Genomic DNA, 55,381 nt, shown 5'->3' with positions numbered 1-55,381 from the left:
GCCCGCCACCCCCACCGGGACCGTCCGGATCCGGATCGTCGTCCCCGGACTCCCCGGAGAACTCCTCCAGCGTCTGGTCCAGCTTGTCCTCGTCAAGTCCCGGCGCGTCGAAGGGGTTGCGGCGCCTGCGGTGCGGCAGCGCCAGCAGCGCGGCCTGCCGTACGTCCTCGGCGAGCACCTCGGTCCGCCCGGCCCACGCGGCCAGCGCGGTCGCCGTCCGGGCCATCACGATGTCGGCGCGCATCCCGTCGACCTCGAAGGCCGCGCAGGTCGCCGCGATCTGCCGCAGCGCCCCGTCGCCCAGCCGCACCGACGGCAGCAACTCCCGTGCCGCCGCGATCCGCTGCCGTACGGCGGCCTCCTCGCCGGCCCAGCGCGCCGCGAAACCCGCCGGATCGTCGTCGTACGCGAGCCGTCGCCGTACGACCTCCACCCGCTGGTCGGGCTCACGGGAGGCGGCCACCTCGACCGTGAGGCCGAACCGGTCGAGCAACTGCGGCCGCAGCTCGCCCTCTTCGGGGTTCATCGTCCCGACGAGCAGGAAGCGCGCCGCGTGCCGGACCGACACACCCTCGCGCTCGACGTACGACGCGCCCATCGCGGCCGCGTCCAGCAGCAGGTCGACCAGGTGGTCGTGGAGGAGGTTGACCTCGTCGACGTAGAGGATGCCCCGGTGCGCGTCGGCCAGCAGACCCGGCTCGAAGGCCTTCACGCCCTCCGCCAGGGCGCGTTCGATGTCCAGCGCGCCCACCAGCCGGTCCTCGGAGGCCCCGACCGGCAGTTCGACCATGCGCGCCGGGCGGGTCTCGAAGGCGCCGGGCGGGTTGTGCGGGCCGTCCGGGCAGGCCGGGTCGGGCGCGGCCGGGTCGCAGGAGAAACGGCAGCCGGCGACGACGTCCACGGCCGGCAGCAGCGCCGACAGGGCACGTACGGCGGTGCTCTTCGCGGTGCCCTTCTCGCCGCGCACCAGCACCCCGCCGACCGCCGGCGAGACGGCGTTCAGCAGCAGCGCGAGCCGCAGGTCGTCCTGGCCGACGACGGCCGTGAACGGGAACGGGGTACTCACTGGTCGTCGCCCTCCGAGTTGCCTTCCAGGTCGCCTTCGAGCTCGAGGTAGGTGGCGCGCAGCCGCTCCAGGGTGTCCGCGTCCGGCTCGGCCCACAGGCCCCGGTCGGCGGCCTCCAGGAGCCGTTCGGTGATGCCGCGCAGCGCCCACGGGTTGGACTTCTTCATGAAGTCCCGGTTCTCCGCGTCGAAGACGTACTCCGCGCTGAGTTTCTCGTACATCCAGTCGTCGACCACGCCCGCCGTGGCGTCGTAGCCGAAGAGGTAGTCGACGGTCGCCGCCATCTCGAAGGCACCCTTGTAGCCGTGCCGGCGCATGGCCGCCATCCAGCGGGGATTGACCACCCGGGCCCGGAAGACGCGGTGCGTCTCCTCGCCGAGCGTCCGGGTCCGCACCTGGTCCGGCGTGGCCGAATCACCCACGTACGCCTCGGGGCTGGCGCCGGTCAGATGGCGGACCATGGCGACCATGCCGCCGTGGTACTGGAAGTAGTCGTCGGCGTCCACGAGGTCGTGCTCGCGGGTGTCCACGTTCTTCGCGGCGACGGCGATCCGCCGGAACGCGGTCTCCATGTCCCCGCGCGCCGCCCGCCCGTCGAGCCCGCGGCCGTAGGCGTAACCGCCCCACACCGCGTACACCTCGGCGAGGTCGGCGTCGGAGCGCCAGTTGCGGGCGTCGATCAGCGGGAGCAGGCCGGCACCGTAGGCACCCGGCTTGGAGCCGAAGATCCGGGCGGTGGCGCGCCGCCGGTCGCCGTGCTCGGCGGTGTCCTCGTCGGCGTGCGCCCGCACGTAGTTGGACTCCGCCGGCTCGTCCAGCTCGGCGACCCTGCGCACCGCGTCGTCGATCAGCCCGACCACGTGCGGGAACGCGTCCCGGAAGAAGCCGGAGATGCGGACCGTGACGTCGATGCGCGGCCGGCCCAGCTCGTCGAGCGGGATCACCTCGAAGCCGGTCACCCGCCGCGACGCGTCGTCCCAGACCGGACGGCAGCCCAGCAGCGCCAGGATCTCGGCGATGTCGTCGCCCTGGGTGCGCATCGCGGAGGTGCCCCACACCGTCAGGCCCACGGACTTCGGGTAGGCGCCGGTGTCCTGGAGGTACCGCTGCACGAGCGAGTCGGCGAGCGACTGGCCGACCTCCCAACTCAGCCGGGAGGGAATCGCCTTGGGGTCGACCGAGTAGAAGTTGCGGCCGGTGGGCAGGACGTTGACCAGGCCTCGGGTGGGGGAGCCGGACGGGCCGGCCGGGACGTAACCACCGTCCAGAGCCTTCAGGATGTGCCCGATCTCGTCCGTGGTGCGCGCGAGCCGCGGCACGACCTCGGTGCACGCGAACTCCAACACGGCCACAGCGTCCGGGAGTTCGGTGCCGAGGACCTCCCGCACCAGGGTGCGGCTCTCGGCGGCCGCCCAGTCCCGCTGCTCCATGCCCTCCGCGACCCGGCGGCACAGCTGCTCCAGCAGGTCGATCGCGTCGGCCGCGGTACGCGACGGACCCTCGACCAGATCCGACAGCTCGACCGGCACCTTCACCGGCGCGCCCGGCTCGGCCAGCAACTCCTTCTCGACCAGACCGAAATGCGCGGCGAAGGCGGCGCGAAGCCCGGGCAGCGCGTTGGCCTGCCCGCCCCACACCTGCGAGGCGCGCAGCACGGCCAGCACCAGGTTCACCCGCGGCTCGCCGACCGGTCCGCCGCCCAGGATGTGCAGGCCGTCGCGGATCTGCACGTCCTTGATCTCGCACAGATAGCCGTCGATGTGCATGACGAACTCGTCGAAATCGCCGTCCTCCGGCTGCTCGTCCACGTGCAGGTCGTGGTGGAGCTCGGCCGCCTTGACCAGCGTCCAGATCTGGGCGCGCACGGCCGGCGCCTTCGTCGGGTCCAGATCCGACACCAGCGCGTACTCGTCGAGCAGCTGCTCCAGTTTGGCCAGGTCGCCGTAGGTGTCGGCACGGGCCATCGGCGGCACCAGGTGGTCGACGACCGTGGCGTGCCCGCGCCGCTTGGCCTGGGTGCCCTCGCCGGGGTCGTTGACGATGAACGGGTAGATCAGCGGCAGGTCGCCGAGGACCGCGTCCGGCGCGCAGCCCGCACTCAGGCCGAGGCCCTTGCCCGGCAGCCACTCCATCGTGCCGTGCTTGCCCATGTGCACGATCGCGTCCGCGCCGAAGGAGTTCTCGAGCCACCGGTAGGCCGCCATGTAGTGGTGCGACGGCGGCATGTCGGGGTCGTGGTAGATCGCGATCGGGTTCTCCCCGAAGCCGCGTGGCGGCTGGATCATGACGACGACGTTCCCGAACCGGAGGGAGGCGAGCACGATGTCGTCGCCGTCCACATACAGGCTGCCCGGCGGCTCGCCCCAGGCCTCCGTCATCGCGTCCCGCAGCTCCGGGTCGAGCTTCTCGAACCACGCCCGGTAGTCCGCGAGCGGCACCCGCGCGGGCGCGGCGGCCAACTGCTCCTCGGTCAGCCACTCGACGTCGTGCCCACCTGCCTCGATGAGACGGTGGATCAACTCGTCGCCGCCGGAGGGGTACTCGGTGACGCCGTACCCGGCGTCCTTGAGGGCGTCCAGCACCCGCACCGCGGACGCGGGCGTGTCCAGGCCGACCGCGTTGCCGACCCGCGAGTGCTTGGTCGGATAGGCGGTGAAGACCAGGGCGACGCGTTTCTCCGCGTTCGGCTTGTGCCCCAGCCGGGCGTACCGCACGGCGATTCCGGCGACGCGTCCGGCCCGCTCGGGGTCGGCGACGTACACCGGGACGTCGTCCGGCCCCTGCTCCTTGAAGGAGAAGGGGACCGTGATCAGCCGTCCGTCGAACTCCGGGATCGCGACCTGCATCGCCGCGTCCATGGGGGAGAGGGCGGCGTCGGACTCGTCCCAGGCCGCGTGCGGAGAGGTGAGGCAGAGCCCTTGCAGGACAGGGATGTCGAGATCGGCGAGAGCGCCGATGTCCCAGGCCTCCTCGTCACCGCCGGCCGAGGCCTGGGAGGCGTGGGTGCCGCCCGCGGCCAGGACGGTGGCCACCAGCGCGTCGGCCCCGGCGAGGATCTCGTACAGCCCGGCGTCCGCCCCGCGCAGCGAACCGCAGTACACCGGGAGGGCGTTGGCGCCGCGCGCCTCGATCGCGTCGCACAGGGTGTCCACGAAGGCGGTGTTGCCGCTCAGTTCGTGGGCCCGGTAGAAGAGCACCCCGACGGTCGGGCGGCCTTCGACCAGCGGACGCTCGCCGTGGACGCCGTACTCGGGCATCTTCTGCGGCTCGTCGAACCCCTCGCCGGTCAGCAGCACGGTGTCGGAGAGGAACCGGGCCAGCTCGGTGAGGTTGGCGGGGCCGCCCTCGACGAGGTACCTGAGGGCTTCGGCCACCACACCGGCGGGGACCGACGACTCGGCCATCAGCTCGGCGTCCGGCACCGCCTCGCCGCCGAGCAGCACGGTCGGGATCCCGGCGGCCTTCAGGGCGGCGAGCCCGTCCTCCCAGGCGCGCTTGCCGCCGAGCAGCCGTACGACGGCGATGTCCGCGCCCGCGACGAGCGCGGGCAGCTCCTCCGCGACGTCGACGCGCGTCGGATTGCCGATCCGGTAGTCGGCACCGGAGGCGGCCCGGGCCGCCAGCAGATCGGTGTCGGCGGTCGACAACAACAACACAGTGCTCATGCGGGCGCTCCCGGTGGGATGAAAGGCAGTCCTTGCGGCGCGCCCGACTCGATGAGCCGCCAGAGCGCGTCCGTGTCCGCGTGCTGTTCGATCAGGTCGCCGAGCCGGTCGAGCTGCTCCTCGCGCAGCGCGGCGAACGAGGTGTCGGGGGCCGGTACGAACCGGCGGCCCGCGGCGGCCGCCACCTCGCGCAGGAAGGCCCGGCGGAAACCGTCCGACTCCAGGGAGCCGTGCCAGTGCGTGCCCCAGGTCTGCCCGACCCGGCAGCCGTCCAGGCTGTGTCCTCTGTCATCAGAGATGAAGGCATCGCCGCCGACGACTTCGGCGACCCCGTGATGGATCTCGTACCCCTCGACCCGCTCGCCGAGTGCCGTCCCCTCCGGCCGGGTAAGGATCTTCTCGGGGGCGAACCGCACCCTTAGGGGCAGCACCCCGAGACCCTCCACCCGCCCCCGCCGGCTCTCGACCTCGTCCTCGATGTGCTCCCCGAGGATCTGGAAGCCACCGCAGATGCCGAGCACCGGCCGTCGTTCGGCGGCCCGGCGCCGCAGCGCCTCGGCCAGCCCCCGCTCCCGCAGCCACTCCAGGGCGCGGACCGTCCCCCGGGTGCCGGGGACGATGACGAGGTCGGCGTCGGCCAGCTCCTCCGGCCGGTCCACGAACCGCACCACGACGCCCGGTTCGGCGGCCAGCGCGTCCACGTCCGTGAAGTTGGACATCAGGGGGATCGCACAGACGGCGACCCGCAGGACGTCCTCCCCGACGGGCGGGGCGACGTTCGACTCGCGCACGGTCCCGCGCAGGGAGACCCGGAGCCCGTCCTCCTCGTCGATGCCGAGGCCGTGCCGGAAGGGGAGGACGCCGTAGGTGTGGCGCCCGGTGAGCCCGTGGAGCATGTCGAGGCCCGGCTCCAGCAGCGAGACGTCCCCGCGGAACTTGTTGACGAGGAACCCGGCGACGAGGGCCTGGTCCTCCGGCGAGAGCAGCGCCACGGTCCCGAAGAACGAGGCGAAGACACCACCGCGGTCGATGTCACCGACGACGAGCACGGGCAGCCCGGCATTCCGGGCGATCCCCATGTTCACGATGTCGGTCCGGCGCAGATTGATCTCCGCCGGACTGCCGGCCCCCTCACAGATCACCGCGTCATACGTGCCCCGCAACTCGGAGAGACAGTCGAGCACGGTTCCGAGCAGCTTCTGCTGCCGCCCGCCGTGGTAGCCGCGCGCGCTCAGTTCGCCGACGGGCTTGCCGAGCAGCACGACCTGACTGCTCTGCTCGCCGCCGGGCTTCAGCAGCACGGGGTTCATGAGCGCGGTCGGCTCCACCCGGCAGGCCTGCGCCTGCATGGCCTGCGCCCGCCCGATCTCGGCACCTTCGCGCGTGACAAAGGAGTTGAGGGACATGTTCTGCGCCTTGAACGGCGCGACCTTCACACCCTGCCGCACCAGCCACCGGCAGATACCGGCGGTGACCACACTCTTCCCGGCGTCGGAGGTGGTACCGGCGACGAGGAGGCCACCGCTCATGACGTACGTCCCTTCGCGACGAGGCGCGCGGCGACGGTCACGCCGAGCGCGAGCAGACCGACACGACGGGAGAGCCGCACCGCCCGCCCGATGTCCACGACCTCCACGGCCCGCCCCTTCTGGTTCAGCACGGGCCGGTGCTCGACCCGCCCCGCATACGACAACGTCCCCCCGAGCCGCACCCCCAGCGCCCCCGCGAACGACGCCTCCACGGGCCCCGCGTTGGGACTCGGATGCTTCGCCGCGTCGGCCCGCCAGGCCCGTACGGCCCCCCGCCGGTCGTCCCCGGCCACCGCGGCCAGCACGGCGGTGAGCCGTGCCCCCGGCCACCCGGCCAGGTCGTCCAGCCGCGCGGAAGCCCACCCGTACCGCCGGTACCGGGCCGACTTGTGCCCCACCATGGCGTCCAGGGTGTTGACGGCCCGGAACCCCACCAGCCCGGGGACGCCGGCCACGGCTCCCCACACCAGCGCGCCCACGACCGCGTCGCTCGTGTTCTCGGCGACGGACTCCACGACCGCACGGGCGATCCCGTCGGCGTCCAGGGCCTGCGGGTCCCGTCCGCACAGATGCGGCAGCCGGGCGCGGGCGGCCTCGACATCGTCGGCCTCCAGGGCCCGCCCGATGCCGTGGGCCTCGCGCGCGAGCGAAGTACCGCCGACCACGGCCCAGGTGGCCGCGCCGGTGAGGACCACGGACGCGGCGGTGGACGGTCGTACGATCCGCTGGGCCACGGCACCCAGCGCCACGGCGCCGCCGGCGCACACGGCGGTGTGCAGCGCGCCCCACCCGCGGTGGTCCCGCCACAGCACCCGCTCCACGGCCCCGGCCACCCGTCCGAACACGGCGACCGGATGCCCCCGGCGCGGATCGCCGAGCAGCAGATCACCGAGAAGGCCGGCGGCGGCGCCGTACGCGAAGACGCGATCGGCACCCATCGGCTCAGCCGGCCGCGGGGTCGGGAACGGGCCGGGTACTCAACCTCGATCGGCAGCCGCGCATGGCGTTATGTCCTCACTCAGGGTGTCCGCGCCCTGGTTCGACGAGACCGGCGGTGAGAGTTCCTGGCTCCCGGGGATTGCTACCCCGGTGACAGTGGCGGGACCGCGCCGGATTCACACCGGCTTCCTCTCTTGCCGCCGTACATGGCTCCGGAAGTCCACCACGCCCCCGGAAGACCCGTCAACCTGGCGTTGACCTGCGAGGGGAGTGTGTGGGAAGGCCCACACCAGTTGCCCGGCGGGGCCTGTGGGGAATGCCGAAGGCTCCTCTCCGGGGGATGGAGAGGAGCCTTCGCGGTGCCGACGAGGCCCTTTGCGCCGGGCCTTCGAGCGACGGGCCTTCTCGTGTCAGGCCTTCGCCACGATCAGGTGGATGCCGTACGCCACGGCCGCCGCGCAGGCCGCGAAGCAGAGGTAGGCGGCCGTGACGGCCAGGGCCGCGGAGCCGCCCTGGGCGGTGGCGCGTTCGCGGGCGGAGAGGCCCTTGATGCCGAGGGTGAAGAGGGTCACCAGGCCCACGGTGGCCACGAGGCTGACGCCGAAGACGGAGCCGATGGCTGCCCAGTCGATGTTCATGTCGGTTCTTCCTCGGGGTCAGACGGTGGCGGCCGGGTCGGTCGCGGGAGCGGCCGGGGCGGAGGTGGAGGCAGGGGCGGGGATGGTGGCGGTCAGGTCGTCCGTGACCGTGACCGCGACCGTGCCCGCGGGCGGCGGGGTCACGGCGGCGATCGCCGTGGTCACCACACCGGCCGGCTCCTCGGTGCCGACGACGTTGCTGCTGTCCACGACCTCGCGGCGGGAGAGCTTCCAGATCGCGGCGCTGGAGGCGACGAGGAAGACGGCGACGACCGCCGTACCCCAGTCGCCGAGGTCCGTCACGGACTCGGCGAGCGCGCCGACCAGCGCGGCGGCGGGGAGGGTGAGCACCCAGGCGACCATCATGCGGGTCGCGGTGGACCAGCGGACCGTGCCGCCCTTGCGGCCGAGGCCCGCGCCCATCACGGAACCGGAGACGACGTGCGTGGTGGAGAGGGAGAAACCGAGGTGGGAGGAGGCCAGGATGGCGGTGGCCGCGCTGGTCTGGGCGGCGAAGCCCTGCTGCGGCTGGAGGTCGGTCAGGCCCGTGCCCATGGTGCGGATGATTCGCCAGCCGCCGATGTAGGTGCCGAGCGCGATGGCGAGGCCCGCGGAGAGGATGACCCAGGTGGGAGGGTTCGAGCCGGGAGCGATGGCACCGCCCGCGATCAGCGCGAGGGTGATGATGCCCATCGTCTTCTGTGCGTCGTTGGTGCCGTGCGCGAGCGAGACCAGGCCGGCGGAGGCGATCTGGCCGGCGCGGTAGCCCTTGCGGGTGGCCTCGTCCTCGGCGTTCTTCGAGAGCGTGTAGGAGAGGCGGGTGGAGAGCGTCGCCGCGAGGCCGGCGACGACGGGGGCGGCGACCGCCGGGAGCAGGACCTTGGTGACGAGCACGTCGCCGTGGACCGCGCCGAAGCCGGCGGAGGCGACGGTGGCGCCGATCAGACCGCCCATGAGGGCGTGCGAGGAACTGGAGGGCAGGCCCACCAGCCACGTCACCAGGTTCCACAGGATGGCGCCGACGAGGGCGGCGAAGATGACCTCGGGACGAATGCCGTTCTCGTCGACGAGACCCTTGGAGATCGTGTTGGCGACCTCCACCGAGAGGAAGGCGCCCACCAGGTTGAGCGCGGCGGACATGGCCACCGCGATCTTGGGCTTGAGCGCACCGGTCGAGATGGTCGTGGCCATCGCGTTGGCGGTGTCGTGGAAACCGTTCGTGAAATCAAACGCGAGTGCGGTTACCACCACAATCGCGAGGATCAGCGAGAAGTTTTCCATTTACCCAGGCAATCTTTCGAGGTCATTGGCTGTTGGACCGTAGGCAACCTGAATGAACGGAAGGTGAACTGGGGCAGTCCTGGTGGTGTATGAGATCGACTTTCGGGGTGACCGTGGGCGGGGTGGGGCGAGGCCGCCGTCCCGGTTCCGGTCCGGCGGCCCAGTCGCCCGTTGGTCAGAGGCCCAGGGCGAACGACTTCAGCCGTCCCGCCGACCCGTTGAAGAGATTCTGGTCACCCGGCAGGCTGCCGCTGTTGTCGTACTGCCAGAAGGTCCACGACGACCATCCGGCCGGCAGTGTCCCGGCGTCCGCGGAGCCGTGGCGGGCGATCCACAGCGCGTGGTCGGCGGCGAACGCGCTGCTGCCGCCGGTGCAGAGGTCCCACCAGTTCGTGGTCGTGTAGATCACCGGCCGCCGGCCGGTCTCCCGCTTCAGTTCGTCACTGAAGGACCTGATCCACCGGACCATCCCGGAGTGGCTCAGTCCGTAGCACCGGTGCTTTTTGTCGTACGGGTTGTACTCGACGTCGAGCGCGGGCGGCAGCGTCCACCCGTCCGCCGTCCAGGTGCCGCCGTGGCCCACGAAGTACGCGGCCTGCCGGGCGCCCGACGACTTGTCCGGCAGGGCGAAATGGTACGCGCCCCGCCTGATGCCGGCCTCGCGGGAGCCGTTGTACTGCTGCTCGAAGTACGGGTTGCGGTAGGTGGTGGACTCGGTGGCCTTGATGTAGACGAACCTGGCGCCGTTCGCCCTGGCGCTCGTCCAGTCGACGTTCTTCTGGTGCGAGGAGACGTCATGCCCCTTCGGCAGGCTCGCCGCGGACGCCGGTGTGCCGGCGAACGCGGTCGCGGTGCACGCGAGGGCGAGCGCCGCCACGGACGCCGCGAGGGCGCGGACGCGGTGGCGGGACGGCGGAATACGGTCACGGGCCATGTTTCCCCCCGGAATGGCGACGTGTACGAAAAATCGTCCAGAGATTATTGGAAGATCGGCGTATCCTCGGCGATCTTCAGCCAAGCCGGGAAATGGAACTCTTTGTGGCGGTTTGCGCTCTACTGGATTCGGGACGTCAGGCCTAAAGTGCCCTGCCGCGCAGGCCGGTTGGGGCGTCGCCTGACAGGATCGGGCCATGGCTGAGCAGCGGCGGGACGAGCGCGACGGACGGGACGGACGGGCCGGCGCACAAGATGTGTCGGAGCCGCGAAGGCGGGATGTGCGCGCGGAGGAGGCGGACGCCTGGCTCGAACTCGTCGCCACCGCCCGCCGCACGGTCTCCGACGGACTCGTCGTCGGCACCTCCGGCAACGTCTCGGTCCGCGTCGGCGACACCGTGCTGGTCACACCGTCGGGTGTGCCCTACGACCGGCTCGCTCCGGACGACGTGACGGGCGTGGACCTCGCCGGCCGCCAGGTCCTCGGCACCCTGGTCCCGACCAGCGAACTGCCGATGCACCTCGCGATCTACCGCAGCACCGACGCCGGGGCCGTCGTCCACACCCACGCCGTCCACGCGACGGCCGTCTCCACGCTCGTCCCCGAGCTGCCGGCGATCCACTACATGTCCGGCGCCCTCGGCGGCGCGGTCCGGGTTGCCCCGTATGCGACGTACGGCACCCGCGAGTTGGCCGAGAACATGCTCCGCGCCCTGGCCGACCGCTCCGGCTGCCTCCTCCAGAACCACGGCACGATCACCTACGGCACCACCCTGACCCAGGCCTACGACCGCACCGCCCAGCTGGAGTGGATGTGCCGCCTGTGGCTGACGGCGTCCGCGGTCCCGGGCCTGACCCCGACCCTGCTCTCCCCCGACCAGGTGACGGAGGCGGGGGAGAAGCTGAGGGGATACGGGCAGCGGGAGGGGTGAACCCCGGCCGGGCGGGAAGGCGGATCCAGTGGCTTCGTCGATTTCTCCCTCCTCCACTGGCCGACACCGGAGTCCGCCCGGACACTGGACAGGTGCGCCCAGTCAAAGTCACGGTCGCTGCCGTCGGTGCCGTACTCGCCGCCGGTGCGGCCGGTGTGGCCGCGGGGCGGTTCGCCAGTGACGCCGCGCTGAAGGCACCGCCCGGCCGCCCTCTGCCCACCGAACCCCGGCTCACCGTGCACGGCACCGCGGCCGGCCGCATCACCCTCACCCGCGACCTCGCCTCGCTGCGCCCCGGCACCTACGGCCTGGCCGGCGACGGCTCGCACGCGGTCGTCGGCGCCGTCCTGGAGTCCGCCGCGAGCACCGCCGACACCGTCGTACGGCGGCTGGAGCGGGTGACCCACGGCACCTTCGAGACCGGCGACCCGGCCTGGCTCACCGCCAACGTCCATGTCGGCAACCCGGGCACGGCCCTGGGCCTGGAGTACGCCGACATCGACCTGCCCGGCGAACTCGGCCCGCTGCCCGCCTGGTTCGTGCCCGGCCACCGGGACACCTGGGTGATCGCGGTACACGGCCTCGGCACCACCCGCGAGCACCCCATGAACGTCATGGCGTTTCTGCACGCCCGGCGCCTGCCGGTCCTCGCCCTCGCCTACCGCGGCGACCTCGGCGCCCCGCGACCCCCGGACGGCCTGAACCACCTCGGCGAGAGCGAGTGGCGCGACCTGGACGCGGCGATCCGCTACGCCGTCCGCTACGGCGCCCGCCGCGTCGTTCTGCACGGCTGGTCCACCGGCGCCACCATGGCGCTGCGCGCCGCCGCCCACTCGGCACTGCGCGATCGGATCTCCGGGCTGGTCCTGGACTCCCCGGTACTCAGCTGGGAGGCCACCCTGCGCGCCCTCGCCCAGGCCCGGCACACCCCCGAACCCCTGCTGCCGCTCGCGGTACGCGCCGCTCAGGGCCGCGTCGGCCTGCACGCCGACCACGCCGCCGACCCCGTCGACCCGGGACAGCTGACCGTGCCCACCCTGATCGTGCACGGCCCGGACGACACGGTGGCCCCCTGGGTGTACTCCCGCAGGCTCGCCGAGCGGCGCCCCGACCTGGTGGCCCTGCACACCGTCCCGGACGCCCCGCACGGCGCGATGTGGAACGCCGACCCGGAGGAGTACGAGGAACGGCTGCGCCGGTTCCTCACGCCCCTGATGTGACGGTGCCCCGGCGCACGCGCCCCGGCGCCCCCTCTGTCGAGCGGTCGCTGACGAGCGCGTCCGGCATCCGCCGGCACCCCCGATGTGATTCTTCCCGCACCCGCCGGCCCTTCCCCTCCGCGGCCGCGGCCGCTCCCCGTCCCAAGCCGGAAACCCCGGTTCCGGCCGGTCCCGGAGGTTCCGTTTAACGCCGTACCACTGGCCTGAACATGTCTCCTCGCCTCGCCTCACACCCCGTGCGTTGGCCAGTCCCGTCGCCCGCCGTGACATTCCGTTTGGGTTTTCGGACCGTCAACCGGAAGACTGCACCCGTGACGTCCCGTATCCCGCGCGACTCAAGGCTTCGACTCGTCCGAACGCGACCCCTGGCCGCCGCCCCCCGAGCGATGAACCAGCGGCCCGCGCGCCGCCCCGCACCCCGCCCGCCCGAGGGCACCCCGGCCCCCGCCGAGCTGGCCAGAATGGCACGCTCCGGCCTGGCCGGCGCGGCCCGCGTCGCCCACTGGGCCGACGCCGCCCTCGGGCCGGGCAGCGACGGCGCGACCGCCGACGGCAAGGCCACCCTCTCCGACGCGTCCGCTGAACGCGCGTCCGACGACCTGGGCCTGACCGCCGCTCAGGTCCGCGCCGACTGGGACACCGCCCGCCTCGCCGGTCTGGTCGAGGTGCACGGCGACAGCGCGCGCCCCGGCTGGCGCCTGCGCGCCTGGGACCGCGACGACAGCGCCGTGCTGCGCGGCTGGGTCGCCCTCTTCGACGCCTGGTCGCTCGCCCACCCGGAGCCCGCCGAGTTCGAGGCGGCCGCCGTCGCCGAAGTCGTCTCGGCCATGCCCCAGGTGCTCTCCTTCCTCCAGCTGTCCGCCGGTCCCGTCCCGGTCGAGCAGCTTCTGGACCTGCTGGGCCAGCGGGTCACCGAACTGCGCACCGAGCGCTGCGAGGTCCCCTACGACACGGAGAACGGCACCGGGACCGCCAGACCGCTCGCCGCCGTGCGCTCCGCCGACGCCGACCCGGCGGACCACGCCCCGGCCGAGGACCCGGCCCCCGCCGACGAGGCCGAGCTCGCCCCGCTCCTCGACTGGTCGCTGCACGCCCTCGCCTCCGTCGGCGCGCTGACCTACGGCGACGGCCAGGCCACCCTCACCCCGCTGGGCAGCTGGGCGGTCTGGGTCAAGCTGGAGCAGATCTGCGTCGCCGCGCAGAGCCCCGCCGGCAACATCGAGGTCGCCGCCGAGGAGATGCTGCGCGGCTGCGCCCAGCTGCGCCCCAACGCGGCCCGCGCCGAGTACCGCGCCTGGCTCGCCGCCCGCCCCGTCGGCGGTGCCGTCACCGAGCTCGTCGACGCCGCCCGCGGCGAGGACGCCCTGCTGCGCGGCCTCGCCTTCGAGGCGCTGCGCGTCGTCGGCGCCCCCGCCGAACCGGACGTCCGCGCGGTCGTCGACGAGCCGACCCTGCGGCCGTACGCCCTGCTGTGGCTGGCCGAGCACGACGGAGTCGACCCCGAGGACGCCCACGAGGTGCTCACCCGGGAGGAGGCCACCTGGCTCTGGGTCGACACGGCCGCCGCGGTCGCCGACCACGGTGAGGCCCCGCTGCTCGTCCGTCACCTGGAGTCGGCGCTGCAGCCCACCGTCCCCGCGCTGCTCGACGAGGTGCGCGCCGTCGGCCACCCGCGCACCGTGCAGGTCCTGGTCGCCCTCGCCGCCGCCCACCCCGACCCGGCGCTCGCCAAGGCCGTCCGCCGGGCCGCCTTCCAGGTGCACACCGGCGGCTAGCGGAAGGGCGGGCCAGGCGGGTCAGCCGGCTATCTCCGGGGCGTACGTGCCGAAGCTCCAGATGTTGCCCTCGACGTCCCGGGCCATGTAGTCCCGCGAACCGTAGTCCTGGTCCGTCGGGGGCATCAGGATCTCGGCGCCGTGGTCGACGGCGCGCTGGTGGTGTGCGTCGACGTCGTCCACGACGATGTACACCCCGGTCGGGCCGCCGCCCTCCATCGCCGCGTCGAACCGGCCGCCGCGGCCCCTGGAGCCCAGCATGACCGCACCGTTGCCCTGCACCAGCTCGGCGTGGAGCACCATGCCGTCCTCGGCCTCGTACACCGACAGTTCGGTGAAGCCGAAGGCCTCCGTCAGCTGCTTGATCGCCGCCTTCGCGTCCGTGTACAGCAGCGACGGATAGATGCTCGGCCGCCCGCCACTCGTGCCCGCCATCCCGATCACTCCCTCGTGCGTCGGTCCCCCGAAAGCCGTCGTTCCGGCCTGGTCCCAGTCTTGCACCCGGCACTGACAACGCCCCCGGTCTGTAACGTCGTTGCAGGTCAGCCGCTCATCGGAAGGTGTTGCAGCGCGCCAAGTCACCGCTCCGGTAGCCCTGGTAGAACCACTGCTGCCGCTGCTCGGCCGACCCGTGCGTCCACGTCTCCGGCGTCACCCGCCCCTGGAACCGCTCCTGGATCCGGTCGTCACCCACGGCCGCCGCCGCGTCCAGCCCGTCCTGGATGTCCGCGGCCGTCAGGCTGGTGATCAGCGGGCGGCCGGTCGACTCGTCCTTCGTGGTCGTGGCGTGGTGCGCCCACACCCCGGCGTAGCAGTCGGCCTGCAGCTCCAGCCGCACCGAATTGCTGTTCGCGCCGGTCAGGTTGGACTGCGACCGGCTCAACGTGCCCATCAGGTCCTGCACATGGTGCCCGTACTCGTGCGCCACGACGTACGCCTGGGCGAACGGCCCGCCGCTCGCGCCGAACTTGGACCGCAGGTCGTCGAAGAAGCCGAGGTCCAGATAGACCTTCCGGTCGCCGGGGCAGTAGAACGGCCCCACCGCCGAGGTCGCCGTCCCGCACGCGGTGCCGACCCGTCCGCTGAAGAAGACCGTGGGGGCGGCCGTGTAGGTGCCGTGGCGGTGCCGGAACTCCTGCGTCCAGTAGTCCTGCACGCTGTTGACCACCGCCACGATCCGGCAGTCCTCCTTGCTGTTCGCGTCCTGTCCGGTACGGCAGCTCTGCTGCACCTGGGCCAGCGAGGAGGAGGCGGGTGCGGGCGAGCTGTCCCCGGAGGAGAGCCCCAGCTGGTCCGGGCCGACCCCGAGGAACAGGGCGAGGAGCAGCGCGATCAGGCCGGCCAGACCGCCGCCGACGGTCTTCCTCCCGCCCGGGATCCGGCTGCCCCGCACGTCCTGCACCTCGGAGGTGTCCAGGTTCGCGTCGTCGTCGAACTGCATGGGGCACCGCCCTCTGCTCGCACCGTCCCCCACGACCACCTTGCGGCATCCGGGCCGCCACTTCGCGCCGATGACCGGGCCGACGCCCGAACGGGCGACGTCCCGTCCCGCCCCCGCGTCACGCCCGGCCGCCCGCCACGGGCGTGGCTACGCTCTGCGCCTGACCCGTGGCACAGGAGCGCCCGGCCGGGCGCCGAAGGGGGAAAGGGAAAGGGCTGCCGTTCTGCACCACAGGAGAACCGGGCCACCCGACGCCGAGCCGTTTCCGGAGCAGTGCGCGACGGCCCGCCGGGAGCAGCCTCCGGCCACCTTCCCGCACCGGCCCCCGCGTGCCCTCCCGCGGACACCCCCCGTCCGCGGACCCGTCGGGCGACTCCTCGCCCTCGCCCTGCTCCTCGCGGCCGGGCTCCTCGCCGCCGCCCACCAGATCCGCCCCGCCCCCTACGGCGACCACCTCACCTCCGGCCCGCCCGCACCCACCGCACGCGCGCGGGGCGGCGTCGTCGAGGCGTACGACGGCCGGACCCTGCGCTGGCGGTACGCGCGTCCGGGCCGGCGCCCGCTCAGCGTGCTGCCCACGGGCGGGCAGGCGATCACCGTCTGGGACGACGGGCTCGTCACCGACACCGACGGCCGCTCCGTGCGCTGGCACCGCGCCCTGCCCGCGGCGACCGACTGGCTGCGCGCCCGGGGCGGCGCCGGCGTCCTGCGCCCCCTGGGCCGCGGCATCCTCGCGGTCGTCACCCCGGACCGCATCGCGGCGTACCGCACCGCCGACGGTGACCTGCGCTGGGTGCTGCCCGCCCGCGCGGGCTGCGCCTTCCACCCCGAACGTGCCGTACGTCACGGCCACGCCCTGCTCGTCGCCCAGCCCTGCGCGCAGGGCGCCTGGACCGCGCAGCTCGTCGCCGTGGACGACCTGGGCGGAATCGCCCCGCACCGCACCCCGCTGGGCAACGAACCGCCCCGCGCGGGCCGTCCCGAACACCCGCGCACCGAAAAAGCGCTTGCGCCGCCCCGTTAGACTTGGCCCATGGCCATTCTCCTCGCGCATTAGACGGCGGGAACGTCCTCAGCCGCCCACCCGTCACTATCCGTACGCTCTGGAGTCTGTCCGTGATCTCCGCAACCGGTATCGAGCTGCGCGCCGGTGCGCGCGTCCTCATCGAGAACGCCACCTTCCGCGTCGCCAAGGGCGACCGTATCGGCCTGGTCGGCCGCAACGGTGCCGGCAAGACCACCCTCACCAAGGTCCTCGCCGGCGACGGCATCCCCGCCGCGGGCTCCGTCACCCGCTCCGGTGAAGTCGGCTACCTCCCGCAGGACCCCCGCACCGGCGACCTCGACGTCCTCGCCCGCGACCGCATTCTCTCGGCGCGCGGCCTCGACGTCCTGATCCGCAAGATGCGCGAGAACGAGCAGCGCATCGCCACCGGCAAGGGCGCCACCCGTGACAAGGCGATGAAGCAGTACGAGCGCCAGGAGACCGAGTTCCTCACCAAGGGCGGGTACTCCGCCGAGGCCGAGGCCGCCACCATCGCCGCCGCGCTCAACCTGCCCGACCGGGTGCTCGGCCAGCCCCTGCACACGCTCTCCGGCGGTCAGCGCCGCCGTATCGAGCTGGCCCGCATCCTGTTCTCCGACGCGGACACGCTCCTGCTCGACGAGCCGACCAACCACCTGGACGCGGACTCGATCGTCTGGCTGCGCGACTACCTGAAGACCTACCGCGGCGGCTTCATCGTGATCTCCCACGACGTCGACCTGGTCGAGACGGTCGTCAACAAGGTCTTCTACCTGGACGCCAACCGCTCCCAGATCGACGTCTACAACATGGGCTGGAAGCTCTACCAGCAGCAGCGCGAGGCCGACGAGAAGCGCCGCAAGCGCGAGCGCGCCAACGCCGAGAAGAAGGCCGCCGCGCTGCACTCCCAGGCCGACAAGATGCGCGCCAAGGCCACCAAGACGGTCGCCGCGCAGAACATGGCCCGCCGCGCCGACAAGCTGCTGGCGGGACTGGACGCCGTCCGCGTTTCCGACAAGGTCGCCAAGCTGCGCTTCCCGGAGCCCGCGCCCTGCGGCAAGACCCCGCTGACCGCCGAGGGCCTGTCGAAGTCGTACGGCTCGCTGGAGATCTTCACCGACGTCGACCTGGCCATCGACAAGGGCTCCCGGGTCGTCATCCTGGGCCTCAACGGCGCCGGCAAGACCACCCTGCTGCGCCTCCTCGGCGGCGTCGAGCAGCCCGACACCGGCGAGGTCCTCGAGGGACACGGCCTGAAGCTCGGCTACTACGCCCAGGAGCACGAGACCCTGGACCCGGACCGCACGGTCCTGGAGAACATGCGCTCGTCGGCGCCCGACATGGACCTCGTCGAGGTCCGCAAGGTGCTGGGCTCGTTCCTGTTCTCCGGCGACGACGTCGACAAGCCGGCCGGTGTCCTCTCCGGCGGTGAGAAGACCCGCCTCGCCCTCGCCACCCTGGTCGTCTCCTCCGCGAACGTCCTGCTCCTGGACGAGCCGACCAACAACCTCGACCCCGCCAGCCGCGAGGAGATCCTCGGCGCCCTGCGCACCTACAAGGGCGCGGTCGTCCTCGTCACCCACGACGAGGGTGCCGTGGAGGCGCTCCAGCCCGAGCGGATCATCCTGCTGCCCGACGGCGTCGAGGACCTGTGGGGCTCCGACTACGCGGATCTGGTCGCCCTCGCCTGAGAGCCGGTCCCGTCGCCGTCGTTTGATCGAATGCCTGATCCACTGGCTATGGATCATTCGGCCTATCGGTGATCCATCATCTGTGTGAGATCTCCTCGTATCGAGGTGTGTCCTACATCGATTTCGCGGCCGATCCCTTTGTCGACAAGGGATCGGCCGCTTTGCGCGCCTGACCTGGCACTTCACGGAAGAACCCGTTCGGCCGCACGGACAACCCGCGCCGGAATCACAGATTCCGTATGTGGGGATGCACTCCTGTCGTCACAACGATGTCTCACGGACCTTGCCGAATGGGTGGCCATCACGCCCCGGAGGGGTGATCATGAGGGGACCAGAGCGCACTTCCCATGAGGAGGCACGGGTGGCCGAGACTCTGAAGAAGGGCAGCCGGGTGACCGGCGCCGCGCGCGACAAGCTCGCGGCAGACCTGAAGAAGAAGTACGACTCCGGTGCGAGCATTCGGGCACTGGCCGAGGAAACCGGCCGCTCGTATGGCTTCGTCCACCGGATGCTCAGCGAGTCGGGTGTCACGCTGCGTGGGCGTGGCGGGGCGACGCGGGGCAAGAAAGCCGCGTCCTGACCCCGGGCGGCCCATCGGCTTCGATGGTGGCCACCCGGTCGGTCGAGTGATCGGCCGGGTGGTTACTGTGCAGTCACTTGGCATGCCGTACGGCAATGCGTGATGACCGCACACATCGGAGGCGCCCCATGGCTTCGCCCGACCAGGACCTCGCTCCTGTTCTCGACAAGGACGGCGTACGGCTCACCGTCGACGACGCGCTCGCCACGGTGACGCTGACCAACCCGGCCAAGCGCAACGCCCAGAGCCCCGCACTGTGGCGGGCGTTGGCAGAGGCCGGGCGGTCGCTGCCGGGGTCGGTCCGGGTCGTCGTGCTGCGCGGTGAGGGGCAGTCCTTCTCCGCGGGCCTCGACCGGCAGATGTTCACGCCGGAGGGGATCCCGGGCGAGCCGACCTTCATCGAGCTCGCGCGCCGTGACGACGCCGACCTTGACGCGGCCATCGCCGGATTCCAGGAGGCGTTCACCTGGTGGCGGCAGAGCGACATCGTGTCCATCGCCGCCGTGCAGGGGCACGCCATCGGGGCCGGCTTCCAGCTGGCCCTCGCCTGTGACCTGCGCGTCGTCGCGGACGACGTGCAGTTCGCCATGCGCGAGACGAGCCTCGGGCTGGTGCCCGACCTGACCGGCACCCACCCGCTCGTCTCCCTGGTGGGCTACGCCCGCGCGCTGGAGATCTGCGCGACCGGACGCTACGTCCAGGCCGAGGAGGCGGTGGCTTCCGGGCTGGCGAACGTTGCCGTGCCGGCGGGCGAACTCGACGCGGCGGTACGGGACCTGGCCGGGGCGCTGCTGGCTGCGCCGCGGGATGCCGTCGTGGAGACGAAGGCGCTGCTGCGGGGTGCCGCCGGCCGTACCTACGACGAGCAGCGGGCTGCGGAGCGGCAGGCTCAGGCTCGGCGGCTGCGGGACCTTGCGGGGGTGGGCGAGTAGGTCGCCGCGGGCGGGTGGGGGGCTGGTCGTGCGGTTCCCCGCGGGCCGGTGGGGGCTGGTCGTGCAATTCCCCGCGGGCCGGTGGGGGCTGGTCGCGCAGTTCCCCGCGCCCCTGACGGGGCGCTTCAGCTGACGTAAGTCACCAGTACCGCCACCGTCGGCCGGTCCTCCAGTGTCTCGCCGACCGCCGTACGGACCCCTCGGGCCACCTCCACGGCCCGGGGGCCGTCGGTCACCGCCACCTCCACGCGCACGTGCCGACGCGGCAGCGCGGCGTCGAAGTGGACCTCCCGGCTGAGCGCCCCCGTCACCCGGGCCACCCCCGGCACCGCCAGCGCCGCCGCCGTCACCCGGGCTCCCTCGGGATCCGTCCCCTCCCGGACCGACGGCGGCCGAGGCGCGGGTGCGGGCTCCGGCTCCGCCGGCTCCTCCTCCAGCAGGTCGGTCACCCGCAGGTCCGCCTCGATCACCACCAGCCCCAGCCGTTCCGTGGCCGTGGCAAGGGCCCGGCGCAGCCGGGACGCCGTCGCAGGCAGCGGCTCGGCGGCCGTCGCCGCGAAGTCCGCCGACAGCCGCAGCGGCCCCGGGGGCACCGCCCCGGGCGGCGCCGGTACGACCGCCTCCGCCACGTCCGCCGGATCCGCCAGGGCGATCCGCACCGCACCCAGCCGCACCCCCGCCACGCCGGCCGCCGCTCGCCGCAGGACCGCGTCCGCCGCCGCCTCCGCTAGCCACGCCCCGTCCTGCGGCCCGCCCAGCGGAAGGAGCCTGCCCAGGCTCAGAAGGTGCCGTACCGTGTCAGTCCGTCGGTCCGCCGTCATTCCTCCAGCCTGCCGCATCTTCGGGGCACGACAGGACATCCGCACGTACCGTTGTCGCAGGACGGCCACGGGAAGGGACGCACGGCGATGACCGAGATGGCGGCGGAGCCCGAGAAGGACCCGGCGGTACAGACCCGGAAGACCGTCAGACGCGGCGGCGGCGACCCGGCGACCCGCGGACGGACGACGATCGCCGACGGAGTCGTGGAGAAGATCGCCGGACTGGCGGCCCGGGACGTCGTCGGCGTGCACGCGATGGGCAGCGGCCTCGCCCGCACCTTCGGCGTCGTGCGCGACCGGGTGCCCGGCGGCTCCAAGTCCGTGAGCCGGGGCGTGAAGGCCGAGGTCGGCGAGGTGCAGACCGCGCTGGACCTGGAGATCGTCGTCGACTACGGCGTGTCGATCGCCGACGTGGCCCGCGCGGTCCGGGAGAACGTGATCGCCGCCGTGGAGCGCATGACCGGTCTCGAAGTGGTCGAGGTCAACATCGCGGTGAGTGATGTGAAGCTTCCGGAGGAAGAGGAAGAGGAGCCGGGGTCCCGGCTCCAGTGACCGCCGACCGGGACCGCTGACCGGGACCGCTGAGGGGAGCGCACCATGAGTATGGCCGTCGTCGGCATGATCGCCGGCATGGCGCTGGGCTTCGCCGGGTACTTCGGTGGGTTCGGCGCCTTTCTGCTGGTGGCTGCGCTCGGGGCCATCGGGTTCGTCGTCGGCCGGTTCGCGGAGGGGGACCTCGAACTCGGCGACTTCTTCCGCACCCGTGACGACCGGCGCGACCGCCGGCGATGACCTCCGCGAGCGGTGGGACACGCGGCGCCCCGACGGCCGTGGCGCCCGGCGAGCGCGGCGCCGTCCGGATCGCCGACCGGGTGGTGGCGAAGATCGCCGCGCAGGCGGCCCGCGAGGCGCTCGGCCCCCTTCCGAAGGACGCCGTACCTCCGCACGCCACCGTGGTCACGCACCATGACACGGCCCGCGTCCGGGTCCACCTCGAACTGGACTACCCGTCCGACATCGGCGCCCGGTGCGCGGCGGTGCGTCGACATGTGGTCGAGCGGGTAGGCGCGTTGGTGGACATGGACGTCCGGGAGGTCGCCGTCCACGTCGAACGGCTGCACCCGGTCCAGACCCAGGGGAGGGCGTGATGAGCACGGAGCAGACACCGGTCATCGACAAGCCACCGCCACCGGCGGCCGCACCCCCGGCCGGCCACGAGCCCCGCTTCTGGTCCCCGCGCCGCGCCCCCGCCACCCTGGTCGCCGTGCTCGTCCTGGTGACCGCGGGCGCCTTCCTGTACGACATCGCGGCGGTACGGGCCCACCACCCCGCCATGCACTGGCGCCGCGAACTCGCCCGCCAACTGGCTGCGCGGCCTCTCGACGACACCTGGGTCCTGGCGGGCGCGGGCATTGCCGCCGCCCTCGGCCTGTGGCTGCTGGTCCTGGCCGTCACGCCCGGCCTGCGGGACCTCCTGCCCATGCGGCGCACCCACCCCCACGTCCGCGCCGGGCTGCGCCGTGACGCGGCCGCCCTGCTGCTGCGCGACCGGGCCATGGAGATCTCCGGCGTGCGCCGGGTGCGGGTACGACTGCACCGCTCCCGCGCCCACGTCCTCGCCGTCTCCCACTTCCGTGAACTCGACGAGGTGCGGGGCGACCTGGAGGCGGCGCTGACCGACGCGATCCACGCCATGGGGCTGGCCCGCCCACCCGTCCTGACCCTTCATGTGATCCGCCCCGGCCGGAAGGGGTGACACCGTGCTCGGCACCGTCAACCGCGTCCTGATCGCCCTCACGGGCCTCCTGCTCCTCGCCCTCGGCGGCTCGGTCCTGGCCGTCGGCCTCGGCGCCCCGCCCCCGTCCTGGTGGATCCACGACGGCCGCCACAACGTCCTGCTCACCCCGGCCGAGCGCACCCACTGGGCCGCCGCGGAGTGGTGGTGGCCGACGGTCCTGGCCGCACTGGCCGTGCTGTTCCTGCTCTCCCTCTGGTGGCTGACCGCCCAGCTGCGCCGGCGCCGCCTGACCGAGGTCCTGGTGGACACGGGAGACGGTGAGAGAGCGTTGCTGCGCGGCAGGGCCCTGGAGACCGTCCTGGCGGCGGACGCGGCCCACCAGGAAGGCGTCTCCCACGCCCAGGCGGTCCTGAGGGGCACGCGTACGGCTCCGGAGGTACGGGTGTGGCTCCAGCTGGAGCCGGACGTGGCCCCGGAGGATGCTCTGCGGGACCTGACGAACCAGGCCCTGACCCACGCCCGGAACTCGGCGGCGCTGGAGAAGCTCCCCGCGGAAGTCCGGCTGACGTCAGTCAAACACCGTGCAGAAAGGGTGACTTGAAGCGCCGCCGAGCCGACCCACCTGCTTGGGGGCGCGGGGCTGTGTCGATATGCGGCTGCCGCCGCGTGGGCGCGACCAGCCCCCACTCACCCGCGCCCCAAGCACCGACCGTCAGAACCCGTGCCTCATCCCCCCGTCCACAGGCACCATGATCCCGGTCAGATAAGAAGCGGCCGGCGACAGCAGGAACGCCCCCACCCGCCCGAACTCCTCCGGAGTCCCGTACCGTCGCAACGGAATCCGCGACTCGTGCTCGGCCCGCGTCGCCTCCGGGTCGGCGGACATGGCGTCCAGCTCCCGCACCCGGTCCGTGTCGATCCGGGACGGCAGCAACCCCACCACCCGGATCCCGCGCGGCCCCAGCTCGTCCGCCAGCGACTTGGCGAACCCGGCCAGGCCCGGCCGCAGCCCGTTGGAGATCGTCAGCCCGGGAATCGGCTCGTACACCGACGCGGACAGCACGAACCCGATGACCCCGCCGTCCTCCAACTCGGCCGCGGCCGCGCGGGCGAGCCGTACCGCACCCAGGAACACCGACTCGAACGCGGACTGCCACTGCTCGTCCGTGTTGTCGGCGACGAACCCGGCCGGCGGCCCGCCCACGCTCACGAGGATGCCGTCGAACCCTCCGAACCGCTCACGCGCGACGGCGATCAGCCGCTCCGGCGCCGCGGGGTCCGCGTTGTCGACGGCCACGCCCACCGCGTTCGGCCCCAGTTCGGCCGCCACGTCGGCGGTCCGCTTCTCGTCCCGTCCGGTCACCACGACCTTCGCCCCGTCCGCGACCAGCTCGCGCGCGGCCGCGTGGCCCAGCCCGCGGGTCGCTCCGGTGACGACGTACACCCGGTCCTTCAGCCCAAGATCCATGGCCCTATCCTGCCTGCTCGCCGTCGAAGAGCGTGAGGGCGGTGTTCACCAGCCCGATGTGACTGAACGCCTGCGGGAAGTTGCCCAGCTGACGCCCGGTCTCCGGGTCGTACTCCTCGGACAGCAGTCCCACGTCGTTGACGAGGCCCACCAGCCGTTCGAACAGCTCCTTCGCCTCGTCGGTGCGGCCCGTCATGTGCAGCGCGTCGGCGAGCCAGAACGAGCAGGCCAGGAAGGCGCCCTCGCCGCCCGGCATCCCGTCGACGCCGATCGCGTCGGTGTCGTAGCGGCGCAGGAACCCGCTCCGGCCCAGGTCGTCGCGGATCGCGTCCACCGTGCCGACCACCCGGGGGTCGTCCGGGGGCAGGAAGCCGACGCGCGGGATCAGCAGCAGGGAGGCGTCGAGTTCGCGCGAGCCGTAGTACTGCGTGAAGGTGTTGCGCTTCGGGTCGTACCCCTTCTCGCAGACCTCCCGGTGCACCTCGTCGCGCAGCGCCCGCCACCTCTCCAGCTCGCCCTTGAGCTCCGCGTGGTCCTCCAGGGTCTGTACCGCCCGGTCCGCGGCCACCCACACCAGCACCTTGGAGTGCACGAAGTGGCGGCGGCCGCCGCGCACCTCCCACAGGCCCTCGTCCGGCTGCCGCCAGGCCTTCTCCAAAAACTTCATCAGCGCGCACTGGATGGACCACATGTGCGGCTTGGTGGGCAGACCGGCGGTGCGGGCCAGCGACAGCGAGTCCATCACCTCGCCGTACACGTCCAGCTGGAGCTGGTCGACGGCACCGTTGCCGACGCGCACCGGCCTGGAGCCGGCGAAGCCGGGCAGCCAGTCCAGTTCGAACTCGGGCAGCCGACGCTCGCCCGCGAGGCCGTACATGATCTGCAGGTCCGCCGGGTCGCCGGCGACCGCGCGGACCAGCCAGTCGCGCCAGCGCTCGGCCTCCTTGTGGTAGCCGGCGGCGAGCAGGGCGCCGAGGGTGAGGGTGGAGTCGCGCAGCCAGCAGAAGCGGTAGTCCCAGTTGCGCACCCCGCCGAGTTCCTCGGGCAGCGAGCTGGTGGCCGCGGCGACGATGCCGCCGGTCGGCTCGTAGCTGAGCGCCTTGAGGGTGATCAGGGAGCGTACGACCGCGTCCCGGTGGGGGCCGTGGTAGGTGCAGCGGGCAGTCCAGCGCCGCCAGTCGGTGACGCTGGACCGCAGCGCCTGGTACGGGTCCACGAGCGGTGGCCGCTGCTCGTGCGAGGGGTGCCAGGTGAGCACGAACGCGACCCGCTCGCCCTCCGCGACGGTGAACTCCGAGTGCGTGCCGAAGTCCTCGCCCCAGGTCCGCACGGACGGTTCGCTGCGCAGCCACACCGAGTCCGGCCCGGCGACCGCGACCCGGTGGCCGCCGGAGCGGCGCATCCACGGGATGACCGAGCCGTAGTCGAAGCGGAGCCGGAGCGTGCTGTGCACGGTGACCCGACCGCTGACGCCCTCGACGATGCGTACGACGTCCGGCGCGTGTTCGCGCTGGGGCATCAGGTCGGTGACGCGGACCGTCCCCTCGGCGGTCTCCCACTCGGTGTCCAGGACCAGGGTGTCGGGCCGGTAGCCGCGCCGGGTGCAGGTGGTGGCGCCTCGGGGGGCGATCCGCCAGTGCCCGTGGTCCTCGTCGCCCAGGAGCCTGGCGAAGCAGGCGGCCGAGTCGAAGCGGGGCAGGCACAGCCAGTCGATGGAGCCGTCCCGGCCGACCAGGGCCGCGGTCTGCTCGTCGCCGATGAGCGCGTAGTCCTCGATGCGTCGGTCCACGGGAGCCGGTTTCCCTGACTGCCGGGGGGCCAATCAGGGGGTGGGCCGGGGGAGTGACACCGTCAGACGGTGGCCGGTTCCGCCTCCGCGGCCGTCTCCTGCTCCGCCGCCTCCGCACGCGTGCGTGCCTCGCGGCGGGTCAGCACGAAGAAGCCGTAGGGGACGCCCGCGGCGAACAGCCACCACTGGATCATGTACGCGTAGTTCAGCGGGGCGTCTTCCTTGCCCGGGTCGGAAATCTGTTCCGGGGTGTCGCCCTTGGGCTCGGGTGCCGTCTGCTGGATGTAGCCGCCGAGCACCTGCTTGCCGAGCCGGCGCGCCTGCTCCTCGCTGTTGATCAGCATGATCTGCCGGGCGGGCAGGCCCTTGAGGTCCTTGATGCCGCTTGCCGCGGTGGTCTCGTCGGGCATCAGCCGGCCCTGGACGGTGACCTTGCCGGCCGGCGGCGCCGGGATCTTGGGGAAGGCGGTCTGGCTCGGGCCGTCGGACGGGATCCAGCCCCGGTTGACCAGCAGCACCTTGCCGTCGGTCAGGACGAAGGGGGTGAGGACGTGATAGCCCACCTCGTCGTCGGAGTTGGTACGGCGGCGGACGACGACCTCGTCGGCGGTGTCGAAGGTGCCGGTCGCGGTGACGGTGTGGTACCGCTCCTTGCGGGTCACGGCGTGCCCCGGCTCGGTCACCTCCTCGGCCGGCACCGGCTTGGCACCGAGGGCGTCGGCGACCAGCTGGTTACGGGCGCTGCGCTCCTCGTACCGGTGCTTCTGCCAGAACCCGAGCCGGATCATCGTCGGGATCAGAAGCAGCGAGATGAGGGTGAGGATCACCCACTGCCGAGTCAACAGGAAGCGGTACACCCCACGACCGTACAACTCGGTCGTGGGGCGCGTTCGGGCGGGTACCGGGTCAGACGCGGTCGACGATGCCCGCCTTCCCGGCCTCGCGGGCGCAGTGGGCGCCGCAGAACCACTGGTTGTCGGCCTCGACGCCCTGGCCGATGATCGAGACCTTGCAGTGCTCGCAGAGCGGGGCCATGCGGTGGATCGCGCAGGAGAAGCAGTCGAAGACGTGGACCGCGCCCTGCGCGTGCACCTCGAAGGTCATTCCGTAGTCATTGCCGCAAACTTCACATTTCGCCATGCGCCACAGGGTGGGCGGTCGGCCGCGCGCGGGCGAGTGGGCGCCGGGCGAGTCGTACGGCAATCACCCGTCCGTACGGCCCGTGCGGACGGGTGTGCGGCCCGCGCGGGCGGTCACTTCTCCGTGGCCGGCGCCACGTCCCGCAGCAGCTGTCCGAAGGCCGCCTCGTCGACGACGGGCGTCCCGAACTGGCGGGCCTTGAGGACCTTCGAGGTGCCCGAGTCGGGGTCGTTGGTGACGAGCAGACTGGTGAGCCGCGAGATGCTCGTCGAGACGTGCAGACCGGCCTCGACGGCCCGGTCCTCCAGCAGCTCCCGCTCGATCGAGGTGTCCCCGGAGAACGCCACCCGCATGCCCTGCTCCAGCGGGCTGCCGTCCTCGTACCGTCCCGGGTTCGGGTAGGGGCACGCCGGCCGCTTGCGGGACGGCCGCCAGCCGCCGGGCCGGTAGCCGCCGTGCCCGCCGCTCGCCTGGGGCCCGATCCGGGGCGTGTCGGACCACTCGGTGAGCGGTCGGCACTCGAGGAGCGGCAGCCGTACGTTGCCCGCCGCCGCGGCCCGCAGACTGGGCCGGAACGCCTCCGCGAGCACGCGCGCGTCGTCCAGCGCGTGGTGCGCCCGCCGCTGGACGACACCGAAGTGCGCCGCCAGGGTCTCCAGTTTGTGGTTGGGCAGCGGCAGGTCCAGCTCCTTGGCGAGCGCGATCGTGCACAGCCGCTGCCGCACCGGGGCCTCGGTCTTCGCGCGCGCGTACTCCCGCGCGATCATCTGCCAGTCGAAGACCGCGTTGTGCGCGACCAGCACCCGGCCGTCCAGCCGGGCCGAGAACTCCTCGGTGATGTCGGTGAAGAGCGGCGCGCCTTCGAGCACCTCGCTCGTCAGGCCGTGGATCCACACGGGACCCGGATCGCGCTCGGGGTTGACCAGCGTGTACCAGTGGTCCTCGACCTCGCCGCGCTCGTCCAGCCGGTAGACGGCCGCGCTGATTATCCGGTCGTCCCGGGCCAGTCCGGTGGTCTCCACGTCGACGACCGCATACCCCTTGGGGTATGCGGCCGGCCACGGGGTGCCGGGGGACACTGCGGTCGTACGGTCTTCGAGCATGGTCATTGAGGATACGGGCCCGGACCGACAGCCCGGTCCGTCAGGTGGCCCGCCGCAGCCGCCCGTTCGAATGCCCTGACGCCTCCGTCCCGATGCGGGGTCCTCCTGATGGGTCGTCCGTCCTGACGGTCCGTCGCACGGCCGTGGACTTTGTCCTGATTGCCCTACGCCTGCCTATGGACCTTTTCACCGCCCGGTGCAAGCGTGCACCCCGCCCGGAGCACGGACGGCCGACGGAAGGACGGTACGGCGGATGGCACGCGTACGGTACGGCGCTCGGACCGGGGCGGAGATCGCGGCCGCGCGCACCACGAAACTCCCGGACGTCTGGTCCACCGGCGTGGTGGCCGTCTGGGAGACCGACCCGGACGCGGTCGCGGCCGTCCTGCCGCCGCCGCTCAAGCCGGCCGGCCGGCCGCTGGCCAGGGTCAGCATCAGCAAGGTCGAACTGCCCGGATACCCGCTGGGCGCGGGCTCGTTCGCGGTCGCCGCCGCGCACGGCACGGTCGAGGGCTGGTACCCGCTGGTCATGCCGATGACCCACGAGCGCGCCCTCACCGGCGGCCGCGAGGTCTTCGGCGAGCCCAAGAAGCTCGGCGAGGTGACCGTCGAGCGGGACGGCTCGCAGGTCCACGCGGCCCTGGCCCGGCACGGCGTCGCCTTCGTCGAGGTGCGCGGCACGGTCGACGGCCCGTTGGCGCTGCCCGAGCCCGCCCCGAAGACCGACTTCTACTTCAAGTTCCTCCCGGCGGTCGACGGTTCGGGCTTCGACGGCGACCCGCTGCTGGTGCACTGCGTACGCGAGGAGAAGATCCGCCGGCTGGAGCGCGTCACCGGGGAGGTCGTCCTCCGCGAGTCGGCGTACGACCCGGTCGCCGACCTGCCGGTGCTGCGCCTGCTGGAGCTCACCCTCGGCGAGAAGACCAGCGACCAGCGCGGCCGGATCGTCGAACGGGTCGACGCGCAGGCCCTGTTGCCGTACGTCCACCAGCGCTACGACGACCCGCGCCAGATCCACGACGCGCCGCCGGAAGAACGCGAAGGGAGCGAGGCCTGATGGAGCTCCGTGCCGGACAGGTCGCCGTCGTCACCGGCGCGGCGAGCGGGATCGGGCTCGCGATGGCCGGGAGGTTCGCCGCCGAGGGCCTGAAGGTGGTCCTCGCCGACGTGGAACCGGCCGCCCTGGAGAAGGCAGCCGACGGGCTGCGTGCGGAGGGCGCCGACGTGCACGCGCGCGTGGTCGACGTCGGCGTCCGCGACCAGGTCCTGGAGCTGGCCGAGTCGGCCTACGACACCTACGGCGCGGTGCACGTCCTGTGCAACAACGCCGGGGTCGGCTCGGGCGCCGAGGGCCGGATGTGGGAGCACGAACCGAACGACTGGAAGTGGGCGTTCGAGGTCAACGTGTGGGGCGTCTTCCACGGCGTCCAGGCTTTCCTGCCCAGGATGATCAAGTCGGGTCAACCCGGTCATGTGGTCAATACATCCTCCGGTGACGGCGGTATCGCCCCGCTGCCCACGGCTTCCGTGTACGCGGTCACGAAGGCGGCCGTCGTCACGATGACCGAGTCCCTGTACGCCCATCTCCGGGCGGAGCACGCGCGCGTGGGCGCCTCGGTGCTCTTCCCCGGGCCGCACATGCTGCGCACGGGCCTGTGGGAGTCGCACCGCAACCGCCCCGACCGCTATGCCAAGGAACGGCCGCGCCGGACGCCGTACCGCAGTCTCGACCAGTGGGAGGCGGCGATGCGGGCTGCGGGCAAGGAGGTCGCCTTCACGCCCGTCGAGGAGGTCGCCGACTTCGTCGTGGCGGGCATCCGCGCGGACCGCTTCTGGCTGCTCCCGGAGAGCGGGCACAGCGACGCCCAGATCCGGGCGCGGGCGCGTTCGATGCTGGACCGGACGAACCCCTCGTACCTCGAAAGCTTCATCCTGGACTGAACAGGGGGCAGTGGTGACCGCGTACGACGACCCATACCTGATCATCTCCTCCGACTGCCACGCCGGTCTCCCCACCGAGGAGTACCGGCCCTATCTGGACACCCGGTTCCACCGGGACTTCGACGAGTTCCTCGCGGGGCGGGAGCGCCGCCAGGAGGAGATGACCCGGCTCGGCATCCGGAACGAGGCGTTCGCGGCCAAGTGGTTCCAGGACAACGAGGAGGGGCTGCGCGGGGGGTGGGACGCCGCGCAGCGGGTGAAGGAGCTGGACGGCGACGGGGTGGCCGCCGAGGTGGTCTTCCCGGACGCCGACGCGGTCGACAGCCGGACCGCGGCGCCCTTCGGCGTCGGCCTCGGCCTGTCCGGGGACCACGACCCGGAGCTGGGCATGGCGGGAGCACGGGCCCACAACCGCTGGCTCGCGGACTTCGTGTCGGAGCACCCCGAACGGCACTGCGGGGTGGCCCTGTTGCCGGTCACGGCCCCGACGGACCGCGTGGTCGCCGAGGTGTACCGCGCGAAGGAGTCCGGTCTCGGCGCCCTGATGATCCCCGCCATGTGGGTCGACAAGGAGCCCTACCACGACCGCCGTTACGACCCGGTCTGGGCCGCGGCCGCCGAGTGCGGGATGCCGGTCCTCACCCACTCCGGCGCGGCCCCGCGCGACGAGTACGGCGACCATCTCGGCATCTACGTCAGCGAGGTGACGTGGTGGCCGGCCCGCCCGCTGTGGTTCCTGCTCTGGTCCGGCGTCTTCGAACGCCATCCCGGACTGCGCTTCGGCGTCGCCGAGTCGGGCTGCTGGTGGCTGCCGAACCTGCTGTGGTTCATGGACCGCCTCTACCTCGGCGCGCACGGCGGCAAGAAACTCTCCCCCTTCGAGGAGCTGACCCGCCCGCCGCACGAGTACCTGGACCGGCAGGTCTTCGTCTGCGCCACGAACACCAAGCGCCGGGAACTCGCCCAGCGCTACGAGATCGGCGTCGACAACATCCTCTGGGGCAGCGACTTCCCGCACCCCGAGGGCACCTGGCCGGACACGCGCGCGTGGCTGCGCCGCACCTTCCACGACATCCCGGTGACCGAGACCCGCAGAATGCTCGGCCTCGCGGCCGCCGAGGCCTTCGGCTTCGACGTGGAACGCCTGACACCGCTCGCCCGGCGCATCGGCCCGGCCCCGTCCGACCTCGGCCAGCCGGCCGACCAGGCGGCGGTGGAGGCGTCCTGGGCCCGTTCGCGCGAGGTGGGCCGCCACTGGCTGACCGACAACGACTTCCCGGTTCTGGGGGTGACGTCGTGAGCGACGACCGCTACACGGTGATCTCGGCCGACTGCCACGCCGGGGCGGACCTCCTCGACTACCGCCCCTACCTGGAGAAGCGGTACCAGGACGACTTCGACCTGTGGGCGGCGACGTACGTCAACCCGTACGAGGACCTGCTCGCCGACTCGGCGGACCGGAACTGGAACTCCGCGCGGCGGCTCGCGGAGCTGGAGGAGGACGGGATCGTCGCGGAGGTGATCTTCCCGAACACCATCCCGCCGTTCTTCCCGTCCGGCTCGCTCATGGCCCCCGCGCCGACGGCCGCGGAGTACGAGCGGCGCTGGGCGGGCCTGCGCGCCCACAACCGCTGGCTGGCCGACTTCTGCGCCGCCGCGCCGGGCCGCCGGGCGGGCGTCTTCCAGATCCTCCTCAACGACGTCGAGGAGGCCGTGAAGGAGATCCGCCGGGCGGCCGGGGCCGGTCTGAAAGGCGGCCTGATGCTCCCCGGCACCCCGCCCGGCTCGGGCCTGCCCGAACTGCACGCGCGCGTGTACGACCCGATCTGGGCCGTCTGCGCGGAACTCGGCGTCCCCGTCAACCACCACGCGGGCTCCGCGTCCCCGCCGCTCGGCGACGAACCGGCCGCCCGCGCGGTCTTCATGGTCGAGACGACCTGGTTCTCGCACCGCGCGCTGTGGCACCTGGTCTTCGGCGGTGCCTTCCGCCGCCACCCGGACCTGAGACTGGTCCTGACCGAACAGGGCTCCGGCTGGATACCCGGGGTCCTGGCGATGCTGGACTACTACCACGGCCGGCTGCTGGCTGCGGCGCAGGCGACGACCGCGGAGGCGAAGTTCGGGGTGGGCCTCGCGGAGTCGATGGGCAGGCCGCCCTCCGAGGTGTGGCACGAGAACTGCTTCGTCGGCGCCAGCTTCATGCGCCCGCACGAGGTGCCGCTGCGCGACCGCATCGGCCTGGACAAGATCATGTGGGGCAGCGACTACCCGCACGACGAGGGCACGTACCCGTACACCAGGGAGGGCCTGCGCTTCGCCTTCGCCGGCGTCCCGCAGAACGAGCTGGCCGCGATGCTCGGCGGCAACGCGGCCCGCGTGTACGGCTTCGACCTGGATCTCCTGGACCCGATCGCGGCGAAGGTGGGACCGACGGTGGCGGAGATCGCCGAACCGCTGCCGGAACCGCCGGCCGACGCGACGAGTCCGGTGTTCGCGCGAGGGGCTTCGGTACGGGTCTGGTGACGTCGGTACGGCGCCCATGGGCCTCGGGGTGCGATCCTCCCTGCTGTGACCGAACCCACGCACGACAACGAGGCCCACGGCGGAGCCCTCGGCTCGCGGCTGAACTGGCTGCGGGCGGCCGTCCTGGGCGCGAACGACGGCATCGTGTCGACGGCGGGCATCGTCGTCGGCGTCGCGGGCGCCACGGCCGACCGCAACGCCCTGCTGACGGCGGGTCTGGCGGGCCTGCTCGCCGGATCCATGTCGATGGCGGCGGGGGAGTACGTCTCGGTGTCCACCCAGCGCGACTCCGAACTCGCCGCACTGGCGCAGGAGAAGCGCGAGCTGAAGGAGCAGCCCGAGGCGGAACTGGAGGAACTGACCGAACTGCTGGAGCGCCGCGGCCTGTCCCGGGAGGTGGCCGGCGAGGCGGCGGTCCAGCTGACGGAACGCGACGCCCTGAAGGCCCACGCGAGCGTGGAACTGGGCATCGACCCCGACCAGCTGACCAGCCCCTGGAACGCGGCCCTCGCCAGCTTCCTGGCGTTCACCGTGGGGGCGCTGCTCCCGCTGCTCGCGATCGTCCTGCCGCCGTCCGGCTGGCGGCTCCCGGTGACGGTGGGCTCGGTACTGGCGGCGCTGGTCCTGACCGGCTGGGCCAGCGCCCGCCTGGGAGCGGCCGAGGTGCGTCCGGCGGTGCTGCGCAACGTCCTGGGCGGCGCGCTGGCCATGGGGGTCACGTACGCGGCGGGGAGTCTGCTGGTGGCGGCCGGGGTCTAGCTCATTGGCGGAGATCGCCAACAAGCAAGCGCATACCGCCGTCAATACTTGTGGGTAACAACGTCTAGCCGCGGTCGGCGGGCGGTTCTACGGTGCCCACATGCCGAACCTGCCCGATGTCGTGCTGTGGTCGATACCCGCCTTCGTGCTGCTCACCGTGATCGAGGTGATCAGCTACCGCGTCCATCCCGACGACGATGCCGCCGGGTACCAGGCCAAGGACGCCGCCACGAGCATCGGCATGGGGCTGGGGTCGCTCGTCTTCGACTTCGTGTGGAAGATCCCGATCGTCATGATCTACACGGCGGTATACGCACTGACCCCGCTGCGCGTGCCCGTCCTGTGGTGGACGGTCCCGCTGATGCTGCTCGCGCAGGACTTCTTCTACTACTGGTCCCACCGCGGTCACCACGTGATCCGCATCCTGTGGGCCTGCCACGTCGTCCACCACTCCAGCAAGAAGTTCAACCTCTCCACCGCGCTGCGCCAGCCCTGGACCTCGCTGACCGTCTGGCCGTTCTACGTCCCGCTGGTGGCCGTGGGGGTGCACCCCGCCGCGCTCGCCTTCTGCTCCTCGGCCAACCTCGTCTACCAGTTCTGGATCCACACCGAACGCATCGACAAGATGCCCCGGTGGTTCGAGTTCGTCTTCAACACGCCCTCCCACCACCGCGTGCACCACGCCTCCCAGGGCGGCTACCTGGACCGCAACTTCGGCGGGATCCTGATCATCTGGGACCGGCTGTTCGGGTCCTGGGTGCCGGAGACCGAACGGCCCGTGTACGGGTTGACCAAGAACATCAACACGTTCAACCCGGTCAAGGTGGCCACCCACGAGTACGTCGCCATCGCCAAGGACATCCGGGCCGCAGGCAGCTGGCGGGAGCGGGCCGGGCGGGTGTTCCGGGGGCCGGGCTGGGCGCCGGCGCCCGCCGTGGAGCAGGCAGAGGAGTCCGTGGCCGCGTGAGAGCGTCCCGGGCGCTGCTCGCCGCCTTCGCCCTCGCCGTTCTTCTCGACCTCGCCTTCCTGGCCGTCGGCCTCCACACCGGGCACGCCGTCGCCAAGGTGCTCCTGATGCCCCTGCTCGCCGCGTCCGCCGCCCGCGCGGGTGCCCCACGGCTCCTCGTCGCCGCCCTGCTGTGCGGCTGGGGCGGCGACGTCCTGCTCCTCTCCGACGCCGATCCCGCCTTCATGGCGGGCATGGCCTCCTTCGCCGCCGGACACGTCTGCTATCTCGTCCTCTTCCGCCGCCAGGGCCCGCCACGCGCGCGTGCCCGTCTCCTCGCCTTCGCCTACTCGGCCGCCCTCGTCGCCCTGGTCGCCCTGCTCTGGCCGGACCTGCCGAGCGGCCTGCGCGTCCCCGTGGCCGGCTACAGCACCCTGCTCACCGCCATGGCGTACACCGCCGCCACCCGGCTCGGCCCGCTCGCCGGGCTCGGCGGCGCGCTCTTCATGCTCTCCGACACGCTGATCGCGACCGGCGTCGCCGACTGGCCGCAGCTGCCGCGACCCGACTTCTGGATCATGCTCACCTACACGGCGGCACAGTTCCTGCTGGTCCGCGGCACCCTCGACGCGCGCCCCGCACCGGCCACGGCGTACCGTGAAGTGCGCTCGACCACCCCGTGAGCGCATCCACGCCACAGCACGAGAAGGACCCTCGCCATGCGCGCCACCACCATCCACGCCCCGTTCGACATGCGCGTGGAGGACGTGCCCGAGCCCGTGGTGCAGCTGCCCACCGACGCCGTCGTGCGGGTGCTGCGCGCCTGCATCTGCGGCAGCGACCTCTGGGCGTACCGCGGTGAGTCGGCCCGGCAGCCGGGGCAGCGCATCGGCCACGAGTTCCTCGGCGTGGTCGAGGAGACCGGGTCCGAGGTGGGCACCGTGCGGCGCGGCGACCTCGTGGTCGCCCCCTTCATGTGGTCCGACGGCGTCTGCGACTACTGCCGTGAGGGCCTGACCACGTCCTGCGAGCACGGCGGCTTCTGGGGCTCCGTGGGGTACGACGGCGGCCAGGGCGAGGCCGTGCGGGTCCCGTTCGCCGACGGCACCCTGGTCCAGCTGCCCAAGGACGCCGCCTCCGACGACCACCTGCTGTCCGCACTGCTGACCCTCTCCGACGTGCTCGGCACCGGCCACCACGCGGCCCTCGGCGCGGGCGCCCGGCCCGGTGCCACGGTCGCCGTCGTCGGGGACGGCGCGGTCGGCCTGTGCGCCGTGCTGGCCGCCAAGCGGCTGGGCGCCGAGCGGATCATCGCGCTGGGGCGGCACGAGGTGCGCACCGACATCGCGCGCCGCTTCGGCGCCACCGACGTCGTCGCCGAACGCGGGGACGCGGCCGTGGACGCCGTACGCGAACTCACCCGGGGCCAGGGCGCGCACGCCGTCGTCGAGGCCGTGGGCACCGAGCAGTCGATGCGTACGGCCGTCGACATCAGCCGTGACGGCGGCGCGATCGGCTTCGTCGGCGTCCCGCACGGCAGCGGCACCGGCCTGGACCTCGGCGTCATGTTCGACCGGAACCTCGCCCTGCGCGGCGGTGTCGCCCCGGTCCGCGCCTACATCCCCGACCTGCTGCCCGACGTCCTCGACGGCACGATCGACCCGTCGCCGGTCTTCGACCTCACCGTCGGCATCGAGGGCGTGCCGGACGGCTACAAGGCGATGGACGAGCGCACCGCCCTGAAGGTGCTCGTCACCAACGGCTGACCGGGTCACGTCCACCTGATCGGCAGCGGCAGAGCCGTCAGCAGCCCCGACACCGCGACCACCACCCCCAGCACGGCCACCTCGGCCCGCGCGGGAACGTACGCGGTCAGCGGGTCGGCCGCCCGGCGCAGCCGGAACCGCGCCCACAGCGCGAGCACGGCGACGGCGGCGACGAGGATCACCTTGGCCAGCAGGGTGCGCCCGTACGCCGTCGTCGTCAGCTGGTCCAGGACCGTGTCCGGGGGCATACGCCGCAGCGAACTCCACACTCCCGTCGCGGTGATGGCCGCAAGCAGTACGGCCGCCACACGCGCGTAGAGCCCGAGCAGCGCCGCCCCGGCCTCCCGGCCGCGCCACCGGCGCAGCATGCGCAGCGCGTGCAGCAGACCGCCCACCCACAGCGTCGCGCACGCAAGGTGCACCAGGGTCAGCGCGGAGCCGGGCAACGGGTCGTGCTCGGGCGCCGGATGGGCGCGCAGCGCCTCGGCGACGGCCACCGCCGCCAGCGGCCACACCTGGGTCGCCGGGCGGCGCGAGCGGGCGCACAGACCGGCCAGCAGAAAGGCGTTGACCTCGATCAGGGCCAGCCTGCCGTCGCGCGACCGGTACAGGCCGCCCACGTCGATGTCGGCGAGGGAGCGCGGCACCAGGTTGCCCGTCGACACGACCGACGCGAGCCCCAGCGCGGCGACGAAACCGGCACCGGCCGCGAACACCGTCCAGCTCGGCGGCCGTTCGGGCGGCGGGTCCGGCAGCCGGCGGGCCAGCCGGTCCACGAACAGCTCACCGGCCGGCACGCACAACGCGGCGAACAGCACCCCGCGCAGCAGGGCGATACCGCCCACTCCGGGCGCCGCGGCCTCCCCGGTGCCCCGCAGCGCGACGGACGGCCCGACCAGCGGTACCAGCGCGGCCACCGCCGCCAGCACCAGGACGGCGACGGCCCGCCAAGTCCCCGGGCGTCTCGCGGGGCCGCTCGCGGCCACCTCGGCGGTCGGTCGTGTCAACGGCCCCCCTGAGCTCCACCAGCCATGACAGAAGCGGGCAAGTACAGGAAAACAGCTGACGGAACGGCATACCACCCATTCGTACGTTTCCGGCCACCCCGATGTGCGCGCACGCCCGACGAGCCGTGGCCGCCCTACCTTCGATCCCGGCGGCTACGCCCAACGCGGAGCATCCGACCCCCACGGCACCGGCGGCCGCGCCCAGTCGGCCGGGCCGCCCGCGAAGGACAACGGCGGACGCGCGTATCGCAGCCGCCCCAGCGCGCTGTCCGTCTCGGCGAGCCAGGCGTCCGGGCCGTCGTACGGCTCGCCGGCCCCGGGGTCCGGCTCCAGCTCCTCCGTGAGCCACCGCGCGGTCCGGGCCAGAGCCAGCCGTACGAACCTGCTGCCCCCGTCGGACGACTGCTCGGTCAGCGCCCGCAGCACGCCGGCCGCCAGCAGATAGCCGGTGCCGTGGTCCAGCGCCTGCGCCGGCAGCGCGCCCGGCCGGTCCGGCGCGCCCTCGGTCTCCGCGATGCCGGTGGCGACCTGGACCAGGCTGTCGAAGCCCCGCCGCCCGCCCCACGGCCCGTACGCGCCCCACGCCGACACCTGGGCCACGACCAGCCCGGGCCGCCGCTCGGCCAGCGCCTCGGGGGAGAGCCCGAACCGGTCCAGGGCGCCCGGCCGGTAGCCGGTGACCACGACGTCCGCGGAGGCCAGCAGCTCCTCGAAGGCCGCCCGGTCCGTCGTCAGGCCGAGCTTCGCCGAGCGCTTCCCGAAGCCCGTGTCGGCGTGCTGGTCGGGGAGTTCGGGCAGCCACGGCGCGTCCAGGCGCAGGACGTCGGCGCCCAGCAGTCCGAGGGTGCGGGTGGCGACCGGGCCGGCGAGGACCCGGGTCAGGTCCAGGACGCGCAGGCCGGCCGCGGGCAGCAGGGGAGCGGTTCCGGCGTCGAGCGGCGGCAGCACGCGCGCGTGACCCGTGTCCACGCGGTCGCGCTCGACCAGGGGCCGCGCGGCCACCGCGACCGCCTGCTCGTGCCCGGCCCACTGACCGGGCGAGCGCAGCGCCACGGCGAGTCCGCCGGCACCGTAGACCGCGTCCTCCACGTCCAGTGCGGGCAGCTCGGAAATCCTGGCCGCGGCCTGCTCCGGGGAGGCGCTCTGCGGCAGGCCGAGCGCGCCCAGCAACCGGGTCCTGTGGTGGGGGTAGTTGGCGTGCGTACGCACCCACCCGTCCGCCGCACGCCAGAACCTGGACAGCGGGGCGAACTGCACGGGTGCCCGCCCGTCGACCAGCAGGTGGCGCTCGCTGGTGAACGCCGCCGCCACGGCCCCGTCGTCCACCCGGACCCCGGGTACCTCCGCGGCACCGGTCCGCCGGGCCCCGAGCTCGGCGGCGGCCAGCGCGCACACGCCGACGCAGGCGCGGGCGAGCTGCCGCACCGGAAGGTGCGCCGGGAGCGTGCCCGTGCGCGTCACGGTCGTGACCCGCGCGGGCAGCGACGGATCGCCGCCCAGCGCGGACCATGCGTACTTGATTCCAGTCATGACTGCACTATGCATTATTGACCGGATCAATATATATGCTCGGGGTTGACCCGGCTACCTGGTCACGGCCGCCAGCGCGTCGGCGGTGCCCCAGCCGTAGAAGCCGTTGTGGTTCTTGGAGCCCTCGCACACCGCGTCGACCTTGCCGTCGCCGTTGATGTCGTACGGGTCGGTGCACGGCGTGGCGGTCGCCTCGGCGTACAGCAGGGCCTTCACCAGGGCGGCGGAGGCATGCGGATGGGTTGACTTGATCAATGCGGCGACGCCGACGACGTGCGGGGTCGCCATCGACGTACCGGCCATGTAGCCCCATTTGCCGCCCGGCAGCGGGCCCAGGATCAGGCCGCTGGTGGCAGGGGGCGCCGGCGCCTGGTAGGCCGTCGAGTCGCCGCCCGGCGCGGCGATGTCGATGACTCCGAGGCCGTAGTTGGAGAACGACGACTTGAGGCCCTTCGCGCCGGTCGCCGCGACCGTGACCACACCCGGCAGCTGGGTCGGAATGTCGAAGCAGTTGTGCGGGTCGATCACCCGGTCGACGGGCGTGCCGTCGTTCGGCGAGACCGGGTCGGTGATCGAGTGGGAGGCCAGGTCGTAGCTCTCGTTGCCGGCCGCCGCGACGTTGACCGTGCCCTTGCGCTCCGCGAACTGCGAGGCCCGGGTGATGGCGTCGACGAGCGCCTTCTGGTTCGGGTCGTCGGTGCAGTTGAAGTACCAGGGGTCGGTGTAATAGCTGTTGTTGGTCACGTCGATGTGGTGTTCGGCCGCCCACACGAAGCCGCAGACCACGGCCTCCGTGTAGAAGTACCCGGCGGTGGTGGCGACCTTGATGCCCGCCACCTTGACGCCCGGCGCCACACCGGTGATGCCGATCCCGTTCTTGGCGCCCGCGATCTCGCCCGCCACGTGCGTGCCGTGCGGGCTCTCCGCCGCGGTGGGCCGCCAGGCCCCGTAGGTCGTGTCCGGCTTGCCCGAGACGCAGTTGGTGGACTGCGCGGCGGAGAAGTTGGGGGCGATGTCCGGGTGGGTGTCGTCGACGCCCGTGTCGATGACGGCGACCGTGACCTTCGAGCTGCCCAGCGTCTTCTCGTGCGCCTTGTCCGCCTTGATGGCGGGCAGGTCCCACTGCAGCGGCTCCAGCGGGTCCTGCCCGTCGGTCGCCTGGGCGTCCGCCTCCGCGACCTGCTCGGAGCTGAGCACCTCCGGCGTGCCCACGTCGGTGGTCGACTGGGCGGGCAGCGGCGCGTTGCGGGTGTTCCCGGCCGAGTCCACGCCGGGCACCTTGCGGATGATCATGGCGAAGTCCGGGTTCGCGGAGTGGACGACGATCACGCCGATCTCGTCGTACGCGATCACCACCGAACCGCCGGCCTGCTCGATCGCCTTCTGGACGCGTTCGGAAGTGCGCTGTCCGGGACGGACGTTGACGACATAACTGAGGGACGTCGGGTCACTGGCGGCGGCCGTCGACGCGGCGGCTGCCGTGGCGACGCCGGTCTCGGCCGCGGACGCCGAGACGTTGGGCAGGAAGGCGAGGGCCGTGGCCATGGCCATGCCGAGCGGGAGGGCGAGGACGCGACGGTGGCGTGACTGGGGCGCGGTCATCTGAGGTCTCCAGTTCGTTCGCGGAACGGGCATGCCGTGCGGGAAGTCCTGCTCTGCGGTGACTACTTGACCGCGCGGAGCGCGTTGACGACACCGGAGCCGTAGAAGCCGTTGACGTGCTTGCCGCCCACGCAGGTGGCGTCGACGACGCCGTCGCCGTCACCGTCGTACGGGCCGGCCGGGCAGCCCGGGTTGTCCGCCTCGGCCTTCAGAAGGGCCAGCAGCCGGGCCGGAGTGGCGTGCGGATGCGTCGACTTCAGCAGCGCGGCCACCGCGGCCACGTGCGGGGACGCCATCGAGGTGCCCTGGAGGAAGCCGTACTGGTCGTTCGGCAGGGTCGACAGGATGCGGCCGTTCTTCGACGGCGTGTCCGGGATCTGGTACTTGTCGCCGCCCGGGCCCGCCACGTCGACGACGCCCTGGCCGTAGCTGGAGTAGTAGGACTTCGTGTCGTTGACGCCGACCGCGCTCACGGTGACCACACCGGGCAGCTGGGTCGGCACGTCGAAGCACTCGTGCGGGTCGACCGTCCGGGTGGTGGCCGTCGAGTCGTCCGGGCTGGAGGTGTCCGTGAGGGCGTGTGAGTCGAGGTCGTCGTTCGAGTTGCCCGCCGAGGCCACGTTGAGCGTGCCCTTGCGCTGCGCGTACAGCTGAGCCCTGTTGACCGCGTCAACGATGGCACGTTGATCAGGGTCGTCCATGCAGTTGTACAGCCACGGATCCACGTAGTAGCTGTTGTTGGTGATCTCGATGCCGTGGTCGGCGGCGAAGACGAAGGCGCAGACCACGCTCTCCGGGTAGAACAGCTGCGTCGCGTCGGGCTGGGCCACCGTGATGCTCGCGACCTTCACGCCCGGTGCCACGCCGGCCACGCCGATCCCGTTGCGGGCCGCGGCTATCTCACCGGCGACGTGGGTGCCGTGGTAGTGGTCGGCGTCCACCGGCCGCCAGGCCCCGTACGTCGTGTCCGCCTTGCCGCTCACGCAGTTGGCGGACTGCGAGGCGGAGAAGTTCGGGGCGATGTCCGGGTGGGTGTCGTCGACACCCGTGTCGATGATGCCGACGGTCACCGAGCGGCTCCCCGGGTCGATCGCGGCGGCCTTGTCGGCGCCGATCGTCCGCAGATCCCACTGGTCCGCTTCAAGGGGTTCCTGGCCGGCCGTCGACCTCTGCTCGACCCTCGCGGCCTCCGCCTTCGACAGGACCTGCACCGCGCCCTCGTCCGTGGTCCCCGCCGCGCTCAGCGGAGCCGTCCGGGTGGCGCCCGCCGACTGCACCCCGCGCACCGCCCGCAGCGCCGTGCCGAAGTCCGGGTTCGCCGAGTGCACGACGATCACGCCGATCGTGTCGTACGTCGCGATGATCGTGCCGCCGTTGCGGGTGATCGCCCGCTGCACCGACTCGATGGTGCGGTGGTCCGTCCTGGTGTTGACGACATAGGCCAGGTCCGGCCCGTCCGCCGACTGCGTCGCCCGGGCGGGCAGCGGGACCGCGGAAGCCGCCGCCGGCAGGAGGCCGAGCGAGGCTGTCAGTGACAGGACCACCGGGACGGCGAGCGCCAGTCCGCGTCTGGAACGCAGATGAGCCATGGGGTCTCCACATCATCCGGAACATCGACCGAAGGACATCAGCCGAAAAACGGGCCCGCCCAAGACGCGAGTGGGCGCTTGGGCAGGTACATGACGGGTGGTGCAGGGCCGAAGCTATCTCCCGCACTCACCGGCCAGCAATGACCGGAGGTGACTTGCGCCGACGACTTCCGAAAGAACCCCGGCGAGTTGAACCTGTCCACGCGTGGCGCCGTGACCTCGGGGAGGGAGCCACAGCAGGATCGAGGCCCCCCGTCGGAATCACGCACCGGAGTCGCCCCACTACTTCGCGTGCGTGGTCCACATGTCTGTGAGGTCAGAATCCGCATGTCCGTATCGCGAGGAGACTCCGTGGCCACCGAGACACCACCGCCCTCGAACACACAGACCCGGCACCCCTCCGGCGAGGAGTTCGCCGAGGTGCAGCAGAGTCCGGAGTTCGCCGAACTGCGGCACTCCCACCGCTCCTTCGCCTTCCCCCTGACCATCGCCTTCATCGCCTGGTACCTGCTGTACGTCCTGCTCTCCAGCTACGCGGACGACTTCATGGGCACCAAGGTCGTCGGCAACGTCAACGTGGCCCTGGTCCTCGGCCTCGCCCAGTTCCTCACCACGTTCCTCATCGCCTGGTGGTACGCCCGGCACGCCGCCGCCAGGCTCGACCCCCAGGCCGAGGCCATCAAGTCCCGGATGGAGGGCGGCGCATGAGCCCCGCGATCACACTGGCGGCCGGCGAGGCGAGCGAGCACCGGACGCTGATCATCACCCTGTTCGCGGTGTTCGTCGCCGCGACCCTCGTCATCACCGTCTGGGCCGGCCGCCAGACCAAGGACGCCGCCGACTTCTACGCGGGCGGCCGCCAGTTCACCGGCTTCCAGAACGGCCTCGCCGTCTCCGGTGACTACATGTCCGCCGCGTCCTTCCTCGGCATCGCCGGCGCCATCGCCCTGTTCGGCTACGACGGTTTCCTGTACTCCATCGGATTCCTGGTCGCCTGGCTCGTCGCCCTGCTCCTGGTCGCCGAGCCGCTGCGCAACTCCGGCCGCTACACCATGGGCGACGTGCTGGCCTACCGCATGCGCCAGCGTCCGGTCCGCACCGCCGCCGGCACTTCCACGATCGTCGTCTCGATCTTCTACCTGCTGGCCCAGATGGCGGGTGCGGGCGTCCTCGTCTCCCTCCTCCTCGGCATCACGAGCGACGGCGGCAAGATCGGCATCGTCGCCCTGGTCGGCGTCCTGATGATCGTCTACGTCACCATCGGCGGCATGAAGGGCACCACCTGGGTCCAGATGGTCAAGGCCGTGCTGCTCATCGCGGGCGCCCTGCTGCTGACCTTCATGGTGCTGGCCAAGTTCCACTTCAACGTCTCCGACCTGCTCGGCAAGGCCGCCGACAACAGCGGCAAGGGGTCCGCCTTCCTGGAGCCCGGCCTGAAGTACGGCGCCACCGGCACCAGCAAACTGGACTTCCTCTCCCTCGGCATCGCCCTGGTCCTCGGCACCGCCGGCCTGCCGCACATCCTGATCCGCTTCTACACCGTGCCCACCGCCAAGGCGGCCCGGAAGTCGGTCCTCTGGGCGATCGGCCTGATCGGCGCCTTCTACCTGATGACCCTCGCCCTCGGCTTCGGCGCGGCCGCGCTGATCAAACCCGACGAGATCATCGCGTCCAACAAGTCCGGCAACACCGCGGCGCCCCTCCTCGCCCTCCACCTGGGCGGCGTCGACTCCACCTGGGGCGCGATCCTGCTGGCCACGATCTCGGCGGTGGCCTTCGCGACGATCCTCGCGGTGGTCGCGGGCCTCACCCTGGCGTCCTCGTCGTCCTTCGCGCACGACATCTACGCCAACGTCATCAAGAAGGGCCAGGCCACCGAGAAGCAGGAGATCAACGCGGCCCGGTACGCCACCGTCGGCATCGGTGCCGTCTCCATCCTCCTCGGCGCCCTCGCCCGTGACCTGAACGTCGCCGGCCTGGTGGCCCTCGCCTTCGCGGTCGCCGCCTCCGCCAACCTGCCGACCATCCTCTACAGCCTCTTCTGGAAGCGGTTCACCACGGCCGGAGCCCTCTGGTCGATCTACGGCGGCCTGGTCACCGCGGTCGGCCTGGTGCTGTTCTCACCGGTGGTGTCCGGCAAGGAGACGTCGATGTTCCCGGACGTCGACTTCCACTGGTTCCCGCTGGAGAACCCGGGCATCATCTCGATCCCGGTCGGATTCCTCCTCGGTGTCGTGGGCACTCTGCTCTCGAAGGAGGTCCCGGACGCCGGCAAGTACGCGGAGCTGGAGGTGCGGTCCCTGACCGGCACCGGAGCGCACTGAGCTTCGTACGACTGGCCGCGTCGACGGGATCATAGGATCCTACGACGCGGCCGCGTCGTACCTCGTGGTATCGGGCCTCTCACGATGTCGGTGCCGTCACGTAGGCTCGCATGTGACGGCAGAGATCTGATCCGCGACGAGGGAGGGGGCCCGCGTGCTCATCGACACCTATGGCCGGGTGGCCACCGACCTGAGAGTCTCGCTGACCGACCGGTGCAACCTGCGCTGTACGTACTGCATGCCCGAGGAGGGCCTGCAGTGGCTGGCCAAGCCCGACCTGCTCACGGACGACGAGATCGTCCGGCTGATCGACATCGCCGTCCGCCTGCTGGGTGTCGAGGAGGTGCGCTTCACCGGCGGTGAGCCGTTGCTGCGCCCCGGCCTGGTCGGCATCGTGGAGCGGGTCGCGGCCCTGGCCCCCCGCCCCCGGATGTCCCTGACGACCAACGGCATCGGCCTGCGCCGCACCGCGACGGCCCTCAGGGCGGCCGGCCTGGACCGGGTCAACGTCTCCCTGGACACCCTCCGCCCGGACGTCTTCAAGACCCTGACCCGCCGCGACCGCCACCAGGACGTGCTGGACGGCCTGCGGGCCGCCCACGACGCCGGTCTCACCCCGGTCAAGGTCAACACGGTCCTGATGCCGGGACTGAACGAGGACGAGGCCCCCGACCTCCTCGCCTGGGCGTTGGCCCACGACTACGAACTGCGCTTCATCGAGCAGATGCCCCTCGACGCCCAGCACGGCTGGAAGCGGGACAGCATGGTGACGGCCGGCGACATCCTCGCCTCGCTCCGCACCCGCTTCGACCTCACCCCTGAGGGCGCGGGCGACCGCGGCTCGGCCCCGGCGGAGCGCTGGCTGGTCGACGGCGGCCCGCACCGCGTCGGCGTCATCGCCTCGGTCACCCGCCCGTTCTGCGCGGCCTGCGACCGCACCCGCCTCACGGCCGACGGCCAGATACGGACCTGCCTGTTCGCGCGGGAGGAGACGGACCTGCGCGGTGCGCTCCGCTCGGGCGCGGCGGACGAGGAGATCGCCCGCAGGTGGCGGCTGGCGATGTGGGGCAAGAAGGCGGGGGCAGGACTGGACGACCCGCAGTTCGTGCAGCCGGACCGGCCGATGTCCGCGATCGGCGGCTAGCCCGGCCTACCGGGCCAACCAGGCCTACCCGTCCTGCTCGGGCGACTCGGGCGATTCCCACTCCCGCAACAGCACGACGTCCTTCAGGAACCCCCGCACCCCCAGGAACTGCGAGAGATGCTCCCGGTGCTCCTCACAGGCGAGCCAGGTCTTGCGCCGCTCCGGCGTGTGGATCTTCGGGTTGTTCCACGCCAGCACCCACACCGCGGCGGCCCGACAGCCCTTCGCCGAACAGATAACGTCACTCATCGCTTCGTCTCGCACCGCGTCGTCTCGCACAAAAGCCCCGTAAACAAGGCGACGCCGAGCAGCCACGGGGGGAGCTGCCCGGCGTCGGTCCGTCGCTCCGACGGGGGATGCGGAGCGCGTACGCAGTATGTCACGGGTCACCCTTGGCCCGGCACTGGAACAGCACGATTGATCTGAGCATTTCTTGAGCTTCGGGCGGAGTCCCCGACCGTCCGCACCACGTCCCCGGCACTCAGACCGACTCCGGCCGCTCGCCCCGCACGGCGCCCGCCGCGGGATCCGCCACCACGTCCTCCGGGACGGATTCCGCCTGCGTCTCCTCCGCCCGCGGCGGCGCGATCATCAGCCGGGTGGGCGCGACCCCGAAGGTCGACGGAAGCGACTGCGGCCGCTCCCGTCCGGCGTTGGCGACGACGACGGCGACATAGGGGAGCAGCGCCCCCAGCACCAGGGCCACGACGGCGACATACCGTTCGACGTTCCACAACGTCACCGCGAGGATCACCGACATGGTCCGGATGCCCATCGAGATGACGTACCGCCGCTGCCGGCCGCGTACGTCCTCCGCCAGGCCGGTACGGGCTCCGGTGATCCGGAACACCTGGACGTTGCCGTCGCCGCGCTGTTTCCGCATCACATTCCACCATCCGCCCGCATCGGACACTCCCCGGCCCGTACCCGGTCCGCACCCGCTCGGGGAACCGGGCCAGGACCCTTCCCACGGTACGCCGCGCCTGCGCCGCCTTCGAGACCGGGTCGCCCCCTGCCTGCGTGAACGCCCTGCGCCGTAGCGCGTACGGCGGTACCGACATGCGCCGTACGACGTACGGGCCGAGACTTGGCGTAATGCTCACGTCGAGCCGTACGAGGAGGCAGTCATGGGCTGGTTGTGGGCGATCATCGTGGGTTTCGTGCTGGGCCTGATCGCGAAGGCGATCATCCCGGGCAAGCAGCACAGCCCCCTCTGGCTGACGACCATCTTCGGCATCCTGGGCGCCATCGCCGGCAACGCGGTCGCCCGCGCGGCGGGCGTGGCGGCGACACCGGGCATCGACTGGACCCGTCACCTGTTCCAGCTGGTGGCGGCCATCATCATCGTCTTCCTGGGCGACATGGCGTACATGGCGACCCTGGGAAAGCGAAAGCAGCGCATCTGAGACGCCCCGAACGTCACAGCGCCCGGCACTTCACGGCGCCCCGAACTCAAGCGCCCCGAAAGGGGCGCGGGGAACTGCGCGACCAGCCACGTCGAACCCGCGGCCGACAACGCACCCCGCACCCCTACGGCGTCTACGAACCGACGACCTCCACCGCCGCCAGATTCTTCTTCCCGCGCCGCAGCACCAGCCACCGCCCGTGCAGCAGCTCCGCACGATCCGGCACTGCATCCTCGGCGGTCACCTTCACGTTGTTCACGTAGGCCCCGCCCTCCTTCACGGTCCGCCGCGCAGCGGACTTGGAGGCCACCAGCCCGACCTCGGCGAACAGGTCGACCACCGGACCCAGCTCGGCGACCCGGACATGCGGCACCTCGGACAGTGCCGCGGCCAGCGTCCGGTCGTCCAGCTCCGCCAGCTCGCCCTGCCCGAAGAGGGCACGGGACGCGGCCATCACGGCAGCCGTCTGGTCGGCCCCGTGGACGAGCGTCGTCAGCTCCTCGGCCAGCGCCCGCTGCGCCGCCCGCGCCTGCGGACGCTCCTCGGTCTGCTTCTCCAGCTCCTCGAGCTCCGTACGGGACCTGAAGGACAGGATCCGCATGTACGACGAGATGTCCCGGTCGTCCACGTTCAGCCAGAACTGGTAGAACGCGTACGGCGTCGTCATCTCGGCGTCGAGCCAGATGGCTCCGCCCTCGGTCTTGCCGAACTTCGTGCCGTCCGCCTTGGTCATCAGCGGCGTCGCCAGCGCGTGCACACTGGCGTGCGGCTCCAGGCGGTGGATCAGGTCCAGCCCCGCCGTGAGGTTGCCCCACTGGTCGCTGCCGCCCTGCTGGAGCGTGCAGCCGTACCGCCGGAACAGCTGGAGGAAGTCCATGCCCTGGAGGATCTGGTAGCTGAACTCCGTGTAGCTGATGCCCTGGTCGGACTCCAGGCGGCGGGCCACGGAGTCCTTGGTCAGCATCTTGTTGACGCGGAAGTGCTTGCCGATGTCCCGCAGGAACTCGATCGCGGACAGGCCCTCGGTCCAGTCGAGGTTGTTGACCATGACGGCCGCGTTCTCGCCCTCGAAGGACAGGAACGGCTCGATCTGGGCGCGCAGCCTGCCGACCCAGCCGGCGACCGTCTCGGGGTCGTTGAGCGTGCGCTCGGCCGTCGGGCGCGGGTCGCCGATCAGACCCGTCGCCCCGCCCACCAGCGCCAGCGGCCGGTGACCGGCCTGCTGGAGCCGGCGCACGGTGAGCACCTGCACCAGGTGCCCGACGTGCAGGGACGGCGCGGTCGGGTCGAAACCGCAATAGAACGTGACGGGACCGTCCGCGAGCGCCTTGCGCAAAGCGTCCTCGTCAGTGGACAGGGCGAACAGCCCCCGCCACTTCAGCTCGTCGACGATGTCCGTCACGGTTCTCGTATCTCCTTGGGTGGTCTCGTAATCAGGTACGAGGTTATACGCCCTGGCTGACAGAGCTCATATTGAAGTCGGGCACCCGCAGCGCGGGCATCGCAGCCCTAGTGAACCAGTCGCTCCATTCCCGCGGCAGCGTCTTTTCCGTGCGCCCGGCCTCGGTCGCCCGCCCCAGCAGGTTCACCGGCGACTCGTTGAACCGGAAGTTGTTCACCTGCCCGGTGACCTGGCCGTTCTCCACCAGATAGACGCCGTCCCGGGTCAGGCCGGTGAGCAGCAGCGTCGCCGGGTCGACCTCGCGGATGTACCAGAGGCAGGTCAGCAGCAGCCCCCGCTCGGTGGCGGCGACCATGTCCTCCAGCGAGCGGTCCCGGCCGCCGTCCAGGATCAGGTTGCCGCCCGCCGGGGCGACCGGAAGCCCGGTCAGGCCGGCCGTGTGCCGGGTGGTCGTCAGGTGCTTCAGCTCACCGCCCGACACCCACTCGGTGCCGCCGACCGGCAGCCCGTTGTCGAAGACAGACTGGTCGCCGCCGGAGGAGTGCGCGACGACGAAGGGCGCGGACTCCAGGCCCGGCTCGTTCGGGTCGCTGCGCAGGGTCAGCGGCAGATCGGTCAGCTTCTCGCCGACGCGGGTGCCGCCGCCCGGCTTGGAGAACACCGTCCGGCCCTCGGCCGCGTCCCGCCCGGACGCCGACCACAGCTGGTAGATCAGCAGGTCGGCGACGGCGGTCGGCGGCAGCAGCGTCTCGTACCGGCCGGCCGGGAGGTCCACGCGCCGCTCGGCCCAGCCGAGCCGCACCGCGAGCTCGGCGTCGAGCGCGCCGGGGTCGACGTCCTTGAAGTCCCGGGTGGAGCGTCCGGCCCAGGCGGAGCGCGTACGGTCCGGAGACTTGGCGTTCAGCTCCAGCGTGCCGGTGGGCTGGTCGTGCCTGAGGCGCAGCCCGGTCGAGGTGCCCACGTACGTCGACACCAGCTCGTGGTTGGCGAAGCCGTACAGCTCGCGGCCACCGGCACGCGCGCGTGCGAAGGCCTCGCCGAGCGCCGGGGCGAAGTCGGCGAACACGGCGGAGGAGGTCTCGGCGGGTGCGTCGGTGAAGTCCGGCGCCTCCGGCACGCCGGTGACCAGCGGCTGGGCGTCCTCGGCGGGCCCGGCACCGCGCGCGGCGGCCTCGGCGGCCCGCACCAGCGGCTCCAGGTCGTCGGCGGTCACGGCCGACCGGGAGACGACACCCGACGCCGTGCCCTCCTTGCCGTCCACGGTGGCGACGACGGTGAGCGAACGGCCGCGCGTGACGCCGTTGGTGGTGAGCGCGTTGCCGGCCCAGCGGAGGTTGGCGGTGGAGTGCTCGTCGGCGATGACCACGCAGCCGTCGGCCCGGGACAGTTCCAGAGCGCGCTCGACGATCTCGTGCGGCTTGTTGCTACGGGCGCTCATCGACCGGCCTCCTGCGTGGTGTTGAGGATGTTGACGCCCTTGAAGAGGGCCGAGGGGCAGCCGTGCGACACCGCGGCGACCTGTCCCGGCTGGGCCTTGCCGCAGTTGAAGGCGCCGCCGAGGACGTACGTCTGCGGGCCGCCGACGGCCGCCATGGAGCCCCAGAAGTCGGTGGTCGTCGCCTGGTAGGCGACATCGCGCAGCTGCCCGGTGATCCGGCCGTTCTCGATCCTGAAGAACCGCTGTCCGGTGAACTGGAAGTTGTAGCGCTGCATGTCGATCGACCAGGAGCGGTCGCCGACCACGTAGATCCCGCGGTCGACCCCGCCGATCAGGTCCTCCGTCGCCAATCCGGCCGGGTCCGGCTGCAGGGACACGTTGGCCATGCGCTGCACGGGGACGTGTCCGGGGGAGTCGGCGTACGCGCACCCGTTGGAGCGGTCGAAGCCGGTCAGCCGCGCGATCCTGCGGTCCAGCTGGTAGCCGACGAGCGTGCCGTCCTTGACCAGGTCCCAGGACTGGGCCGCGACGCCCTCGTCGTCGTACCCGATGGTCGCCAGGCCGTGCTCGGCGGTGCGGTCGCCCGTGACGTTCATCAGGTCGGAGCCGTACTTCAGCTTGCCGAGCTGGTCGAAGGTGGCGAAGGAGGTGCCGGCGTAGGCGGCCTCGTAGCCGAGCGCGCGGTCCAGCTCGGTGGCGTGGCCGATGGACTCGTGGATGGTCAGCCACAGGTTGGAGGGATCGACCACCAGGTCGTACAGACCCGCCTCGACGCTGGGCGCCCGCATCTTCTCGGCCAGCAGCTCCGGGATCTGCTCCAGCTCGGCGTCCCAGTCCCAGCCGGTGCCGGTCAGGTACTCCCAGCCGCGGCCGACCGGCGGCGCGATGGTCCGCATCGAGTCGAACTCGCCGCTGGACTCGTCGACCGACACGGCCGTCAGCTGCGGATGCAGCCGCACCCGCTGCTGGGTCGTCACGGTCCCGGCCGTGTCCGCGTAGAACTTGTTCTCGTGGACGGTGAGCAGCGAGGCGTCGACGTGGTTGACGCCGTTCGCCGCCAGCAGCCGCGCGCTCCACTCCGCGAGCAGTGCGGCCTTCTCCTCGTCAGGCACGGCGAACGGATCGATCTCGTACGACGAGACCCACGTCCGCTCCTCGTGCACCGGCTCGGCGGCCAGCTCCACCCGCTCGTCCGAGCCGGCCGCCTTGATGACCTGCGCCGAGAGCTTCGCCATCGCCACCGCCTGGGAGGCGACCTTGGCGGCCGCGTCCAGGGTCAGGTCCACCCCGGACGCGAAGCCCCAGGTACCGCCGTGCACGACCCGGACCGCGTACCCGAGGTCGGTGGTGTCCGACGATCCGGCGGGTTTGGCGTCCCTGAGCCGCCAGGACGCGCTGCGCACCCGTTCGAACCGGAAGTCCGCGTGCTCGGCCCCCAGCGCACGCGCGCGTGCCAGCGCGGCGTCGGCCAGGGCCCGTAGCGGAAGCGCCGTGAAGGCTTCGTCGATGGAATGAGGCACGGAGGTCTCCCTGCTGTCGTGGCCTGTCCGTCCGATCATGTCGCGCCCGCGGGCGTACGGACCACAGGTTTCGGCCCGGCGCCGGGCCTTTCTGTAGGGACCCGACAGTGACACCCCCGAGCCACTGTCGGTGCCCGCTTGCCCGCGGCGATGGCGGGACCGATAGGTTTTCGATGAAGCCGCCTGTCATGCCAGCTGTTCGGGCGGGTTGTCATACCGAACGAAAGGGTGATCCGTTGAGCCGCTCGGTTCTCGTCACTGGAGGCAACCGGGGCATCGGCCTCGCCATCGCCCGTGCTTTCGCCGACAACGGCGACAAGGTTGCCGTCACGTACCGCTCCGGTGAGCCGCCGGCCGTCCTCAAGGAACTGGGCGTCCTGGCCGTCAAGTGCGACATCACCGACTCCGAGCAGGTGGAGCAGGCCTACAAGGAGATCGAGGACGCGCACGGCCCGGTCGAGGTCCTGATCGCCAACGCCGGCATCACCAAGGACACGCTCCTGATGCGGATGTCCGAGGAGGACTTCACCTCGGTCGTCGACACCAACCTCACCGGCACCTTCCGGGTCGTCAAGCGCGCCAACCGCGGCATGCTGCGCGCCAAGAAGGGCCGCGTCGTCCTCATCTCGTCGGTCGTCGGCCTCTACGGCGGCCCCGGCCAGGCCAACTACGCCGCCTCCAAGGCCGCCCTGGTCGGCTTCGCGCGGTCCCTCGCCCGTGAGCTGGGCTCGCGCAACATCACCTTCAACGTCGTCGCGCCCGGCTTCGTCGACACCGACATGACCAAGGTGCTCACCGACGAGCAGCGCGCCACCATCGTGTCGCAGGTGCCGCTCGGCCGGTACGCGGAGCCCGAGGAGGTCGCCGCGACGGTGCGGTTCCTCGCCTCGGACGACGCCTCGTACATCACTGGAGCCGTCATCCCCGTTGACGGCGGACTGGGAATGGGTCACTGATCACCATGAGTGGAATCCTCGAGGGCAAGCGCATCCTGATCACGGGTGTGCTGATGGAGTCCTCCATCGCCTTCCACGCGGCCAAGCTGGCCCAGGAGCAGGGTGCCGAGATCATCCTCACCGCGTTCCCGCGGCCCACGCTGACCGAGCGCATCGCCAAGAAGCTGCCGAAGCCCACCAAGGTCATCGAGCTCGACGTCACCAACGACGAGCACCTCGGTCGCCTGGCCGACCTCGTCGGCGAGGAGCTCGGCGGCCTCGACGGCGTCGTCCACTCCATCGGCTTCGCCCCCCAGGACGCCCTCGGCGGCAACTTCCTCAACACGCCGTTCGAGTCCGTCGCCACCGCCATGCACGTCTCGGCGTACTCCCTGAAGTCGCTGACCATGGCCTGCCTGCCGCTGATGCAGAACGGCGGCTCGGTCGTCGGCCTCACCTTCGACGCCCAGTACGCCTGGCCGCAGTACGACTGGATGGGCCCGGCCAAGGCCGCCCTGGAGGCCACCAGCCGCTACATCGCGCGCGACCTCGGCAAGCAGAACATCCGCTGCAACCTCATCTCCGCCGGCCCCATCGGCTCCATGGCCGCCAAGTCCATCCCGGGCTTCAGCGACCTGGCCGCCGTCTGGGACCACCGCTCCCCGCTGGAGTGGGACCTCAAGGACCCCGAGCCGGCCGGCAAGGGCATCGTCGCCCTGCTGAGCGACTGGTTCCCGAAGACCACCGGCGAGATCATCCACGTGGACGGCGGTCTGCACGCCATCGGCGCCTGACCCGCACGGACTCTTCGAGGCCCGCATCCCGCGAAGGGTGCGGGCCTCACCCGTTCGGCCCACCGGCCGGGCCGTCGCCCGCCGGGCGGCGCACCCTGGAGACGCGGCGGCGCACCCTGGTTGCGCGTGCACCGCGCGATGTCCCTCCCCAGCCCGGCCGAGGAGGTCCCCCTTGTGCGCCTGTCCCGCAGCCTGGCCCCGGTGACCCTGGCCCTCGCCCTCGTGGTGTCGCTGCCCTGCGACGCGGAGTCCCACGCGCGCGTGCCGAGCGGACACGGTCCGGCCCCGCAGCTGTTCGGCGCGGCGTGCCGGACCACCGTCCGCGGCTCCCACGTGGTGGCCTACTGCCACAACCCCTACGTCGACACGGACCGGGTCCGGCTGCACATCGAGTGCGCCCAGTGGTGGGACATCGACACCGACGGCTCCCCGGTCGACACCGGCCCGGCGATGACCGTACGGCTCTCCGGCCGCTGCTGGCAGGACGTCCGCGCGGTGTGGATCAGCCACCAGAAGGTGGGCTGAACCGGTCCGGACGGCACTGGAACGGATAGCTCGCCGCCTCTTTCGCGGCCGCGTCCGCGTCGCCCGCGCGGATCGCCTCGACCAGCCGGGTGTGGTCCATGTACGACTGCGGCGTCAGCTCGGCGCCGACGTCCGCGCGCAGCCAGTCCCGCAGCACCTCGCCCAGGTCGGCGTACATCGCCGTCAGCACGTCGTTGTGCGAGGCGGCCACCACGGCCAGGTGCAGGGTCGCGTCCGCCGTCACGAAGGCCTCCGCGTCGCCCGACCGCCAGGCCTGCTCGCGGCGTGCCAGGAGGGCGTCGAGCTGCCCCAGGTCCTTCTCGGTGCGGCGGGCCGCGGCCAGCCGGGCGGCCGACGACTCCAGGGTGGAGCGCAGCTCGGCGACGTGCCGGGGGTCGGCCCCGGCGAACCGGCGGTGCATCACCCCGGCCAGCTCACTGGTGGCGGAGACGTACGTCCCCGAGCCCTGGCGGATGTCCAGCAGGCCGTTGTGGGCCAGCGCCCGGACGGCCTCCCGGACGGTGTTGCGGGCCACCCCGAGCTGCTCGACCAGCTCCGGCTCGGTGGGGATGCGCGAGCCGACCGGCCACTCGCCCGAGGTGATCTGGTTCCGCAACGCGGCGATGACCTGCTCGGACAGCGCCGAGCGGCGCGGATGGCTCAGAGGCATGACACACCTTCGCACGCGAGGGCCCGGCGGGACCGGCCGGGCCTGCCCGGGGATGGACAACCATTCATCCTATGATTCTATGATGGCCTCATGGCAGGCAGGGAAAACGGCACCACGGCCTCTGGAACATCCGAAATATCCAAGACATTCAAGACATTCGATACAACCGAGACGCCTGGGGTATCCAAAACAGCCGAGACGGCTGAGACAGCTCGGGCGACGGCATCCGGCGGGAGCCCCGCGACCCCCGCGCGCGCGTGGACGGCACGGCTGGTCGTCGTCGGCATCGTGCTGTCCGCCGTCAACCTCCGGCCCGCCATCGTCAGCCTCGGCGCCCTCCTGGAGGAGGTCCGCGACGGCCTCGGCATGAGCGGCAGCGTGGCCGGACTGCTCACTTCCGTGCCCCCGCTCTGCTTCGCCGTCTTCGGCGTCATGGCCCCCCGCCTCGCCCGCCGCTTCGGCCCCGCGGCCGTGGTCTGCGCGGGCATGGCGGCCGTCACGGCCGGCCTGCTGATACGGCCGTACGCCGGGAGCACCGCCGGGTTCCTGGCCGGCAGCGCGCTCGCGCTCATGGGCATCGCGGTCAGCAACGTGCTGATGCCGGTCATCGTCAAGCGCTGGTTCCCCGACCGGGTCGGCTCCATGACCGGCCTGTACTCGATGGCCCTCGCCGCCGGCACCTCGGTGGCCGCCGCGGTGACCGTGCCCCTGACCGACGCCCTGGGCGGCAGCTGGCAGACCGGGCTGGCGGTCTGGGCCGGGCTCGCGGCGATCGCGGTGCTGCCGTGGATCCCGCTGGTGCGGGACCGCGGAACGGCGCCGGCCCCCGAGAGCGAGGCCGGGGCACGCGCGCGTGCGGAGCGCAGGCCGCCCGCCCTGCGGATCACCCGCAGCCGTACCGCCTGGGCGCTGGCCGTGTTCTTCGGACTCCAGGCCACCGCCGCCTACATCACGATGGGCTGGATGGCGCAGATCTTCCGGGACGCGGGCGTCTCCGCGAGCACGGCCGGACTGCTGCTGGCCGTCACCATGGTGATGGGCGTACCACTGGCCTTCGTCATCCCGCGCGTGGCCACCCGGCTGCCGCACCAGGGCCCGATCGTGATCGCGCTCGGCGTCTGCGGTCTCGCCGGATACGCCGGCCTGTACCTGGCGCCCGCCGGCGGCGCCTGGGCCTGGGCCGTGCTGCTCGGCATCTCGAACTGCGCGTTCCCGCTGGCCCTCACCATGGTCGGGATGCGGGCCAGGACCGGCGCGGGCGTCGCCCAGCTCTCCGCCTTCGCCCAGAGCACCGGATACCTGATCTCCATCCCCGGCCCGCTGCTGGTGGGCGTGCTCTACCAGCACAGCGGCGGCTGGGGCCTGCCGATCGCCCTCATGGTCGGCCTGATGATCCCGCAGATGGCCGTCGGCGTCCTGGCGGGCCGGGACCGCATCGTGGAGGACGAGGCGGCCGCGACCGCCTGACCCCGCACCGGCTCCGCCGGCCCCCGCGCCCCCTGGGAGCCCCCGCTACGCCTTGGCGCCCCCTGTCGGCCCATGCCGGCCCGTGTCGCGGCCACCCCGCTCGGTCCGTCGCCTCCCGGGGGTGCCAGACTGGCCCCATGCCAGTGCTCGACCCGAACCCCCAGAACGGTCAGAAGAAGATGCTGATCGTCTTCGGCTCGTTCTTCGCCATCTTCGTCGTCATCGCCGTCATCGCGACCCTCGCGTCACCCTGACCACAGCCGGCCACCGCTCCCGCGGCCCGGTGGTGGGGCTAGGCAGTGTCCGGGCGATCATGAACGGAGCCAGATGACCAGGGCTGCGACGGTGACGGTGCCGAGGAAGATGTATGCGCGTTTTTCATAGCGCG

54 protein-coding genes and 1 riboswitch (1 of these 55 cut by a window edge) are annotated in these 55,381 nt (G+C 72.1%); of the genes, 29 read left to right on the top strand and 25 right to left on the bottom strand.

Translation table 11 applies throughout. The annotated features are described in order from the left end of the window. The 7 genes from ACZ4UV_RS00270 to ACZ4UV_RS00240 form a co-directional block, all read right to left on the bottom strand. On the bottom strand, nt 1–1,066 hold the 5' portion of the coding sequence (locus ACZ4UV_RS00270) for a putative cobaltochelatase (RefSeq protein ID WP_467834992.1). Its footprint begins 944 nt before the window's first position; 1,066 of the gene's 2,010 nt are visible here — the first part of the coding sequence; it begins with the start codon at nt 1,064–1,066; its stop codon lies off the left edge, out of view. Next, nucleotides 1,063–4,731 carry a cobaltochelatase subunit CobN gene (cobN, locus tag ACZ4UV_RS00265; protein ID WP_451017419.1) on the bottom strand — a complete coding sequence of 1,223 codons (3,669 nt, stop codon included), beginning with the start codon at nt 4,729–4,731 and terminating at the stop codon, nt 1,063–1,065. Before cobN ends, ACZ4UV_RS00270 begins: the two co-directional genes overlap by 4 nt. Further along, nucleotides 4,728–6,260: a cobyric acid synthase gene (locus tag ACZ4UV_RS00260; RefSeq protein ID WP_451017420.1), complete on the bottom strand. Its 1,533-nt coding sequence runs from the start codon at nt 6,258–6,260 to the stop codon at nt 4,728–4,730. The genes cobN and ACZ4UV_RS00260 overlap by 4 nt, the downstream gene beginning before the upstream one ends. Then, nucleotides 6,257–7,198 (bottom strand): cobalamin biosynthesis protein, encoded by a 942-nt coding sequence (locus tag ACZ4UV_RS00255; RefSeq protein WP_467834989.1) that lies wholly within the window; start codon nt 7,196–7,198, stop codon nt 6,257–6,259. The genes ACZ4UV_RS00260 and ACZ4UV_RS00255 overlap by 4 nt, the downstream gene beginning before the upstream one ends. 101 nt (nt 7,199–7,299) lie before the next feature. Next, nucleotides 7,300–7,439, bottom strand: a riboswitch (cobalamin riboswitch). A gap of 170 nt (nt 7,440–7,609) precedes the next feature. Beyond that, nucleotides 7,610–7,837, bottom strand: coding sequence for a hypothetical protein (locus tag ACZ4UV_RS00250; RefSeq protein WP_390038519.1), 228 nt, complete (start codon nt 7,835–7,837; stop codon nt 7,610–7,612). An 18-nt stretch (nt 7,838–7,855) separates the two neighbouring features. Next, a complete protein-coding gene (locus ACZ4UV_RS00245; protein WP_451017422.1) occupies nt 7,856–9,118 on the bottom strand; it encodes an inorganic phosphate transporter in 1,263 nt (420 codons plus the stop codon). A 175-nt stretch (nt 9,119–9,293) separates the two neighbouring features. Next, nucleotides 9,294–10,052 carry a lysozyme gene (locus tag ACZ4UV_RS00240; RefSeq protein WP_451017423.1) on the bottom strand — a complete coding sequence of 253 codons (759 nt, stop codon included), beginning with the start codon at nt 10,050–10,052 and terminating at the stop codon, nt 9,294–9,296. Between the two features lie 196 nt (nt 10,053–10,248). Here ACZ4UV_RS00240 and ACZ4UV_RS00235 point away from each other — a divergent pair, with 196 nt between their 5' ends. The 3 genes from ACZ4UV_RS00235 (at nt 10,249) to ACZ4UV_RS00225 (ending at nt 13,978) form a co-directional block, all read left to right on the top strand. Next, nucleotides 10,249–10,983 carry a class II aldolase/adducin family protein gene (locus ACZ4UV_RS00235; protein WP_451017424.1) on the top strand — a complete coding sequence of 245 codons (735 nt, stop codon included), beginning with the start codon at nt 10,249–10,251 and terminating at the stop codon, nt 10,981–10,983. Nucleotides 10,984–11,075: 92 nt separating this feature from the next. Further along, nucleotides 11,076–12,203 carry an alpha/beta hydrolase gene (locus tag ACZ4UV_RS00230; protein ID WP_451017425.1) on the top strand — a complete coding sequence of 376 codons (1,128 nt, stop codon included), beginning with the start codon at nt 11,076–11,078 and terminating at the stop codon, nt 12,201–12,203. 386 nt (nt 12,204–12,589) lie between these two features. Then, nucleotides 12,590–13,978, top strand: a complete 1,389-nt coding sequence (locus tag ACZ4UV_RS00225) for a hypothetical protein (RefSeq protein WP_451017426.1) — start codon at nt 12,590–12,592, stop codon at nt 13,976–13,978. Nucleotides 13,979–13,999: 21 nt separating this feature from the next. Here the strand turns inward: ACZ4UV_RS00225 and ACZ4UV_RS00220 are convergent, their stop codons facing one another. Beyond that, on the bottom strand, nt 14,000–14,413 hold the full coding sequence (locus ACZ4UV_RS00220; protein ID WP_351502187.1) for a VOC family protein: 414 nt from the start codon (nt 14,411–14,413) through the stop codon (nt 14,000–14,002). A 115-nt stretch (nt 14,414–14,528) separates the two neighbouring features. Beyond that, nucleotides 14,529–15,419, bottom strand: a complete 891-nt coding sequence (gene ypfJ / locus ACZ4UV_RS00215) for a KPN_02809 family neutral zinc metallopeptidase (protein ID WP_451017428.1) — start codon at nt 15,417–15,419, stop codon at nt 14,529–14,531. Nucleotides 15,420–15,489: 70 nt separating this feature from the next. On the opposite strand from ypfJ, the gene ACZ4UV_RS00210 reads away from it, so the two are divergent. The 4 genes from ACZ4UV_RS00210 (at nt 15,490) to ACZ4UV_RS00195 (ending at nt 19,646) form a co-directional block, all read left to right on the top strand. Continuing rightward, nucleotides 15,490–16,443 (top strand): hypothetical protein, encoded by a 954-nt coding sequence (locus ACZ4UV_RS00210; RefSeq protein WP_467834982.1) that lies wholly within the window; start codon nt 15,490–15,492, stop codon nt 16,441–16,443. Between the two features lie 92 nt (nt 16,444–16,535). After that, nucleotides 16,536–18,134, top strand: coding sequence for an ABC-F family ATP-binding cassette domain-containing protein (locus ACZ4UV_RS00205; RefSeq protein WP_390038535.1), 1,599 nt, complete (start codon nt 16,536–16,538; stop codon nt 18,132–18,134). Between the two features lie 361 nt (nt 18,135–18,495). Continuing rightward, nucleotides 18,496–18,714 carry a helix-turn-helix domain-containing protein gene (locus ACZ4UV_RS00200; protein WP_046727957.1) on the top strand — a complete coding sequence of 73 codons (219 nt, stop codon included), beginning with the start codon at nt 18,496–18,498 and terminating at the stop codon, nt 18,712–18,714. Between the two features lie 128 nt (nt 18,715–18,842). Continuing rightward, nucleotides 18,843–19,646 carry an enoyl-CoA hydratase/isomerase family protein gene (locus tag ACZ4UV_RS00195; protein WP_451017430.1) on the top strand — a complete coding sequence of 268 codons (804 nt, stop codon included), beginning with the start codon at nt 18,843–18,845 and terminating at the stop codon, nt 19,644–19,646. Between the two features lie 125 nt (nt 19,647–19,771). On the opposite strand, the gene ACZ4UV_RS00190 is transcribed toward ACZ4UV_RS00195, so the two are convergent. After that, a complete protein-coding gene (locus ACZ4UV_RS00190; protein WP_451017431.1) occupies nt 19,772–20,467 on the bottom strand; it encodes a nucleopolyhedrovirus P10 family protein in 696 nt (231 codons plus the stop codon). Nucleotides 20,468–20,554: 87 nt separating this feature from the next. Between ACZ4UV_RS00190 and ACZ4UV_RS00185 the strand changes: the two genes are divergently transcribed. From ACZ4UV_RS00185 to amaP, 5 genes are read left to right on the top strand one after another with little or no spacing between them, the layout of a single operon-like run. After that, a complete protein-coding gene (locus ACZ4UV_RS00185) occupies nt 20,555–21,019 on the top strand; it encodes an Asp23/Gls24 family envelope stress response protein (RefSeq protein WP_451017432.1) in 465 nt (154 codons plus the stop codon). A 45-nt stretch (nt 21,020–21,064) separates the two neighbouring features. Then, nucleotides 21,065–21,259 carry a hypothetical protein gene (locus ACZ4UV_RS00180; protein ID WP_053654947.1) on the top strand — a complete coding sequence of 65 codons (195 nt, stop codon included), beginning with the start codon at nt 21,065–21,067 and terminating at the stop codon, nt 21,257–21,259. Continuing rightward, on the top strand, nt 21,256–21,615 hold the full coding sequence (locus ACZ4UV_RS00175) for an Asp23/Gls24 family envelope stress response protein (RefSeq protein ID WP_390038543.1): 360 nt from the start codon (nt 21,256–21,258) through the stop codon (nt 21,613–21,615). The genes ACZ4UV_RS00180 and ACZ4UV_RS00175 overlap by 4 nt, the downstream gene beginning before the upstream one ends. After that, nucleotides 21,615–22,223 (top strand): DUF6286 domain-containing protein, encoded by a 609-nt coding sequence (locus ACZ4UV_RS00170; protein WP_451017433.1) that lies wholly within the window; start codon nt 21,615–21,617, stop codon nt 22,221–22,223. The genes ACZ4UV_RS00175 and ACZ4UV_RS00170 overlap by 1 nt, the downstream gene beginning before the upstream one ends. Nucleotides 22,224–22,227: 4 nt before the next feature. Then, nucleotides 22,228–22,806: an alkaline shock response membrane anchor protein AmaP gene (gene amaP / locus ACZ4UV_RS00165; protein WP_451017434.1), complete on the top strand. Its 579-nt coding sequence runs from the start codon at nt 22,228–22,230 to the stop codon at nt 22,804–22,806. Nucleotides 22,807–22,917: 111 nt separating this feature from the next. Here amaP and ACZ4UV_RS00160 read toward each other — a convergent pair whose 3' ends face one another. The 5 genes from ACZ4UV_RS00160 to ACZ4UV_RS00140 form a co-directional block, all read right to left on the bottom strand. Continuing rightward, a complete protein-coding gene (locus tag ACZ4UV_RS00160; RefSeq protein ID WP_351501591.1) occupies nt 22,918–23,673 on the bottom strand; it encodes an SDR family oxidoreductase in 756 nt (251 codons plus the stop codon). A gap of 4 nt (nt 23,674–23,677) precedes the next feature. Next, the gene (locus ACZ4UV_RS00155) at nt 23,678–25,462 is read right to left on the bottom strand and encodes a glycoside hydrolase family 15 protein (RefSeq protein ID WP_351501592.1); all 1,785 of its coding nucleotides are present in this window, start codon (nt 25,460–25,462) and stop codon (nt 23,678–23,680) included. Between the two features lie 62 nt (nt 25,463–25,524). Further along, complete coding sequence (locus ACZ4UV_RS00150) at nt 25,525–26,319, bottom strand: SURF1 family cytochrome oxidase biogenesis protein (protein WP_467834972.1); 795 nt, start codon at nt 26,317–26,319, stop codon at nt 25,525–25,527. 49 nt (nt 26,320–26,368) lie between these two features. Continuing rightward, nucleotides 26,369–26,602: a hypothetical protein gene (locus ACZ4UV_RS00145; protein ID WP_089101588.1), complete on the bottom strand. Its 234-nt coding sequence runs from the start codon at nt 26,600–26,602 to the stop codon at nt 26,369–26,371. A 113-nt stretch (nt 26,603–26,715) separates the two neighbouring features. Further along, the gene (locus ACZ4UV_RS00140) at nt 26,716–27,705 is read right to left on the bottom strand and encodes a DEDDh family exonuclease (protein ID WP_467834970.1); all 990 of its coding nucleotides are present in this window, start codon (nt 27,703–27,705) and stop codon (nt 26,716–26,718) included. A 253-nt stretch (nt 27,706–27,958) separates the two neighbouring features. Between ACZ4UV_RS00140 and ACZ4UV_RS00135 the strand changes: the two genes are divergently transcribed. From ACZ4UV_RS00135 to ACZ4UV_RS00100, 8 genes are all read left to right on the top strand, one after another. Then, on the top strand, nt 27,959–28,762 hold the full coding sequence (locus ACZ4UV_RS00135) for an acetoacetate decarboxylase family protein (RefSeq protein ID WP_451017437.1): 804 nt from the start codon (nt 27,959–27,961) through the stop codon (nt 28,760–28,762). After that, nucleotides 28,762–29,646 carry an SDR family NAD(P)-dependent oxidoreductase gene (locus ACZ4UV_RS00130; RefSeq protein WP_390038557.1) on the top strand — a complete coding sequence of 295 codons (885 nt, stop codon included), beginning with the start codon at nt 28,762–28,764 and terminating at the stop codon, nt 29,644–29,646. Before ACZ4UV_RS00135 ends, ACZ4UV_RS00130 begins: the two co-directional genes overlap by 1 nt. A gap of 13 nt (nt 29,647–29,659) precedes the next feature. After that, on the top strand, nt 29,660–30,946 hold the full coding sequence (locus tag ACZ4UV_RS00125; RefSeq protein WP_451017438.1) for an amidohydrolase family protein: 1,287 nt from the start codon (nt 29,660–29,662) through the stop codon (nt 30,944–30,946). Next, a complete protein-coding gene (locus tag ACZ4UV_RS00120) occupies nt 30,943–32,169 on the top strand; it encodes an amidohydrolase family protein (RefSeq protein ID WP_351501603.1) in 1,227 nt (408 codons plus the stop codon). The genes ACZ4UV_RS00125 and ACZ4UV_RS00120 overlap by 4 nt, the downstream gene beginning before the upstream one ends. 45 nt (nt 32,170–32,214) lie before the next feature. Further along, the gene (locus ACZ4UV_RS00115; RefSeq protein WP_467834966.1) at nt 32,215–32,928 is read left to right on the top strand and encodes a VIT1/CCC1 transporter family protein; all 714 of its coding nucleotides are present in this window, start codon (nt 32,215–32,217) and stop codon (nt 32,926–32,928) included. 100 nt (nt 32,929–33,028) lie between these two features. Next, nucleotides 33,029–33,895 (top strand): sterol desaturase family protein, encoded by an 867-nt coding sequence (locus ACZ4UV_RS00110; protein WP_351501607.1) that lies wholly within the window; start codon nt 33,029–33,031, stop codon nt 33,893–33,895. Continuing rightward, entirely contained in the window at nt 33,892–34,557 is a 666-nt protein-coding gene (locus ACZ4UV_RS00105) for a lysoplasmalogenase (RefSeq protein ID WP_467834963.1), read from the top strand. The genes ACZ4UV_RS00110 and ACZ4UV_RS00105 overlap by 4 nt, the downstream gene beginning before the upstream one ends. Nucleotides 34,558–34,593: 36 nt before the next feature. Next, nucleotides 34,594–35,640 carry a zinc-dependent alcohol dehydrogenase family protein gene (locus ACZ4UV_RS00100; RefSeq protein ID WP_451018410.1) on the top strand — a complete coding sequence of 349 codons (1,047 nt, stop codon included), beginning with the start codon at nt 34,594–34,596 and terminating at the stop codon, nt 35,638–35,640. A gap of 5 nt (nt 35,641–35,645) precedes the next feature. Here the strand turns inward: ACZ4UV_RS00100 and ACZ4UV_RS00095 are convergent, their stop codons facing one another. The 4 genes from ACZ4UV_RS00095 to ACZ4UV_RS00080 all read right to left on the bottom strand — a co-directional run bounded on the left by ACZ4UV_RS00095 (nt 35,646) and on the right by ACZ4UV_RS00080 (nt 41,368). After that, a complete protein-coding gene (locus ACZ4UV_RS00095; RefSeq protein ID WP_451018411.1) occupies nt 35,646–36,647 on the bottom strand; it encodes a CopD family protein in 1,002 nt (333 codons plus the stop codon). Nucleotides 36,648–36,800: 153 nt separating this feature from the next. Further along, complete coding sequence (locus ACZ4UV_RS00090) at nt 36,801–38,177, bottom strand: CoA transferase (RefSeq protein ID WP_451018412.1); 1,377 nt, start codon at nt 38,175–38,177, stop codon at nt 36,801–36,803. A gap of 54 nt (nt 38,178–38,231) precedes the next feature. Then, entirely contained in the window at nt 38,232–39,779 is a 1,548-nt protein-coding gene (locus ACZ4UV_RS00085) for a S8 family peptidase (RefSeq protein WP_467834959.1), read from the bottom strand. A gap of 62 nt (nt 39,780–39,841) precedes the next feature. After that, nucleotides 39,842–41,368, bottom strand: coding sequence for a S8 family peptidase (locus ACZ4UV_RS00080; RefSeq protein ID WP_451018414.1), 1,527 nt, complete (start codon nt 41,366–41,368; stop codon nt 39,842–39,844). Between the two features lie 351 nt (nt 41,369–41,719). Here ACZ4UV_RS00080 and ACZ4UV_RS00075 point away from each other — a divergent pair, with 351 nt between their 5' ends. The 3 genes from ACZ4UV_RS00075 to moaA all read left to right on the top strand — a co-directional run bounded on the left by ACZ4UV_RS00075 (nt 41,720) and on the right by moaA (nt 44,836). Next, on the top strand, nt 41,720–42,076 hold the full coding sequence (locus ACZ4UV_RS00075; RefSeq protein WP_451018415.1) for a DUF485 domain-containing protein: 357 nt from the start codon (nt 41,720–41,722) through the stop codon (nt 42,074–42,076). Further along, nucleotides 42,073–43,692: a solute symporter family protein gene (locus ACZ4UV_RS00070; RefSeq protein ID WP_451018416.1), complete on the top strand. Its 1,620-nt coding sequence runs from the start codon at nt 42,073–42,075 to the stop codon at nt 43,690–43,692. Before ACZ4UV_RS00075 ends, ACZ4UV_RS00070 begins: the two co-directional genes overlap by 4 nt. A gap of 154 nt (nt 43,693–43,846) precedes the next feature. Continuing rightward, nucleotides 43,847–44,836, top strand: a complete 990-nt coding sequence (gene moaA / locus ACZ4UV_RS00065; protein WP_451018417.1) for a GTP 3',8-cyclase MoaA — start codon at nt 43,847–43,849, stop codon at nt 44,834–44,836. A gap of 24 nt (nt 44,837–44,860) precedes the next feature. On the opposite strand, the gene ACZ4UV_RS00060 is transcribed toward moaA, so the two are convergent. Beyond that, nucleotides 44,861–45,085, bottom strand: coding sequence for a hypothetical protein (locus ACZ4UV_RS00060; RefSeq protein ID WP_351498496.1), 225 nt, complete (start codon nt 45,083–45,085; stop codon nt 44,861–44,863). A 232-nt stretch (nt 45,086–45,317) separates the two neighbouring features. Then, entirely contained in the window at nt 45,318–45,719 is a 402-nt protein-coding gene (locus ACZ4UV_RS00055; protein ID WP_390038587.1) for a DUF3099 domain-containing protein, read from the bottom strand. Nucleotides 45,720–45,963: 244 nt separating this feature from the next. Here ACZ4UV_RS00055 and ACZ4UV_RS00050 point away from each other — a divergent pair, with 244 nt between their 5' ends. Beyond that, nucleotides 45,964–46,242: a GlsB/YeaQ/YmgE family stress response membrane protein gene (locus tag ACZ4UV_RS00050; RefSeq protein ID WP_390038589.1), complete on the top strand. Its 279-nt coding sequence runs from the start codon at nt 45,964–45,966 to the stop codon at nt 46,240–46,242. A gap of 133 nt (nt 46,243–46,375) precedes the next feature. On the opposite strand, the gene tyrS is transcribed toward ACZ4UV_RS00050, so the two are convergent. Genes tyrS through ACZ4UV_RS00035 form a run of 3 tightly spaced genes read right to left on the bottom strand, consistent with a single transcriptional unit; the run spans nt 46,376 to nt 50,641 of the window. Further along, nucleotides 46,376–47,644, bottom strand: a complete 1,269-nt coding sequence (gene tyrS, locus ACZ4UV_RS00045; RefSeq protein ID WP_390038591.1) for a tyrosine--tRNA ligase — start codon at nt 47,642–47,644, stop codon at nt 46,376–46,378. Nucleotides 47,645–47,687: 43 nt separating this feature from the next. Then, nucleotides 47,688–49,082 (bottom strand): metallopeptidase TldD-related protein, encoded by a 1,395-nt coding sequence (locus tag ACZ4UV_RS00040; protein ID WP_467834952.1) that lies wholly within the window; start codon nt 49,080–49,082, stop codon nt 47,688–47,690. Next, on the bottom strand, nt 49,079–50,641 hold the full coding sequence (locus ACZ4UV_RS00035) for a TldD/PmbA family protein (RefSeq protein WP_467834949.1): 1,563 nt from the start codon (nt 50,639–50,641) through the stop codon (nt 49,079–49,081). Before ACZ4UV_RS00035 ends, ACZ4UV_RS00040 begins: the two co-directional genes overlap by 4 nt. Before the next feature lie 197 nt (nt 50,642–50,838). Between ACZ4UV_RS00035 and fabG the strand changes: the two genes are divergently transcribed. From fabG to ACZ4UV_RS00020, 3 genes are all read left to right on the top strand, one after another. Next, nucleotides 50,839–51,558 carry a 3-oxoacyl-[acyl-carrier-protein] reductase gene (gene fabG, locus ACZ4UV_RS00030; protein ID WP_351498506.1) on the top strand — a complete coding sequence of 240 codons (720 nt, stop codon included), beginning with the start codon at nt 50,839–50,841 and terminating at the stop codon, nt 51,556–51,558. Between the two features lie 5 nt (nt 51,559–51,563). Continuing rightward, on the top strand, nt 51,564–52,331 hold the full coding sequence (gene fabI, locus ACZ4UV_RS00025; protein WP_046727988.1) for an enoyl-ACP reductase FabI: 768 nt from the start codon (nt 51,564–51,566) through the stop codon (nt 52,329–52,331). A gap of 174 nt (nt 52,332–52,505) precedes the next feature. Further along, on the top strand, nt 52,506–52,856 hold the full coding sequence (locus tag ACZ4UV_RS00020; RefSeq protein WP_451018425.1) for a hypothetical protein: 351 nt from the start codon (nt 52,506–52,508) through the stop codon (nt 52,854–52,856). On the opposite strand, the gene ACZ4UV_RS00015 is transcribed toward ACZ4UV_RS00020, so the two are convergent. Beyond that, nucleotides 52,834–53,526 carry a FadR/GntR family transcriptional regulator gene (locus ACZ4UV_RS00015; RefSeq protein WP_351498509.1) on the bottom strand — a complete coding sequence of 231 codons (693 nt, stop codon included), beginning with the start codon at nt 53,524–53,526 and terminating at the stop codon, nt 52,834–52,836. The genes ACZ4UV_RS00020 and ACZ4UV_RS00015 overlap by 23 nt on opposite strands. Nucleotides 53,527–53,616: 90 nt before the next feature. On the opposite strand from ACZ4UV_RS00015, the gene ACZ4UV_RS00010 reads away from it, so the two are divergent. Together ACZ4UV_RS00010 and ACZ4UV_RS00005 are read left to right on the top strand one after the other, a co-directional pair. Next, complete coding sequence (locus ACZ4UV_RS00010; RefSeq protein ID WP_467834944.1) at nt 53,617–54,993, top strand: CynX/NimT family MFS transporter; 1,377 nt, start codon at nt 53,617–53,619, stop codon at nt 54,991–54,993. Between the two features lie 137 nt (nt 54,994–55,130). Then, nucleotides 55,131–55,247, top strand: a complete 117-nt coding sequence (locus ACZ4UV_RS00005; protein ID WP_351498514.1) for an SGM_5486 family transporter-associated protein — start codon at nt 55,131–55,133, stop codon at nt 55,245–55,247. Nucleotides 55,248–55,381: the final 134 nt, after the last annotated feature.

It is taken from the genome of Streptomyces sp. NPDC028289 (assembly GCF_055565975.1).
This window is presented reverse-complemented; position numbering and strand designations above follow the sequence as displayed.

What these genes read in the sequence shown, in the direction of transcription:
- ACZ4UV_RS00135 (WP_451017437.1), top strand. Translation starts at nt 27,959, where the DNA reads ATGGCACGCGTACGGTACGGCGCTCGGACCGGGGCGGAGATCGCGGCC.
- ACZ4UV_RS00225 (WP_451017426.1), top strand. Translation starts at nt 12,590, where the DNA reads ATGAACCAGCGGCCCGCGCGCCGCCCCGCACCCCGCCCGCCCGAGGGC.
- ACZ4UV_RS00245 (WP_451017422.1), bottom strand. Translation starts at nt 9,118, where the DNA reads ATGGAAAACTTCTCGCTGATCCTCGCGATTGTGGTGGTAACCGCACTC.
- ACZ4UV_RS00235 (WP_451017424.1), top strand. Translation starts at nt 10,249, where the DNA reads ATGGCTGAGCAGCGGCGGGACGAGCGCGACGGACGGGACGGACGGGCC.
- ACZ4UV_RS00010 (WP_467834944.1), top strand. Translation starts at nt 53,617, where the DNA reads ATGGCAGGCAGGGAAAACGGCACCACGGCCTCTGGAACATCCGAAATA.
- ACZ4UV_RS00255 (WP_467834989.1), bottom strand. Translation starts at nt 7,198, where the DNA reads ATGGGTGCCGATCGCGTCTTCGCGTACGGCGCCGCCGCCGGCCTTCTC.
- ACZ4UV_RS00140 (WP_467834970.1), bottom strand. Translation starts at nt 27,705, where the DNA reads ATGCTCGAAGACCGTACGACCGCAGTGTCCCCCGGCACCCCGTGGCCG.
- ACZ4UV_RS00060 (WP_351498496.1), bottom strand. Translation starts at nt 45,085, where the DNA reads ATGAGTGACGTTATCTGTTCGGCGAAGGGCTGTCGGGCCGCCGCGGTG.
- ACZ4UV_RS00035 (WP_467834949.1), bottom strand. Translation starts at nt 50,641, where the DNA reads ATGATCGGACGGACAGGCCACGACAGCAGGGAGACCTCCGTGCCTCAT.
- ACZ4UV_RS00085 (WP_467834959.1), bottom strand. Translation starts at nt 39,779, where the DNA reads ATGACCGCGCCCCAGTCACGCCACCGTCGCGTCCTCGCCCTCCCGCTC.
- ACZ4UV_RS00220 (WP_351502187.1), bottom strand. Translation starts at nt 14,413, where the DNA reads ATGGCGGGCACGAGTGGCGGGCGGCCGAGCATCTATCCGTCGCTGCTG.
- ACZ4UV_RS00250 (WP_390038519.1), bottom strand. Translation starts at nt 7,837, where the DNA reads ATGAACATCGACTGGGCAGCCATCGGCTCCGTCTTCGGCGTCAGCCTC.
- ACZ4UV_RS00130 (WP_390038557.1), top strand. Translation starts at nt 28,762, where the DNA reads ATGGAGCTCCGTGCCGGACAGGTCGCCGTCGTCACCGGCGCGGCGAGC.
- ACZ4UV_RS00195 (WP_451017430.1), top strand. Translation starts at nt 18,843, where the DNA reads ATGGCTTCGCCCGACCAGGACCTCGCTCCTGTTCTCGACAAGGACGGC.
- ACZ4UV_RS00160 (WP_351501591.1), bottom strand. Translation starts at nt 23,673, where the DNA reads ATGGATCTTGGGCTGAAGGACCGGGTGTACGTCGTCACCGGAGCGACC.
- ACZ4UV_RS00175 (WP_390038543.1), top strand. Translation starts at nt 21,256, where the DNA reads ATGACCTCCGCGAGCGGTGGGACACGCGGCGCCCCGACGGCCGTGGCG.
- ypfJ (WP_451017428.1), bottom strand. Translation starts at nt 15,419, where the DNA reads ATGCAGTTCGACGACGACGCGAACCTGGACACCTCCGAGGTGCAGGAC.
- ACZ4UV_RS00055 (WP_390038587.1), bottom strand. Translation starts at nt 45,719, where the DNA reads ATGCGGAAACAGCGCGGCGACGGCAACGTCCAGGTGTTCCGGATCACC.
- ACZ4UV_RS00145 (WP_089101588.1), bottom strand. Translation starts at nt 26,602, where the DNA reads ATGGCGAAATGTGAAGTTTGCGGCAATGACTACGGAATGACCTTCGAG.
- ACZ4UV_RS00090 (WP_451018412.1), bottom strand. Translation starts at nt 38,177, where the DNA reads ATGACTGGAATCAAGTACGCATGGTCCGCGCTGGGCGGCGATCCGTCG.
- ACZ4UV_RS00185 (WP_451017432.1), top strand. Translation starts at nt 20,555, where the DNA reads ATGACCGAGATGGCGGCGGAGCCCGAGAAGGACCCGGCGGTACAGACC.
- ACZ4UV_RS00190 (WP_451017431.1), bottom strand. Translation starts at nt 20,467, where the DNA reads ATGACGGCGGACCGACGGACTGACACGGTACGGCACCTTCTGAGCCTG.
- ACZ4UV_RS00210 (WP_467834982.1), top strand. Translation starts at nt 15,490, where the DNA reads ATGACCGGGCCGACGCCCGAACGGGCGACGTCCCGTCCCGCCCCCGCG.
- ACZ4UV_RS00100 (WP_451018410.1), top strand. Translation starts at nt 34,594, where the DNA reads ATGCGCGCCACCACCATCCACGCCCCGTTCGACATGCGCGTGGAGGAC.
- ACZ4UV_RS00240 (WP_451017423.1), bottom strand. Translation starts at nt 10,052, where the DNA reads ATGGCCCGTGACCGTATTCCGCCGTCCCGCCACCGCGTCCGCGCCCTC.
- cobN (WP_451017419.1), bottom strand. Translation starts at nt 4,731, where the DNA reads ATGAGCACTGTGTTGTTGTTGTCGACCGCCGACACCGATCTGCTGGCG.
- ACZ4UV_RS00080 (WP_451018414.1), bottom strand. Translation starts at nt 41,368, where the DNA reads ATGGCTCATCTGCGTTCCAGACGCGGACTGGCGCTCGCCGTCCCGGTG.
- ACZ4UV_RS00015 (WP_351498509.1), bottom strand. Translation starts at nt 53,526, where the DNA reads ATGCCTCTGAGCCATCCGCGCCGCTCGGCGCTGTCCGAGCAGGTCATC.
- ACZ4UV_RS00040 (WP_467834952.1), bottom strand. Translation starts at nt 49,082, where the DNA reads ATGAGCGCCCGTAGCAACAAGCCGCACGAGATCGTCGAGCGCGCTCTG.
- fabI (WP_046727988.1), top strand. Translation starts at nt 51,564, where the DNA reads ATGAGTGGAATCCTCGAGGGCAAGCGCATCCTGATCACGGGTGTGCTG.
- ACZ4UV_RS00050 (WP_390038589.1), top strand. Translation starts at nt 45,964, where the DNA reads ATGGGCTGGTTGTGGGCGATCATCGTGGGTTTCGTGCTGGGCCTGATC.
- ACZ4UV_RS00005 (WP_351498514.1), top strand. Translation starts at nt 55,131, where the DNA reads ATGCCAGTGCTCGACCCGAACCCCCAGAACGGTCAGAAGAAGATGCTG.
- ACZ4UV_RS00070 (WP_451018416.1), top strand. Translation starts at nt 42,073, where the DNA reads ATGAGCCCCGCGATCACACTGGCGGCCGGCGAGGCGAGCGAGCACCGG.
- ACZ4UV_RS00170 (WP_451017433.1), top strand. Translation starts at nt 21,615, where the DNA reads ATGAGCACGGAGCAGACACCGGTCATCGACAAGCCACCGCCACCGGCG.
- ACZ4UV_RS00110 (WP_351501607.1), top strand. Translation starts at nt 33,029, where the DNA reads ATGCCGAACCTGCCCGATGTCGTGCTGTGGTCGATACCCGCCTTCGTG.
- ACZ4UV_RS00260 (WP_451017420.1), bottom strand. Translation starts at nt 6,260, where the DNA reads ATGAGCGGTGGCCTCCTCGTCGCCGGTACCACCTCCGACGCCGGGAAG.
- ACZ4UV_RS00180 (WP_053654947.1), top strand. Translation starts at nt 21,065, where the DNA reads ATGAGTATGGCCGTCGTCGGCATGATCGCCGGCATGGCGCTGGGCTTC.